The organism is Thalassomonas sp. RHCl1 (assembly GCF_947387555.1).
Taxonomy (GTDB): Bacteria; Pseudomonadota; Gammaproteobacteria; order Enterobacterales; family Alteromonadaceae; genus Thalassomonas.
On the sequence record NZ_CANDNZ010000017.1, the window covers coordinates 57,672 to 115,342 of the forward strand.

A 57,671-nucleotide genomic window follows, 5' to 3' on the forward strand; every position below is an offset into this window, starting at 1 on the left:
CCCGCAGCTTTACCATGACCGAAGCCGGGCAGCAGTATTATTATCGTTGCCGCACGATTGCCGAGCAGGCCCGGGCCGCCAACCAGCAGATTGAAAATTTCAAACAAGAACCCGAAGGCTTGCTCAAGATCACCTGCCCGGTGAATGTCGGCTTACAAACCATAGTACCGGCCCTGAATGACTTTAAAGCTTTATACCCGAAAATAGAGCTGGATGTGATGTTAACCGATGAAGTGGTCAATATCATCCAGGAAGGCATAGACCTGGCTATCCGCGGTGCCCCGCTGGCCGATTCGGGGCTGCAGGCGACGAAACTGTCCACCCTGACCACCTGCCTGTGCGGCTCAAGCGAATATTTCAGAAAGCATGGTCGGCCCACCACGCCAACAGAGCTGGGCCAGCATCAATGGGTGATATATAAACTGACCTCAGGTGTCCTGACCCTGAGCAAAGGCAGCAAAAGCTACAGCATCAAAATACAGGGGAAAATCAGCACCAACAATGCCGCCGCCAGAACCGCTTTTGTCGAAGGAGGCCACGGCCTGGGGCGTATTCCCCTTTACGACGCCCTGCCAAAAATCAACAGCGGTGCGCTGGAGCAGGTATTGGCGGATTATACATTGCCGGATATTTATGTTTACGGTGTGTATCCCCCCGGCGGGGCAAGCGCCAAAAAACTCAGGTTATTGATCGATTATCTTAAAGGGTACTTTCTCAAAGAAGAAAAAAGAGCCGTTTTATAAGGATAAAATGAAAGTAAGCTGTGGATAAGCTGTAAAAAATGCAGGATAACTTGCAGGCACTTGGGATAATAGTGCATAAGCTTGTGGATAGCAGGGATAACCTTGTGAATAAAATTGTGAAAAGCCGCTCAGGTCAAGGGCTGCTGACCTGAATGGCTCATTGTTCAAGGCTTAACCATTATTTAAATAAACAATGTTTGGCGTAATCTTTGGCTTCGGTAGCGGTCCAGTCGCCTTTAGGTTTTTCCTTCATCTGGGCACACCATTTTTCACTGCCCACTTCCGGCGCGCATGCCGCCAGCAAAAGAGATGCACTAAGTGCCAATATTATTTTTTTCATTGTCTTCCCATTTCTTCATCAGCTTAAAGTAAATATCCAGCAAGCTTAGCACAGCAAACCTTTACCTGGCAGCTGCTTAACCTGCGCTTTATCTGTGACAGCAAAAATCAACCGCCGCCGCGTTTTCTCACTGTCAGGGTTGACCAGCCCTTCCAGAATTTAAACGAATTACTGTTAGGTTTGGCCTTAGTGGTCCAGTCTTCACCATGGGTACGGTTAAAATTACCGTTGCGTACCTCATAGATATTATACATGCCATCCTTGCCTAAACTGATATTGCCGGTATTGGTCACATCGGGCTTATGGATGTAATCCTGAGTCAGGTTTTCGCTGATCACTGAACCGGCAAAACCCACTACCTTATGATTTCTAAACCCTTGCTCAACCAAAGCCCGGGCAAAACGACGGGCGTAAGGTTCGCGCTTACCAAAGCCACCCCACATCCTGCGGGTATGAGTGGCTCCCCAACAGGAAAAAAGATAAATGACAATCGGCTGGCCCGGGTTGCGATCTAAGCCGTCGGCCCGTAACTGTACCGCCAGCTCTGTAGCCCCCAGCTTGCCGTTATGGCTGCCGATCCCCCGCCCCAGGTGGCCATGCCCGACCACAAAGAGTTCACCGCCGCCATCGAGGGCTGCAAGCGAGTTACCGTGTGAGATCTCCCGCTTATACATGTCGGCGGTCAGGTGTCTTCTGATATAAGTAACAGTATGATAAGTAGCGCCATCCTGGTCATCATGATAAGGGGCGTAAATTTCATGGGGCAGGTTTTTCCTGTTGTTTGTTATCCCCTTTATCAGGGGTTGTAAACGCCTTGCCTGTTCAAGCTCAACCTTGGCATTTTCTTCACCGGCCATGACTTCCAGCGCCGTAGGAATCGGCGGCGGCACATAAGCGGCGCATTGCAGCAAAATTTGACTGAAACGAGTCTGTAATTGTCCGGAGTGAATGTTGCTCACTTCAGAGACCACCTTTCTGATCTCATGACGCATCACTCCGGCACGCATCATAATCATCGCCCGGCGATAACGGCGATCGTTCGCGGTACCGCTCTTGCCTATATGCATTTTTTCTCCGATTCGGCTCATCTCATGGGTGGTAGCATTAATGCCCCACTGAAAAACCTTTGAGCCTGCTTGCGGATTGCGCTGATCGATATAGGCTGCAGTATCTACGAGTCTTTGTTCGGTACTTTTTGTGGAAAATAACGGCATGTAAGGTCCTAATACATTAATGGGCGGCAATTCATTGCACTTAAGGCATAAAAGCAGCAAAGTTCTGACATGTTGCCGCCTTTAAGAAGATAAAGAAAAATATAACATTTGCCGGGCATGAGTAAAATGCCAAAACTAAAAAGTTCGTCAATTCCGGGCCGCATTGGCGGCAAACCGCAGCAAAGCTGAATTGAGCCCCGAATCAGACTAAGTGTTTTTCCATCGACCAATTGACAAGTATCTCGCCGTTACGGGCAATTTCATTTTTTCGGAGCACAGCAAACCCCTGTTTGGCAAAAAACGGCTTTGCCAGGTAGGAGGCATTAACCGTTAAGATCTTTATGCCCTGCAGCCGGGCCTGAAGTTCCAGATGCCGGTACAATGCTGTGGCAATGCCTTTTTTCTGGTGCCCGGGATGGCTATAGGCCAAACCAATCAAGCCATCATCTGCCAGGGCCATAAACCCTGCCACCTGGTTATCCAGTTCGGCAACATAAGGCGCCATTTGCTGAAATTTTGCTTGCCAGTGCGGGTAATCAATGGGCATGGGCGCCCATTGATTTATCTCCGCCTGGCTGTAATACTCACGGGCGACCTGGTGGATACTGGTATAAAAGATATCGGTAAGCGCCCTGGCATCACTGAGATAAAAGTTGCGGATATGAATGGTCAAAACGACGCCCCGGGCTTTTTGGCGGCGCGCAGTTTCAGGCAGATAAAAGCAAAGGTTAACAATAGCAGCAAAGTTGCAGGAATGAATTTAAGCGCCGGGATATGTAACCCCTGCACCAGCAGGCGTTCATTTTTCTCGATACTGGCCCATTTATGACTGGCGGCATCGGCAAAGGCATCGCTGGCAAAGATTTCCGCAATATCCCGGCGGCTGCGATAGCCTACTATCACCAGCCGATGCCAGTCATTGCCGTTGTCTGCCATCCAGTCGCTGCCGAAAATAGGCTGAGAAAACTGTTGCGCCAGCAACTTCACCATCACAGCACTGAAACGATCATAAGCTTGTCGCCCTGTGCCCGGATTTTCCCGGCCATCCAGGTATTGTGCCTGTTCATTAAACTTATATAAATTGACCGTGTAAAAAGGCAGGCCGTCGTCGTTTTCCAGGAAATGCCGCAGTGCTTTCAGGTCGTGGCGGCCGCCGGGCACCTGGCTTTGCTGCTCAATCTTGCCAAGATACGCTTCAACTTCAGCTGCAGACAGGGGTTGCTGCGAACCGCGAAAAAGCAACAGCAGGACAAGTAAAAAAGTAAAGCAGCTCACAAACAACAGATTCGATAATTTAAACACGGCTTTCATCCCGGCACTCTTCTATAAAACTTTGCTTTTATTTATCCGCCAGCAGTTGCCGGCGGAGTTATTCTTGTGCTTTGAGCAAGTGATAAACTTTCACATCCGCCAACCGGCCGTAGCGATCAAGTTTTTGAATATTATGCTGATAGCTCATGCCGATTTTTTCCATCACTTTGCCCGATGCCGGGTTGTCAATTAAGTGATCGGCGGTTAATTTATTGAGCGCTAAGGAAGAAAAGGCAAAATCAACCAGAGCCCCGGCCGCTTCCGTCGCATAATTGTTGCCCCAATAGTCCACCCCCAGCCAATAACCCAACTCGCCTTCCTCTCCCTGAATATCTACCAGGGACATAGTGCCCATCAGGCATTTACTGACCTTGTCGGTGATGGCATAAATCACCGCGGTTTTATTTTTCCAGTGCTCGCCATGCCCTGAAAGCCACTGCTCGGCCATCCCGTCGAGATAAGGATGGGGAATATGCAAGGTGGTTTCGGCGACCCGCTTATCCCCGGCTAACTGCTGTACTTTGGCGGCATCGGCAGGTAAAAACGGCCTTAAAATAAGCCTGGGGGTTTCAAGAATGATTTGTTCCATATAAGGTCATTCTCCTGTCTTTTCAGTTGGTCATCAGCCCTAATCTTGCACCCGGCTCCGGATTTCATCCGGGCCGGGTGCAAACGGCTTAGGCGTTATTCAAAATAGAACTTTGCCCTTTCGTTATCATAGTTACCGATTTCATTCATGGTGGCGGCATCGTATAAGCGCCCGTTGATCATGGTATAACTGATCTTATCGCTAAGGCGGATATCTTTGGCGACATCACCGTCAACCACTATCATATCGGCAAGTTTACCGGCTTTAAGGGAGCCTAACTGGCTGTCCAACCCTAAAGATACCGCAGGTGCGATGGTCGCGGTACGAATAGCCTGCAGCGGCGTCATGCCCCCCTGAGCCATCATCCACATTTCCCAGTGCATCGCTAAACCTTCACGCTGGCCGTGACCGCCGGAATTAACCTTGATGCCTAAGTCCTGCAGCTCTTTAGCTACGGTAGCGACATTAACATGGTTGTAGTGATGCTCGGGCGCTTTAGTGCGGCGCATTGAACGGGCATCAAGGATCTCATCAGGTACATACTTGCTCAGGCGCGGGTGGCGCCAAACGTCAGTGGTATCATACCAGTAGTGCTCACCCCAGATACCGCCATAAGCGACCCCTAAGGTCGGGGTATAAGCCATTTCGGAATGGGACCACAGCTGCTTAACATCGTCGTAAATGTTGGCAGTGGGAATGGAGTGCTCAAGCGTGGTATGGCCGTCAACTATCATGGTCAGGTTATGCTGCAGCAAGGAGCCGCCTTCGGGCACCACCATCATTTCCAGTTCGCGGGCAGCCTGGACAAATTGCTGTCTTTGATCCCGGCGCGGCTGGTTATAACTCTTAACGCTGAATGCACCGGCTTTTTTCAAACGCTCGACATGGAACTTGGCATCATCAAGGTTATCAACATGGGCGGTATAACCGGCAGCAGTGGCACCGTATAAAATAGTACCGGTAGAAAACAGGCGCGGCGCCACTATCTGGCCGCTTTTCTGCATTTCGCTGGCAGCAAAAAACTCACTGGTATCATAAGACGGGTTATGGATAGTGGTAACCCCTAGCGCCAGTTCGGCATAGTTCGACCAGTTTTGCTCTGGGATAAGCTCATTATTACCCTGCGGTCCGTGGGCATGGGCATCAATTAAACCCGGCATCAAGGTTTTACCACTGATATCGATCACCTTGGCATCTTCCGGCACAGAAACTTGTCCCTGCTGCCCCACGGCGGTAATTTTATTACCTTCAACCAGCACCACACCATTATTGATGATTTGCTCGCCTTCCATAGTGAGTACCTTACCGCCGACAAAAGCAACTTTGCCGGAAGGTTTATCGGTTTTTTTCTTAAAGCCTAAATAGGTGGTTTTTGGCGTAACCGCAGCGTCTTTCGCTTTGTCATCACCTTCTGTTTTCTTCTGCTCTTCATCGGAAGAAATGGCGAATAAACCATCAAGCTCTGCCTGGTACAGGTCCGCACCTAAGCTCCAGTAGATTTCATCCGAGCCTTTATGCCAGTTAATGCCTTCACCGGCACGTACCGACAACTGCCTGACCGGCAAGTTGGTTGCACCCGGGCCGATTTCAATCACTTCACCGCGCTCCACCAAAGGCGTCACGAACACTTTAAAGCGCTCGGCAAAAGCCAGGTATTTACCGTCGGGGGAAACCTTATACTCAGTGGCAAACTTGCCCTGGTAAATGGTTTGATCATGCTGGCCGTCAAGATCGATTCGCGCCAGCTGAGTGTTTTCTTCATGACGCAACACATAGATGCGGTCATTACGATCGCCAAAGTGTGGCTTCAAGCCATTTTCGGTGACCAGTTTCATCTCGCCGCCTTTACTGGAAACCGAGTAGATCCCAGGGTTTAAGCCCCACTTTTTCGGTGTGATATAACCGCCGGAGACTTTTCTAAAGACGACTGTTTTACCGTCCGGGGAAAAACTGGGTTCGATATATTTACCCGGCTCATCCAGTATCGCCTTGCCTTTACCGCCGCGGGAGGAAACAACACGTACCTGACCCTGTTTCTCATCATCCCAGCTGACATAGACCACTTTTTTGCCGTCGCGGGAGAAACTCGGGTTAAATTCAAGATGATCTTTCTGCTTGGTCAAACGCTTAACTTTACCGTCAGGCAGGCTGCGACGGTAGATATGCCCCATAGCTTCGAAAATAACACTGCGGCCATCGGGGGAAACCTGCACATCCCGCAACATGTTGACGTCAAAGGCATCCGGGTTGACGTCCTGCTGGAAGCGCAGCGCCGTTTGGATTTTTTTCTCGGTTTTGACATGGAAGTTGATAACTTCGGCTTTTTTGCTGCGTAGATCTAAACGGTTGATCTTGCCGCCGGCCCAGAAAATAATACCTTTATTGTCCGGGGTCCAGGCCATGGTCGGATATACCCCGTGAATCGCCCAGGTTTCCTGCATATCTCGCTCTAAGCCCTGATAAACCAAAGTTTCTTCACCGTTTTTCAGGTCATATAAATAAAGGTTGGACTGGAAATCATCCCGGCTGATATAAGCCAGGTAACGTCCGTCGGGAGATGGCGTCGGACGGATAGCGCCGCCTTTGCCCGAGAGCACCACTTTGATTTCACCGGTTTCCAGCTCAAGGCGTTTGATTTTATAAATGCCTTTTTCCGAGTCTTTGCTGTAATGGAAAGTTTTCCCCGGGGTCGCATCCTGAGAAAAATAGATATATTTGCCGTCGTGTGAAAAAGCCGGCTCGCCGAGATCTTTTTGATCATTGGGACGCTTGGTCAGCATTACCCCCTGACCGCCAGTTTTATGGTACATCCAGACTTCACCCGCGCCAAGAGAGCGGCCACTGGTATAATGCTTACGGCCCACTAGAAAATTGCCGTCCGGCGACCAGGCGGGGCTGTTTAACAAACGGAAAGTTTCTTTAGACACCGCTTTGGCATTGCTGCCGTCACGATTCATGATCCACAAATTATCGCCACCGTCTTCATCTGAGGTGAAGGCAATATACTTACCGTCAGGGCTGAATTTTGGCTGCATTTGCCAGGCAATATCTGTCATCAAAGGGGTGGCTTCACCGCCGGTCACCGGCATGGTATAGATATCACCAAGCAGATCAAACACCAGGGTTTTACCGTCCGGGCTGAGGTCGATATTCATCCAGGTGCCCTGGGTAACATCGATGGAAGCGGTAGTAAACTGGCCTTGCGGCTCATTGACCGACCAGCTGGGTTTGTCTTGTTTTTTATCGTCGGTTTCACCGGCAAGCGCCGGTACAGCAGAAAAAGCCATGGCCACGGAAAGGGACAGCATGGACAATTTAGAAATTATTGTCGGCATAATCAAATCACTTTTATAGTTTTAATAGCGCTAAAAGAGCGGTGCTAATTATTGTTTTTAGCTACTATAAATAAAATTGATTCAATAACCTACTAAAACTGTATAGACAAGCTGGCAAAATTGTATACAAATATTGGCAGCTTGGCCGGCGACGGCGAAGAAGGTTTCAACTTTCCAGTTGAAAAATGAAATAATCAGTTTTTAACCCTGCTGTTGATGGCATCCTATATTTAGTTTTTTGGCTCAAACTCAATCTGAAAGTTTTATCACTAAATCTCGATATATCCATACAGTTAGGATAATACGCTAAGCGGACACTAGGATATAAAGATTAGTCATATAATTTCTAACGCTCATATTACTGAGACTTCTCAGTAATACACATCAACCAGTTCACAAACAACCTTAATACAATGAAAACATGTGAAATAACGATTTGAAATGAAAGAGTTTTACGGTAGATTGTAACGAAAATAGTAGATGAAGATTACGAAGGCGCCTACGTAATATACTGTTATGTTTTTGAATAGGCTATGAGATTAATCGGCAGTAAAATGGAGAAAGAGTTTAGGGAAGAGCTTATATCTTCTCATCGACATCACTTTTCCAAAAACTCAGACAAGAAGCTGAAGTCTGTGTTGTTGGAGAATAACTACTCTGTTGACGATGCCTATATTTTGATAGGCTTTCCTGACGAAAGTGAAGAGCACTACCTTGTATTAATCGATGGTAGCTTTATATTAAGTGTCGTAATTGAAATGCTATACGAAAACGTAGCCCCTGTAATTGAGCATGTATCTCTTCAAGAGTATAAGCAGGGTTTAAGCCGTATGAAGCAAGTGCAATTATTAGTTGCCCAAAACTTGGCGGGCAATAAAACATAACAAGGCGCTGTTATCGGACTGTTCTTCCGCTGCGCTCCAAAACAGCCGCAAAGCGCGGCGTTAAGGCTATGAGAAAATTTCATTATGCCAATCCAAGAAGTAGAAATTCAAAGTCTCAAAGTTGCAAAGATATCTGCAATTGTTTCAGGCGTGGTTGCCGCTAGCAGTCTATTTGTGAGTTTTTATTCAATACATACTCAAAAACAGATTCATAGTGAGAATTTAGAAAAAGAAATTATTCGTGCTGTGATGTTGGCAGATACAAAAGAAAAATGTGACATGCTTAAAGCTATTGGACACTCTATGTGGGTAAAGGACAAAGAGGAAGATCCGGTAGACAGTGAGTGGTGGATGAGAGTATCTTCCGGTATGGGTGAGTGCGGCGTCAGCCTTAACAAGCCAGTGCAGCCGACCGCAAAAAACGCGGCTGCTGGCTGAAACGTTAAAAGTCATGAGAATCATCACATAATTATTGTTATTGGCATCTTTTAGTGCTCTTGCAGATCAGGCTATAACTGATGCATTAAGTTTACTGTTAGAAACCGGTGATACAGGCGGCTTTGTTCATGTTGAGGAAAGCACACAGTCAAACTTTACTGCTCGGCGTAGCAGTTTCTCTTCATGCTCCATTCGCGTGATGGCGGGTGATGCCAAATCACCTATTGGTGATGGTAGTGCCACATATCACGCTTATGTAGCTTGCCCTGGTTTTAAAAAACTCGGGGTGCGCATAAAATACAACCAACCAGGTAAATACCACATCGTTGGGTATTGGTCTGAGTAAGCTTTTAACAAGGCGCTGTTGACGGACTGTTTTTCCGCTGCGATCCAAACCAGCCGCAAAGCGCGGCGTCATATATTACGAGAGTTATGAGTACTTGGCGAAGAAAAGCATTAGAGTTTCTACCTCAATTTAGAATTGAGATAGAAGCCGCCGACTCTGTTACATATCTCTGGGTTGAAATATCCAGTGAATTCTCTCTCGCGGTAGAAAGAGCGGATCAAAGTTTTATTGATGGCACATTAAAGTATTTAGTTTGGTCTCTCAGTGAAGTTTCAGGGGAAGAATCAAAGCAAGCTGTTAGTTGCGGCTTCCTTGAAGACATTACTTCAAATAGAAAGCACTGGCAGTATTTTTCAAGATGGTTTACAAGAGCACAGTTTGAGCAATATAAAGGTTCATTTATGTATGCTCTCTCGGAGAAAGAGTTAAAAGAACTGACGGATTTGTTTTATGGCAGGTGAATCAACATATAACAAGTTGCAGCTGTTTTCCCCTGCGGGGCCGGACGCTCGTTCCTCGCGTCTCTGTACAAAGCATTACATATCAAGGGAGTAGGCAATTTTTGAAGTTAATTATTTCTCACAGCAAAGAAATTATCTCAGCTATTATTGCTGGGGTAATAATTGCGATTATCAGTACATTAATTTTGGACTTTATCTATGCTGAAACAGGTCCTGATGAAACTGTTGTTTCTATGGAATCTACTCAAGCAGCTAGTGCCGTCCCTCAACTTTGGTCTCACCATAAGTTTCTGGAAATAAGTGCAGATGAATGTTCAAATAACGCTCTATCCATATTAAACGAACTCGGTTTCAATTCAGTTATAAAAAACAAGCTGTATGTTTACGGAAACCGGAATGGCAATCGAGCCGCAATAAAGTGTGTAAATATGGGAGGTAATTCATTTGTATATGCTGCTGTAGCCGGTGCTGATGTAACGTTAGTAGAAAAATTAAGAAATGAAATCGCATGGAAATTGTAATGGACATATACAAGTAAAATCAGTACGAGAAAATGAAAGCAAAGCAAGCTAGCCGCTCAGTGAAGAGGATATGGGAAACTTGTGCAGCATATTATTAAATAAAGGGTTTAGTGACTTTGATGAAGAATTTTCTTCTAGCAAACCCGCCAATTAGGACCTTCGCAAGCTCGCGCCTATTACGCGGGCGTTATATTTCAGAGTTACCCACAATTAGGGACGCCCTGCCGGTTAAATAAACCAGAATTTAAAACCCATTAGTCCTTAGAAACTCGTCTCAAATTAATCATAAATAAAGACCATTGCTCTGTTGATTTAGCCAGTTTAATGGGCTTTATTTATAGTGCTATCCATTCAACAAAGGAGAGCATTTACCTCAATACTTTCTATTCAAACATCGCTGTTATTATGCAAGTGAAGCGGTAACAGCAATAATCAAAGTCGCAACCCCTGAGTGCTGCTACACCCAGAGGTCGCTAACCACAACGAACTTAAAAGGAGTCCGTCATGGCTGAATATCATCATACGTCAGAGCCAGGCTCGGAAAAAGTAAAATATCCTATTTATCGACAACTTACCGTGTTGGAGACCACCTGCGAGTCAGCAGGGAAAACCCGCGGCATCGGCATTAACTATGTCCCCGTTCATCTTGAACCTTGTGTTGTGCTCAGGGGCAAGTGGTTGCAACAGGCCGGTTTTCCTGTCGGGCAAAAAGTCAGTGTTGTGATAAATCAGGAAGAAATTATCATTACACCTAAGTACGTCACGCCTGAATAGGTTTATGTAGCGTCGGCCACCTGAAAGCGGGCCGTTTTTTTATTGATAAGCAATAAGCCGGCTGGCTGCGGTTAAACATAGCCACCCGGCTTGGTTTAGTCATCAATACAGTTTTTATCACATCAATGATTGGGGGCAGCTAACTTCCACTCTTTACCATTAGCAGTTATGCCCGCTATCGGTTGAAGCCGCCCCCTGATTTAAAATACGTAAGTTCGGAGGCAGCCCGCCCCCGATTCAGCTTTTTTGATAGCCCCAACGCGGCATAATGCTTTGTTCGATATTAAGATGATCCAAGATCCGCCCCACCATAAAATCAATTAAATCATTGATAGATTGCGGGTTGTGATAAAAGCCCGGCGCCGCCGGCATAATAGTCACCCCTTGCTGGGATAACGACAGCATATTTTGTAAATGTATGGTGGAAAAAGGGGTTTCCCTCGGCACCAGGATCAATTGCCCCCGCTCCTTAATCACCACATCCGCCGCCCGCTCGATCAAATTATCACTCATACCAGTACTGATAGCGGCCAAAGTGCCGGTGGAACAGGGACATACCACCATGGTTTTCGGCGCTGCCGAACCGGACGCCACCGGAGAAAACCATTGTTCTTTACCAAATACGGTGATCTGCCCTTCTTTGGCGGCAAACTTTTCCGTTAAAAACGTCGATGCGGCTTCAGGGGCACCGGGCAGTTTCAAACCCACTTCGGTATCGAACACCACCCGGGCGGCACTGGAATACAAGAGGTATATCTGGTAATTCGCCGCCACCAGGCATTCAATCAGGCGCAAGGCATAAGCCGAGCCGGATGCTCCGGTGATCGCCAGAGTAATTTTTTTCGTAAAGTCAGACACTAGAGACAGCCCCGCTACTTAATAACTAAAGAATAAAAGATCATGCCAGGGCCTGCAGCAATTTGTCATGAAAACCGCCAAAACCGCCGTTACTCATGATCAGTACGGTATCCCCAGGCCGGGCCTGCTTGGCCACCAGTTCCACCAGTCGATCCACTTCGGTCGCCACCCGGCAGCTTTGCTGTTCGCTAAAGGCCAGTTCATTCGCCGACCACAACACCTGCTCTGACTGCAAGATAAAGATTTCATCCGCCTTAATCAATGAAGAGGCCAACAGGTCCTTATGTATACCCTGCTTCATGGTATTGGACCTAGGCTCCAACACCGCCAATATACGCCCGTTGCCAACATGGGCACGCAAACCGTCCAGGGTTTTGGCAATGGCGGTAGGGTGATGGGCAAAATCATCATAGACCCGGATATCGTTCACTGTGCCCCGCAGCTCTAAACGGCGCTTGGTATTGATAAACTGACCCAGGGCCTCTATCGCGACCTTGGCAGGCACACCGGCATGGCGTGCGGCGGCAATCGCCATTAAGGCATTGTCGATATTAAAGTCACCGATCAGGTCCCATTTTACCGTGCCCTGCACTTCCCCCTGCCCCTGGCTGTCATAAAAGCGGACGATAAATTCACTGCCGTCGGCCGCTAATTTTTCGGCATGCCAGCCCGGCTGATGTTTGCTGTCTTTGATGCTAAATTCTGTCGGTGTCCAGCAGCCCATCGCCAGGGTCTCGCTAACCGCCTGCTCCGATTGCGGCGACAGGATCAAACCGTTTGACGGCACCATACGGATCAGGTGATGAAACTGGCGCTGGATATCGGCGAGATTATTGAAGATATCGGCATGATCAAATTCCATGTTATTGATCACTAAAGTACGCGGCCGGTAATGGACAAACTTAGAGCGTTTATCAAAGAAGGCGGTATCATACTCGTCCGCCTCAATAACAAAAAATGGCGACTCACCCAGGCGCGCTGAGCTGGAGAAATTCTGCGGCACACCGCCGATCAGATAGCCCGGCGACATATGGGCGTATTCTAAAATCCAGGTGAGCATGCTGCTAGTGGTGGTTTTACCATGGGTACCGGAAACCGCCAGCACCCAGCGGTCTTTTAAAACATTGTCCAGCAGCCACTGGGGCCCCGAGGTATAGGGAATATTGCGGTCGAGCACATACTCCACCATGGGATTTCCCCGGCTCATGGCATTGCCGACTATGACCAGATCAGGCTGATCCTGAAGGTGCTCGGGTAAATAACCTTGTTTTAATTCAATGCCCAGTTGTTCAAGCTGGGTACTCATGGGCGGATAAACATTGGCATCACAACCGGAAACCCTAAAACCCAATTGCTTGGCGATGGCGGCGATACCACCCATAAAAGTGCCGCAAATACCTAAAATATGAAGATGCATAGTACTACCAGTTTGATAAATAAAGTTTTTTCTTTTAATTTGTCAGATAACCAAATCTTGAGCCTGCCAATATACCCTACTCGGACAAATTCTTATACAAAAACACCGCTTTCCCGGCCCGCCTGTCGGCGTTTTTTTGTTGCAATCTTAAGGTAAGTTAATCAAGATCAAGGGATATCAGACAAAATAAGGATCAGTAAGTGTCAGCAGCAAGCATACAGGCGATTCAGGTATATCCGATAAAATCCAGTGCAGGCATCAGCCTGTCGAGCAGCTGGATCGATGAGTTCGGCCTTTCATTTGACCGGCGTTTTGTCCTGAGCCGGGAAAACGGCCAGTTTATTACCGGCCGCACAGATACAAAAATTTGCCTGATCCAGGCCAATATCACCGCTTCCGGGCTTATTCTCACCGCCCCCGGCATGGAGCCCCTTGTTATCCGTTATCAGGATTTTTCCCAAAATTACCGCCAGGTCACCGTCTGGAAAAGCGACATTTCAGCCTTACATTGCCGTCAGGAATATGACCTCTGGTTCAGCCGATACCTGGGTAAAGAGTGCCAGTTGTATTATTTCGGCGAAGACTCCAGGCGCACGGTAAAACGCAGAAAAGAACAAGTAGCCTTTGCCGACGGTTATCCGCTGATGATGATTTCCCGTGCTTCGCTGGATGACTTGAACCGGCGCAGCCCGGATAATTTTACCATGGCGCATTTTCGCCCCAACCTGATCATAGAGAACTGCGAAGCTTTTGCCGAAGACACCTGGTCACGTATCCGCATCGGCGAGGTCGAGTTTGATCTGCCCAAACCCTGTACCCGCTGTATTTTCACCACAGTCGATCCGAAAACCGGTATTAAACATCCCAAGATGGAGCCTTTAAATACCCTGAAAAGCTACCGCCAGCTGGAAAACGGAGATGTTGCCTTTGGTTATAACCTGGTGCCCCTCAATCGCGGACAAATTGCTGTCGGGGATGAAATTTCGATACTTAAACGCCACGATGCCCCGGTTTTCACCACAGGCAAGGTAACAAGCACCCCGGTAAAAGCAACGGCGGCAAAACAGGGCAGTTTCACCCTGGTATGCCAAAAAATCGTCCAGGAAACCCATGATGTCAAAAGCTTTATCCTGACTCCGGAGCAAGGCAGTGCAAGCGACATTGCTTACCAGGCGGGCCAGCATCTGCCGATAAGCCTGACCATAGCCGGTGAAAAGGTTAATGCCACTTATACCCTGTCTTCTTCACCCACGCGCAGCGGATATTTAATGATCACGGTAAAACGCGTGCCCGGAGGCCGGGTCTCCAATTACCTGCACGATGAATTTAATGTCGGCGATAACCTGAACGCCAGGGCGCCGGGTGGCAAGTTCCATCTTAACAGCGCCGATACCAGCAAAGTGTTATTGCTTTCCGCTGGCAGCGGTATTACCCCTATGTTGTCTATGCTCAAAGCCATGACAGATCAGGCGCTGGATAACGATGTGGTGTTTTTCCACAGCGCCCGCAGCGAACAGGACTTGATTGCAAAAGATGAAGTGGCCGCCCTGGCCCTGCACCATGGCAATTGCCGGGTCAGTTATACCCTGACCCGTTCGGCCACACCCCAGTGGACAGATTACCAGGGACACCTTACCAGCCATATGCTGGCTAAAATTCCCGATCTCAGGCAGCGCCAGGTCTTTGTTTGCGGCCCCGCCACCTTCCGGGAAAACGCCAAACAGCTGCTGTTGTCATTAGGCTTGCCGGAAAGCGCCTATCATTTCGAAAGTTTTGGCGCTCCGAAAAAATCCGGGCAGGAAAAACTGCTAGAGCCAGGTAAACAGCTAGAGCCAGGCAATCAGGCTGAGCAAGCCAAACAGCCGAAAACGGCGAAAAAAGTCAGTATCCTTTTTGATTCCTGGGACAAGCAGGTTGAAGGCAACAATAGCGAGCCTTTGCTGGATCAGGGAGAAGCCGCCGGTTTGATCTTGCCTTATTCCTGCCGCGGCGGCATGTGCGGCAGCTGCAAGGTAAAACTGGAAAGCGGCGAAGTGGAACAGCTGGCCAGCGACGGTTTATCCGATCTCGAAAAAGAGCAGGGATATATACTGGCCTGCAGCTGTATCCCCGCCACAGACGTGGTGATCAGCCAGGGCTAGCCATTAAAAAACACCCCTGACAAAAGGTAAAACAACAGGAGGGACAAATGTCAGCATTATCACAATATCCGATCGTGGTGTTGTACGATGGAATTTGTCCCGCCTGCATCAAAGACAGGCAACATTACCAAAAGCTGGCGGGGCGCAAAGATGATGCCATTTTATGGCTGGACATCAACCAGCACCAAGAGATATTAAAACAATTTGCTATCAGCGAGCAGGCCGCTATGACAGAGTTACACCTGATCGTCGGTGGAAAAAAAATTGTTAAAGAGTTAGATGCCTATATCTTACTGCTCGGCCATGTCTGGTGGTTAAAACCCCTGGCCTGGTTTATCGCAATTCCCTTTATCAAGGCGCCACTGGCAAAGTATTATCATTACCGGGTGAACAAAAGGTTAACGGCAAGCGGACGAATGAAATGAAATTAAATTGTGATCTCGGGGAAAGCTTCGGCTTATGGCAAAAAGGCGATGATCAGGCGATCATGCCCTATATAGACTTAGCCAATATCGCCTGCGGTTTTCATGCCTCTGATCCCCTGACCATGTTAAAAACCGTAAAACTCGCGCTCAAGCACGAGGTCACCATAGGGGCACATCCCGGCTATCCCGATTTACTCGGTTTTGGCCGGCGCTCCATGCTTTATCCCGCCGATGAGTTGACCGCCATCATCCACTACCAGCTCGGGGCATTACAGGCCATCTGCCACAGCGAAAATACCCGGGTAAGTTATGTCAAACCCCATGGCGCCCTGTATAACGATATGATGAATAACCTGGCGATCTTTACCTGTGTCTGCCAGGCCATAAAAAAAATCGATCCTAAGCTGCCTTTAATGATACAGGCTTTACCCGATCCGGCGCCATATCAGCAAATCGCCGGGGAATATGGCCTTTCTTTATGGTTTGAAGCCTTTGCCGACCGCCATTATCAGGATAACGGCCTGCTGGTATCCCGCAGTGAAAGCAATGCGGTTATTCATGACAGCGAACAGGTAGTCGAGCGTTGCCGCCACTTAAAACAACACGGGCAATTACTGAGCATAAACGGCAAACCGCTGACGTTGCAGGTGGATACTTTATGTGTGCACGGTGATAATCCGGCGGCCGTAGAGCTGGTATGTCAGTTAAGTAAATTACTCGCATGACAGAGAAAAGTTCAGCGCTTGCGCCCTTTACCGTCTCGCTGGAAGCCGTCAGTGAAAATGCCGTCTTACTGAGCTGGCCGGAAAAAATATGCCCGAAACAGCACCAACATATTATCGCTTGCCGTGATGCCATCCACCGGCAATTAGCCGAGCTGATCATTGACAGCGTGGCCAGCTATAACACCTTAATGGTTTATTATCATTTCCAGCGCAGCGACAGCCAAGCCCTGATAAACAGGCTGAGGAAAATCATAGCACAATCCCGGGAAAACGAGCTTACCCAGGGTGAAGACACTGTACTGGAGATCCCTGTCTATTACGGCGAACAAGCCGACTGGGATCTTTGCCAAGTGGCAGAACAAACCAGCCTGACCCCGGATGAAGTGATAGAGCTGCATCAGGCGCCAACATACCGGGCTTATGCCCTGGGGTTTACCCCGGGATTTTGTTATCTGGGCTCGCTGATGCCTCAGTTACAGTTGCCGCGCAGGAGCAATCCCAGGGCAAGTGTGCCAAAAGGAGCGGTTGCCATCGCAGGCTTGCAAACCGCGGTTTATCCCAATGCCAGCCCCGGCGGCTGGCATATTCTCGGGCAAACCCCTTTAGCCATGTATAACATCACAACAGAGGAGTTTCATCCCCTGCTCACCCCAGGTCAGTTGGTTCGCTTTAAAGCCATCGACGCCCGAACCTTTCAAGAAATGTCGGGTGACCTGATACGGGAGGAGCAATAATGCCGGCGTTTAGCACAAAAACGAGCAAACCAAATAAGCTCAGGGTGCTCAAAGCCGGGGGCTTATGCTCGATACAGGATCTTGGCAGGCCGGGCAGCCAGCATATGGGTTTCAGTGCGGGCGGTGCTGCCGATGAGCACGCCTATTTAACCGCAAATCAGTTGCTGGGCAATGAAGCTAATGCTGCGGCATTAGAAATCACCTTAGGTCAGCTGGTATTAAAGGCAGAATGCGACTGTACCATTGCCATTACCGGCGCAGACAGTAAAGTTTGCCTTAATGAACAACCGGTAGCGAACTGGCAGGTGTTACAGTTAAAAACCGACGATATCTTGTCTTTTTCCCTGCCGCTATCCGGCTTACACACTTACCTGGCGGTCAGCGGCGGCATTGATACGCCATTATGGTTAAGCAGCCGCTCACAAACCCTGAATGAACTCAGCCTGACTACGGCCGGAGGGAAAATCACCGCCGACAGCGAGATCCCGCTCACGGATATTTGTTTTAATCCGACCCCGGGGCAAGAGCAAAACCCACAGCAAGCAATTCAGCCAATAAAGAGAAATTACGCTAATTTTTATCCTCCCGGAATATTAACCGCAAGGTTTATCCCCCATAAATTATGGTTTTCCCTCGAGAGCACAGCTCAGCAGCACTTTATCACCACTGAATATAAGATAAACAGCGACAGTAACCGCATGGGGTACCGCTTAAGTTCAAGAACAAAGTTTAGCGAGAAAAATAGCGAAAAAGACAGTGAACAAAATCAAACAGAAATGACATTAACCAACAAGCTTTCCCGGGCGGTCACCTTTGGCACTATCCAGCTGCCGGATTTTAATCAACCGATCGTGCTGATGAAAGAACGGCAAACCATAGGGGGTTACCCGGTGATCGGCGCCGTTATGCAAACCGATTTATTTCGCTTAAGTCAGAAGCGTCCGGGAGAGTTGCTGCGTTTTGTTCCCGTGACCCTGGAGCAGGCCCGACAACAATTAACGGAATTTTACCGGCAAAGGCTCTCCCGGTGACCCGGGTAGCTGTTGCTGCGCATTTAACAGCAGAGTTGATTAGCGCGGCTGTCTTATCTTACGCACGGCTAAACCGAACAGGGCAAAGGTAAGCAGGAACAGAGTTGCCGGCTCAGGCACCTCAATATCGGAAGCCTCACGATAAAGCAGCAAATTAATCGGGCGCGGGGAAAAATTACTGTCCAGATTAGCAATGCTGCTCCAGGCTTCATACTCACTCACCCGGCCGCTGGCGGCAAATTCTGTGATACCTATGGGGTTAGTGCCGCCGGGGCCGGTTCTGCCGACGGTACTGAGATAGGCGTAATAATCCAGATTGCCGACATAGGAAGCACCAAAGGCACCGTCTTGCCAACCGCTTAAGGTACCGCAGTTTTCCAGCGCATAATCAGCACCGGTGGAGCAGGGATTCTCTCCTTGCTGGCCGAAGGCGGCATTAATAAAATCATCATTGATGCCTGAATCGGCAATGCTCCAGCTACTGTATATGCCGCCAGAGTCAACCGCTTGCAAGGTCTCGGCATAGGTTAAATTAAAGCTGTCAAAACGCAGGTATTGCCGCCCGGTAACCGTGTTTGTTATCACTGAACCGTCGACATCGGTGGAGAGATCACCAAAACTATAAATCATTCCAGCGATGGCCGTAGACGAATTTAAATAAGTTATAAAAAATACAAAAGCCGCGGTTAGCTTACAAAAAAATAGCTGCATATAGACTTCCTGATAGAAAAGAATAGGAGGGTAACAAGGGCCTGAACCTGGACAATTAAACCGCAATTTTAGCTGCAAGTCCAATGAGAAAAACCGCAGTATAAACGGCCCTCGACTTAGCCACAGGGATATTGGCTGCAGCAAGAGTCACTTATCCCGAAACAGTTTAAGAGAACAGGCTAAACAATTTCGCACCGGCATCCCGAATATCCGACGGATACTAAAAGCACGGGCAGAGAAAAAGCAATAACTCGATTAATGATAAAAAATGAAGGCGCTTTGATTTGTTAGCATATGCTGCCAATCAAAGCAGCGGTGAGCAGCGTAACGACTTTAACCTAAAAACAATCCCACCTAGCCGGCAAACGAAAAACGGATTCGGCGACAGCCCTTAAGCCGATAGTTCACCCGGGTTAAAGTACCAGGCCGGGTTCATCGGCAAAAAACATCTGCACCTGCTGCGAATACTCATTGATTTCCATCGCCGAATGAATATTACGGCAGCAAACCGGGCACTCCTGGTAATTGCTGGCATCTGCCGTTTCCAGACCCAAAGCCAACTGTTGGTAATGACCACAATGCGGGCACTCCTGATTGATACGTTTCAGTTCATGGATCATAACAAACTCCTTAGCGCCTGATCTGAGGGCTTCCTTCCGATCTATTCCTTATTAGTATGATGTATTTCGTGCTTTTTGCTTAATGAAGTGCTGCCGTCAGGCTAAATAGAAAAGTACTTTTTAAGGGGGAGATTGAAAGCCGCTTTCACAAAAAAGCGGCTTGAAACCTGTCGGTCATCCTTTGAACTCAAGCAGGTGCTATATTGAATATCGTAATTTTATATCCGGGTGCATATCGATTTCACCTTCGCTGTCAATGGTTGCAAAGTTTTCTCCGCAAATCATCACCACGAGACGGTTACCGCCAATGGTACGGATAAAACAAAGCTCATAATCACATTCAGCTAAGGATCTGACAGCAAATTTTTGCGCCAGGTTCAGCTGCTGCCAGATGGCATGGCTTTCAACCGGACGTAATTTACGATGGATACTTGATGAGATTTTTCTGAAAATATTCATTTATATACTCGTAAAATTCCGTGTTAGACCATTAAGGCCGTTTAAAACTATCATTTTTAATGAGCCATATAAAAAAAGGCGAGTCAGATGAGGTGGATTGTATAACAAACTTCTTACAACTAACTTGACTGGTAAATGCATAATCTATTCCCTTAGATAAAACACTATTTTTTTCATAACGATAGAACAAAAGGTTAAATAATACTAGTTATCATTAAAAGATAACTGTAAAAGTTATAGACAACCTATTAGCAGAATAATTCAACTATATCAGTCTTTACCCGGACAAAATGCTGCTTTTTTAGATAAAAACCAGGAAAAATCCTTCTTGCTGTAACCCGGACCCGCAATCAGATAAACATCTATTGCATTCACATTATCAGCTCGCAATAAAAATGTTTAGTTATTGTTAATATTCCGTTGATTATTTGAGCGTAACTCTCTAACATCAGTATTATTCAGCCAATTGGATAATGCCAAAATTAATTTTATAAAAGGATTTATATGAACATAAAAATATTAATAACCAGCCTGTTAACTATGTTGTTCGCTGCCAACCTCCAGGCCTTTGATGATGTCATTTATATCGCGGGCAGCAAGCACACTATCACCAAGCAGGCATTCAGCCAAAGCGGCTCTGTCTATACCGCCAAAATACCCGTCTCGGGAGATTATGGCCAGCAATTGATATTCGACATTGATGCCAGAATTTCCGGTAACGGCGCTATAGATACCGGCTTTGAGTGTCACAAGCTATACCCCCAGCCAGGCGGTTATTTCCTGATCGGCGCAGGCAACCCGCCGGATTGCACTTATACCACGGTAAACCCTTCTAACCAGTTTCGTTTTATCGTTGAAATGAATGCTTATTGCAGCAATATCGCTATCGGTACCGATATGGACAACCGCAATGCCTTACTGACCGCAGAGCAAGTTACGGCCATTAAAAACAGCGTCAATTCCTACGGTTTTATCGTCGGTAACCCCTACAACACCTACCGCAGCCTGAACCTGCTGGTTGACAATACTTTAGTCACCAACGGAAATTGCCAGGAATTAACCATAGAAGTAAAAGGCCTGGAACAAACCCATATCGGCACTATCGATATGGATATTCTGATTGGAGAAGTGTTTTAACACCCAAGTCAACACAGCACTCACCAGCCGTCTTGAATGAAATTGATGATCCAGCGGGCAACCGCGATATCATCAACCCCGGCATCCAGGGAAGCCAAGCCTTCCCTGATCCTGTGGGCCGGGATCTTATCCCGGCGTTTTTCCATCAGGGCGGCAACATAGGCTTTGGGAAATTCCGGATGTCCCTGTATGCCCAGCAAGTGTTCAGTGAACTGTACCATATACAAAGGACAAAAGCGGCTGGCCGCCAACACTTCAGCCCCCGGGGGCAAGCTGATAACCTGATCCTGGTGGCAAGCCACAAGATCTATCGCTTTGCTGGCCGGCACCATCCAGGGTTTGTCTGCCCGTATATCGTTAAAGGACACTCCTATACCCCAGCCCCGCTGTGAGCACTCAACTTTGCCCCCCAACACTTTCGCCAGTAGCTGGTGACCAAAACAAATGCCTACCAGCTTTTTCTGCTGCTGTGCCAACAAACGGATAAAGGCCTCCAGCTCCGCCAGCCAGGGCAAGTCATCATTAACCCCGCATGCACTGCCGCTGGTAAGATAACCGAGGTTTTCATCCGGGTTTTGTGGAAACTCTCCCCGGCGGACGTCATAAACAGTCAGCACCAGATCGGGACATACCTGCTGCAATAAGCGGGTAAACATTTGCTGATAACCGCCAAATTCTCCCTGCAGCGGCGCCATGACATCATCACATAACAATAACCCCAATTTCATACCCGTTTCCTTATCTGACATCTGCCGCCTTTCTCCTTCAGCTATAGTTCGCCGTGTACGGCGCGAACAAAAATCTCCGAGTATTGCCCGGCACTAAAAGCAATGGGGTTGCCCGAGGCGCTGGGATCGGCGCAGGCCATTTCACCAATTTTCCCGGCTTCGCTGTCATCGATACCGATCTGGCTTAAATTGTCGGCGATGGCGATTTGTGCGCGTAAGCTTAATATCCAGGCAAGAAAACCGTCAAAACTGGTGTCTTCCAGGCCGATATAAGCCGATAACCGTTCAATTTTACCTGTTATCGCCTGCTCGTTAGCTTTAAGGACATAGGGCATCAGCACCGCATTTAACGTGCCATGGTGCGCATCATAAAGTGCCCCCAGCGGATGAGCCAGGGCGTGCATCGCCCCCAGGCCTTTTTGAAACGCGGTAGCCCCCATGCTCGACGCCACCAGCATCTGCAAACGCGCCGATAAATCATGCCCCCGGTGTACCGCATTCACTAAGTTTTCCTTCACCAACCTTATGCCCTCAACCGCTATGCCCTGCGCCATAGGATGATAAAATGGGGAGCAAAGGGCTTCCAGATTATGGGATAAGGCATCCATACCCGTCGCCGCGGTAATATGCGCCGGCAAGCCCGCGGTAAGTTCTGGATCCAACAGGACAATTTCCGGCAACATTTTCGGGTGGAAAATAATACGCTTTACCCGGGCACGGCTGTCCGTGATCACCGCTGCCCGGCCGACTTCCGAGCCGGTACCCGCCGTGGTCGGCACCGCGATAACGGGCGCAATAGCCCCTTCATTGGCCTTGGTCCAGTTATCGCCGATATCTTCAAATGCCCAGAGCGGAAGCTGCTGCCCGCTCATAAAGGCCACCGCCTTGCCAACATCCAGCGCCGAGCCGCCGCCAAGGGCAATTACCCCGTCATGTTGTCCTGCATGAAAGGCCTTTACCCCTTCGCTGATATTGTCGCCATCGGGATTTCCCTTAATACCACTAAATAAGGCACACTCCAGGGCGGCAGCCCGGCACAGACGCAAAGCCTCGGCCACCACAGGCAAAGCCGCCAGTGTCGGGTCTGTGACCAGCAAAGGGTTTTGCATCTTTAATGCCTTGCAGCTTTGCCCCAAAAAGCTCAGGCTTCCCGCCCCCGCCCTGATCTGACTGGGGTAATTCCAGTTGCCGGATAACATTTGCTGTGTCATTCAACACTCCAGATATAATATGTAGGTAAACGGATGACAAGGGGCGCCATAGTCCCTGTTATCCCGGATTAATAAAAAAAGATTTTGGCCGGGTTAAGGCATCAAATCCCAGCCTGGATAAACTGCAGCCTCGCCCGGATTGCTTCACCCCGGTCCAGGCCAATGCCGGATCAAGATAGTCACAGCGGTTGATAAAAAAGGTCCCGGTTTCAATCTGCTCGCCTAATGCTATGCCCAGGTTTAAATCCCGGGTAAAAATAACCGCCGTGAGGCCAAACTCACTGTCATTCATCAAGCTTAATGCCTGTGCGTCGCTGCTGACCTTGACTATGCCCACCACAGGACCGAAAGACTCTTGCCTCATCAGCGACATATCATGAGTGACCTCAGTTAACAGTTGCGGGGTTAGATAAGGGCTGCCGGGTTTATCAAGCCCGCACGGATCCAGGCCATCGCCAGGATGGATATGGGCGATCGCCCCAGCGGCAATGGCCTGCGAAATTTGCCCGCGGACAAAATCCGCCGCCTCACCCCGGATCATAGGGCCAATTGTTGTTTCCGCTTCATCGGGACGCCCCAATTTGTATTGTTTGACCTGTGCCACCGCCCGGGAGATAAAAGCCTCATAAATATCTTCATGCACATAAATTCTTTCGATAGCACAGCATGATTGCCCGGAATTAAAAAATGCACCGTCAACCACAGTGGCCACCGCCAAATCAAGATCGGCATCACAGCGCACATAAGCCGGGTCTTTGCCGCCAAGCTCTAAACCCGCGCCGATAAAACGTCCCGCCAACGCCTGCTCCACCATGGCCCCGCCTTTAACCGAGCCGGTAAAACACACCTGGTGAATATCTCCCCGGCGAAGCACTTTTTGGGTATCGTCATGACTCAGGTGTAAATACTGAAAAACCCCTTCGGGCAAGCCCGCCTGCTCAAACGCCCGGTAGAAATGTTCGGCGCATAATGGCGTTTGTGCCGAATGTTTTAAAATCACGCTGTTGCCGGCTAATATCGCCGGCACTATGCTGTTTACCGCCGTCAAGTAGGGGTAATTCCAGGGGGCGATCACAAAAACCACCCCCAGGGGGTGACGTTTAATGATACGTTGTGCACCTTGTTCTTCACCCAAGTGAACCGGTGCTAACGCCTGCTCGGCAATGCCCATCATATAACGGGCTCTTTGTTCGACCCCTTTGATTTCGCCTGCGCCATAACGGATCGGCCGCCCCATCATCCAACACAGATCTTTGACAATTTGTTCTTTTTGTCCGCTAAAGGCGGTCAGCATTTTCTCACACAGGGCTATCCGCTCGGCAACTGAGGTTTGTGACCAGGATTGTTGCGCCCTCATTGCCTGCGCCAACACCTTTTCGGTCTCATGCTCACCGGCATATGCCCGGATCGCATAAACACTGCCGTCTACCGGTGAAATGGTTTCCAGTTGTTTGTCCATTAAGCTCCCCCGTTATTAAAACCTGTATAACTGCCCCGGCAACCAGCTCGAGCACTAGATAATTTCGAAATAACGCGCCAGCTCCCAGTCGGTGATGTGTTTGCGAAATTCCTGCACTTCCCAGTCACGGGTTGCACTAAAATGTTCGACAAACTCGGCCCCGAAGCATGCTTTTGCCGCTGCAGACTGACGAAAAGCCCGGGTCGCATCGCTGAGGTTATCCGGCAGTTTCAAAGCCTGCGGCAACTCTTGCTCATAGGCATTGCCGGTGAGCATCTCTCCCGGCGCCCATTGCTCTTTGATGCCGGTTAAGCCGGCGGCCAATGCCGCTGCCAGCGCCAGATAAGGATTGGCATCTGCCGAGCCGAGACGGAACTCAACCCTTTGGGACTTTTCACTGCCGGGGATCAGGCGCAGGGCCGTGGTACGGTTTTCACAGCCCCAGGTGGCATGGGTCGGCGCCCAATAACCGGGGATCACGCGGGAATAGGCATTGATGGTCGGGGCATACATGGCCATAAATTCCGGCAGCAGTTGTTGCAAACCGGCAATAAAATGTCCTTGTTGTTGACTCATGGTCATATCCTGCCCGGCATCATAAAAAAGGCTATCTCCGGATTGCTTATCCCGCAGGGAAAGATGGATATGGCCGGACTGCCCCGGATATTCATTTGACCACTTAGCCATAAAGGTCGCCATTAACTGGCGCCTTTGCGCCCAGACCTTGGTAAAGGTTTTAAACAAGGCGGCCTTATCGGCGGCCGCTTGGGCGCCGTCGACGCCAATCGCCGCCTCCAGTACCCCGGGGCCGGTTTCGGTATGCAGGCCTTCGATGGGAAAGTCCATCTCCCGCGCCAGTTGCAGCAACTCATGGTATAACTCGGCATGGGTGGAATTACGCAGCATGGAATAACCAAAAAAGCCTGGGGTAAAACTCGTTAAGTTACGGTAGCCCTTGGCCCGGACCGAGTCCGGAGTTTCGTTAAATAAAAAGAATTCATATTCAAAGGCGGCACAGGCATCCACCCCCATCTCATCCGCCATCGCCAGCACCCGGTTGAGGACATTCCTGGGACAGATGCTGGCGGTTGGTGCTTTGAATTCACATAGAAATAGCAGGGTATTTTCTTCCAGGGGTAATTCACGGCAGGTCTCGGGCAAAATCCTCACCGGTGCATCCGGATAACCTGTATGCCAGCCGGTATATTTCACCCCGGTGTTTTCATACAACTGATCCTGACTGTCCCAGCCGAGCACCACATCGCAAAAAGCAAAACCGTGTTCAAGCGCAGAAAAAAATTTCTCTTTACTCATATATTTGCCGCGCATAACCCCGTCGATATCAAACAACCCCACCTTGACATAGGTTAAGTTTCGCTGTTCAACCAGCTGTTTGGCATCACTGACGGAATTGACATCTCTGGGATTGATCATAGCTTTGCACCTTTGCGGTTAATTATTGTTATTTCAAGATAACGACATGTTTTTCTTTAGAGAAAACAAACAGAAAAGCTTAAGGACTGTCTTCTCTAAAAATAGCCGCAAATATCACAATGCACAAAATAAATAAGCTGCCATGAATAGCGAACCCGCTTTCTGCTTCAGGCTAAATCATCGGCAACAGCTGCTTGCACTTAATTCGTGCGCTTTCCCCAACTTTAGTGCAAGCAAGCCCGGCAAACGAAAACACTCAACAATTAACATCATGATTAATAAGACAATAAAATAAATTCTTTTGCTGGCATCACGATTGCTGCCCTCTTTTGAGACTAAACCGTTCTGTGTCTCACAAAATAACAAGGCGCAGGGCTGATTGATTTAGAATTAAGGAGTGTTTTGATGAGTACTCAAGATGGCATTAAGATTTGGTCCTTCACCGGCAAAATGAAAGTTTTGCACTTAAGTTGGATCGCCTTTTTCATTAGCTTTGTTGTCTGGTTTAACCATGCCCCGCTGCTGGCGGTCATAGGGAGTAGCTTGGGATTGACTGCCAGTGAAATAAAAACACTGCTCATCCTTAATGTCGCCCTGACCATACCCGCGCGGGTGATTATCGGCATGCTCACCGATAAATACGGCCCCAGGCTGACCTACAGCTTATTGCTGGGTATCTGTAGTATCCCCTGCTTTATGTTTGCCATGGCAAACAGCTTTGAACAGGCAGCCATCGCCCGCTTTTTACTGGGCTTTATCGGCGCCGGCTTCGTGATTGGTATCCGCATGGTCAGTGAATGGTTTCCTGCCAATGAATTAGGCACCGCCGAAGGTATCTATGGCGGCTGGGGCAATTTCGGCTCCGCGGCGGCGGCAATGTCATTACCCGGTATTGCCTTGTTTTTTGGCGGCGATGATGGCTGGCGTTATGCCATTGGCTTAAGCGGCTTACTTAGTTTGGTATTTAGTTTTATCTGGTATTTCAATGTCAATGATACACCCAAAGGCTCTACCTATTTCAAACCCAAGCAAACCGGCGCCATGGAAGTCACCAGCAAGGGCGATTTCTTTTTACTGCTGATAGCCAAGTTACCTATGTATGCCGCTTTGGTGCTGCTGACCTGGAAACTTTCTCCCGCCGGTGTGGATTTACTTTCCGAGACCGGCGCCAATATCGCCTATATCGCTTTAGTCCTTTTATACCTGCTGGAAATCAAGCAAACCTATAAGGTCAACCACCAGGTCTTTAAAGAGGAAGTACCGGAAGCCCACCGTTATAAATTCAGACAAGTCGTAGTATTAAATGTGCTTTATTTTGCCACCTTCGGCTCTGAACTGGCGGTGATTTCTATGCTGCCGTTATTTTTTGCCGAAGTCTTCAGCCTGGATATGATTTATGCCGGCATGCTTGCTTCCCTGTACGCCTTTATGAATTTAATGTCCCGCCCCGGCGGCGGCTGGATCAGTGATAAATTCGGCCGTAAGAAAACCCTGTTGATTTTAACCGCGGGCCTGGCGCTGGGTTACCTGGCCATGTCCGCCATAGATAATACCTGGCCACTGTTTGTCGCCGTCATCGCCGCCATGGCCTGCTCTTTCTTTGTCCAGGCGGGCGAAGGGGCGGTATTTGCCGCCGTACCTTTGATTAAACGCCGTTTAACCGGACAAATCGCCGGTATGACAGGGGCTTATGGTAATGTCGGCGCTGTGGTCTATTTAACCGTCTTGTCTATGGTCAGCTATCAAACCTTCTTTTTAGTCATCGCCGGCACCGCAGTACTGGGTTTTACCGCCTTGTTATTTATGGAAGAGCCTAGCGGCACTATCACCGAAGTACGTGAAGACGGCACCATAGAATTAATCAATGTCTCCGGTCATTAGCAAAGCAAACAATGCCATCAAGCAAAGCTGTTAAAAGGTACTTGATGGCATTAATCCATATATCTTGCTCTTCAGAGCATTGATCAGGCTCAAGGAAGAGCCAAACGCAGTTATCACCGAAGTAGGTGAAAACACTATATTAATGAAGTTGTTCAATATTTCTTGATCTTTTTTGCCGATAAAGACGACTTCAAGGAGCAAATCCTTGCGTCTTGAAGTAGTATGGTTATAGGACGGGTTGTTACGACTAACCGAAATGAGTATCGGCTGTTATGAATATCGCTAATACAAAGTTAACAGAGGAAGTAAGCACATTTTCCGGACTGCAGGTGTGTTATGGCGGCTACTCCTGCGCCGGTAAAAAAGCCGTCAACCAGGACGCTTTTGCCGCCCTGACCCCGGATGAAAACGAACAAATGATCAAGGGTATAGTCGCCACCATGGCCGACGGCGTTTCCAGCGCCAGCAAAGCCGCCGAAGCCGCACAATTGGCCACCACCCAGTTTATCAGCGAATATTACGCTACCCCGGAAACCTGGTCCACACAGCAATCCGCCTCTAAGGTCATTACCGGCTTAAACCAGTGGTTATATTCCCAGCAAGGGGTGCTGGACGTACACTATCCGCAGCAGCAGTGGCTGACCACCTTTTCCGCCCTGATACTGAAATCGGCCACCGGCTATGTTTTTCATGTCGGCGACTCCCGCATCAGCAGGTACAGGGATGCCCAGATAGAAGCCATCACCCGGGATCATAACCGAAAACAGGGGGGGCAGCAGGTGATCCTGACCCGGGCGCTGGGAGCAGAAAGCCGTCTGCAGGTGGATGCCCATACCGTCGACCTGCAATCCGGGGATGTTTACATGCTAACCTGTGACGGCATCCATGATTTTTTATCTGCAAAAGCCATCCGGGCCCATTTAAACACGATTTCTTCTGACCCCGACAATGCCGAGCTCGAACATATCAGCAAACGTATCGTCGAACATGCGCTCAGTATCGGCAGTGATGATAATGTCAGTTGCCTGCTGGTTTATGTTAAAGATGTGCCCAGAAGAAAGCTTGATGAAATCGAACGGGATATTCTCAACCAGGTGATCCCGCCGGCTTTACATCCCGGCATGAGGCTGGACGACTTCCTGGTGCGTAAAGTGATCCACGCCAGTATCCGTTCCCATTTATATCTGGTAGAGCACATCGACTGGCCGGATCCCTTAGTCTTAAAAGCCCCCTCCGCCAATCTGGCCGATGACGCCATTTACCTGCAGGGCTTTATGCGCGAAGCCTGGGTCGGCGAACGCATCAAACATGACAATGTCATGAAAATAGAACGCAGGCGCAGCAAGAGTAAATTTACTTACCTGTTATGCGAATATATTGAAGGGCAAACCTTAAGCCAGTGGATATATGATAATCCCGGTCCAACCATTGCCCAGGTCAGAGACATCATGAACCAGGTGATCTCTGCCCTGCGCGCTTTTCAGCGGCTGGAGCTGGTGCACCGGGATTTAAAACCCGACAATATCATGATCGACCTGTATGGCCAGGTAAAACTCATTGATTACGGTACGGTATTTGTCGCCTCATTGGATGAAAACCAGCAAACCCTGTCGGAAACGGTGCCCCAGGGCTCATTAAACTATATTGCCCCGGAAACCTTATTACATATGAGCACAGACTACCGCAGCGATCTTTTTTCTCTCGGGGTCATTTGTTATGAGCTGCTGTGCGGTGAACTGCCCTTTAAAGCTATGGTGCGGGCGGAAATTACCTTTAAAGATTATTCCCAATGGCAATACCGCAGCATACGGGCATTCCGGCCTGAATTGCCGGCCTGGCTGGATATTGCCCTCAAACGTGCAACAGCGCCGGATCCCGATCTGCGCTACCAGGCTTTTTCCGAATTTTATGCCGACCTGAATAAACCCAATACCAGTGCCGTGGACCAATACCAGCGCCTGCCGTTTATCCGCCGCCACCCGGTAAAATTCTGGAAAGGTGTTTCCCTGGTACTCTTTATTGCCTTTTTAATCGCTTTGTTTACCTAATCCCCCTTCCCCCGCACAGGGGAAAAGGTAAGCAAAATACCGCTAAAACCGCATCACACATACATTGAATTCCCTTAGGCTTAGGGTATTATCATGGTTGATTTTCAAACAACAATAACGGCCAGGGAAGCACTATGAAATTTGAATCAATTGCCTTACATCAGGGTTACCGCTCGGAAGAGACCACCAAAGCGGCGGCGGTGCCCATTTACCAAACCACCTCCTATACCTTTGATAACAGCCAACACGGCGCCGATCTCTTTGACTTAAAAGTGCCGGGCAATATCTATACCCGGATCATGAACCCCACCACGGATGTTTTGGAGCAGCGCATCACCGCGCTGGAAGGAGGTATAGGGGCTTTGGCGGTTGCTTCCGGCATGGCAGCCATCACCTATGCCGTTCAGTGCCTTTGTGAAGTAGGCACTAACATTGTCAGCACCAGTGAGCTTTATGGCGGTACCTACAATTTATTTGCCCATTCCCTGCCTAAACAGGGCATAGAAGTACGTTTCGTTTCCGGCGACGAGCTTGACGGTTTCGAGCAGCGGATAGATAACAATACCCGGGCCTTATATTGTGAGTCCATCGGCAACCCGGCGGGCAATATTGTCGATATAACACGGCTGGCGGATATTGCCCGCCGCCACGGGGTGCCGCTGATCGTCGATAACACGGTCGCCACACCGTTTTTGTGCCGCCCCTTTGAATTAGGCGCCGATATTGTCGTGCACTCCCTGACCAAATACATAGGCGGGCACGGCACCTCTGTCGGCGGTATTATTGTCGACTCAGGCAAGTTTGACTGGGTCGCCAATAAAGAAAGATTTAAGATCATGAATGAACCGGATCCTTCCTATCATGATGTCATCTATAGCCAGGCATTTGAACAGGCAGCCTTTATTGGCCGCTGCCGTGTGGTACCGCTAAGAAATACCGGAGCGGCAATCTCCCCCTTTAATGCTTTTCAAATTTTACAGGGCCTGGAAACCCTGGCACTGCGTATGGAAAGACACTGCGACAATGCCGAGCAACTGGCAGCCTATCTGCAGCAGCATGATAAGGTGGCCTGGGTTAACTATGCGGCACTTGCTGGCAGTCCTTACCGGGAAACCTGCGAAAAAATCACCGGCGGCAAGGCCTCCGGCATTCTCAGTTTTGGCATTAAGGGGGGCAAAACCGCCGGCGCACAATTTATTGATGCCCTGCAGATGATCTTACGTCTGGTGAATATTGGCGATGCCAAGTCCCTGGCCTGCCACCCGGCCTCCACCACCCACAGGCAATTAAACGATGAAGAGCTGGCTGCTGCCGGTGTCAGCGCCGACCTGGTGCGGCTCTCCGTCGGTATCGAAAACATCGCCGATATCATTGCCGATGTAGAACAGGCACTGGCGAGCATTAACAATCTCTAGGCAAGAAAAAGGCCTTAATATAATCTCTTATATTAAGGCCTTCCGGTTCAGGTAAAAGGGTCCGTTAATGCACGGACTGTTTCATATTAGTGCGGATATCCTTTACCTCAGAAACCCCGATATCAGCTTTTTGACTGGTCCAGGTGATACGCATATAGTTCACCAGATCCGTTAACTGCTGATCATCAAACTTATCCGCGTATGCCGGCATGGCATAGAAACTGGTGGTGCTGTTATAGTGCTGGCTGACAATACCGTTAAGCAATAAAGACACGGCATTATAGACACTGGCACGGTCTAAAGTAGCATTGCCCGCCAACGCCGGGGCAACATTGGGACGCCCTTCACCGTCTTGGCCGTGACAACCGGCGCAATAGCCCATGTAGGTGTTATAGCCGGGGGCTGATTTATCATGGCCGTTAAAGGCCAGCGGCAATGCCTCAATATCCGCTTCGTTATCCAGCAAATAGCTGGTCACGGCGCGCATATCCTGCTCGGTCAGGTGGCTGTAGCTATGGTAGACCACAGGGTACATGCCGCCAAAAACCGTGCCTTTACGGGAGTACCCCTTAGTAAACAGCTGCTTGAGATCTTCATGGGTCCAGTTTTGGCGGTTCAGCTCTTCGGGGGTGATATTGGAGGCCTCAAAAGTATCCAATACCGTCCCCTGAAAATGCGCTTCGGGCTCCATGGCAAAAATTGCATTTCTCGGGGTATGACATTCACCGCAATGTCCGAGCACATTCACCAGGTAACTGCCCCGGTTCCAGCTGTCGCTTTTGGTTGGGTCGGGGGTAAACACACTGTCCTCATGGTTCATCAGGTTCCATGCCTTTAGCCCCATGCGGATATTAAAGGGAAAACCGATTTCGCTTTCCTTATTCTGCTGGCTGACAGGCTTAGTATTCATAAAATATGCATACAGGGCCCGGGTATCGGCGTCCGTCAACAAATGATAGGAAGTATAAGGCATGGCCGGATAGAGGTTGCCGTTCGGGCTTATGCCCTCATGCATGGCCCGGTAAAAATCCTGATAGCTGTAATGGCCGATACCGGTTTCCTTATCCGAGGTAATATTGGTGGAATAGACGATACCAAAAGGGGTTTCAAAGGGTAAACCACCGCTTAATTCACGCCCTCCCTGCGGGGTATGGCAGGCAACACAATCGCCGATTTCCGCCAGGTATTTCCCCTGGGCAATTAAAGCGGCCTGATCTTGTGCCGCCTGGGCCACAGATGTGCCGCCAAATACAGCCAAAGAGAGCAAAGCGGCTTTGAGACGCCGGGAAAAGCCGGTATGTCTTGATAAACTTGTTGCTTTCATCAGTAGGTCAGCCCCTTAGTGTTTAAGATCAGATCTTTCACTCCCTGGTAATACTTAACATAACCGGTACAGCGACAGATATGCTCCTTTAACGCCTCTTCAATCACCTGCTCCACGTCAGCTGCCGCCACAGGTGCTTGCGCCAGCCTTTCCATCAGCGCCGTGGTTTCATTGATAAAACCCGAAGTACACCAGCCGCACTGGAAAGAAAAATGCTCCAAAAACGCCATTTGTACCGGCGTTAACTCGGTAATTTCACCCGCGGCATTTCGCTTGGCATGTCCTTCCACGGTGCGTACTTTTTTATCAACAAAACGCTCAACACCACTGATACAGGTTCTGACCACTTCACTGACACCGTTTTTTCCTTCCACTATCACGGTACAGGCGTGGCAAACACCGGCGCCGCAACCAAACTTGGTGCCGGTCAGGTTCAGGTATTCATGTAAAAATTCGATCATTTTCAACCCTTCCGGCACTTCTACCGGACCGACTTGCTGATCATTTACTGTCATTTGAATATGTTGGCTCATGAAATCGCCCCCTTAATTTTTTGTGCTGTCATCGGAAGGTCGTAAAAACGAACAGAGATTGCCTGGTATACCGCTTCAACCAGGGCAGGTACGATGGAGATCATCACCACCTCCCCTATGCCTTTGCTGGGATCTGTATCGGAAAGCGGTGGTAAAATCGTATGTTGCTGGCGCCATACCCCCACCTGGTCGGCCTTAGGCACCTTATAACGGTTCAGGTTCCAGGTACCGTTACCGGCGCCGTCTTCAAATGACGGGATTTCTTCATACAGGGCATGACCGACGCCCATGGCCAGTCCCCCCTGTATTTGCCCTTCCACCAGCTCTTCGACAATCACCTTACCGGCTTCAAGCCAGGTATGGGAGTTTAAGATCTCTACCTCGCCATTGCCCTCATTGACGGCAATTTCCACCATAGCAGCACAAGGCGCATAGTAGGTCACCATGGCATTATTTAACGCGGTTTCCGGGTAGTTAACACTGGTACGATCCAGCAGATGATAACCTTTGGAATTCATGGCGGCTTTTAGCCGGTCATTTGCCCCGTCACCGTATTGCAGTGCCAGTCCATCTACTTCTAAATTGACTTCCTGCCCCAGGATGTCATAGGTCGCTTCGCTCCAGGCCCAACGGTTAAAGGCATGCACCATGGCACCTGTGACTAATCCCATGTCATGGACACGTTTCGCCAGCACCTCAATTGATAACGGCGGATACCCTTGAGTGGTAAGCTTACCGTCAACCCAGCGGGCTGCACCGGCATCATTTAAGTTATTAGGAGCCATGGTACCGTTAAAGTATTTTTCACTCCAGATAGCCACAGCCGCCGGCCAGATACCATGGCGGAAAATGATCTCAGCCGCCGCTTTAGTGGCATGGGTTTGATAATAAGATGACATCGACGCCGCCGATGCCATACCGATCACCGGGGTCCAGCGGGGATTTTTTTCCATCTCATCCTGTTGCTGCTGGTTAATAAAATAAGGGTTATGGGTCTGGATCTGCTGCATTGCCTGCCAGGCATCCACTTCCGCGACCGTCACCTTATCGGCGATCACGCCAAGCTTATCTTTCACCACCACCGCCTGCGAGCTTTGCGTACCTGTGCCCATCTCCATAAAACAGATATCAACTTCAATTTTACCTGATTTGGATAAGCGCACCGCCGCACTTGGCGATGCTGCCCCGGTACCGTAATCTTTGGTGGTAATACCAAAACCTACCCCGTATTTTTTCCCCGGGTTGGCCGCTTCGAAGGCGGCTTTTTTAGCCGCGCGCTCCAGCCACATCGGATGCTGCTGCGCCATATCCAGCATTTCCCGGTAACGCAGGGCGCCGTTAGGGATAGCCCCCTGGGTATTGCGCTGTCCGGATTCCATGACATTGGCCCGGCGCAGATCTATGGCATCCACCTTAAGATCGCCGGCCATTTCATTCATCATCGACTCCATCGTCGCCATGGATTGCAGGGTGCCATAACCGCGCATAGAGCCACTGTCGGGGTTGCGGGAAGCATAGGCGGTCGCCTTGATATCATTGCGGGGAATATAATAAATACTCTGCAGCGCCGTCGCCCCCACCATAGTCACTGAGCCGGTAAAGTTGACCCGGCCGCCGCCGTCCACCGTCATATCTGCGGTCAGGGCTTTTATTTTCAGGGTCTTTTTATCCACCGCCAAACGGTTTTTCATGGTAAAAGGATGGCGTTTTAACCCCGCCTGAAACTGCTCAAACCTGTCATTGGCCAGGCGCATAGGTTTGCCGGCATACATGGCGGCCACTAAACCGTAATAAGGGAAGATGGAATGGTCTTTGGCGCCGAAACCACCGCCGATAAAGGGAGAGTGCACCACCAGGTTCTTCACTTTACCCGCCAGCGGGCCATGCTTGAGCATATGCACCGCCTGCTCCTGGTAATCTTGCGGCGATTGCGAAGTGATCACTGTGTGGAAGGTGCCTTCTTTTTCATCAAACCAGCCGTTAAAGGCTTCCGGCTCCATCATCATGGGATCTATGATCTGGGTGCGGTACTCCCTTTCCAGCACCTGCCAGTTTTCATTGCCCCCGGTAATATCTTCATTAATACGGCCGGCATAATACATGCCCCGCTCGGAAACACTGCCTTGTTGATCCATCACTTCCGGCCATTGGGGTCGGTGGGCTTTATAGTTAGGGAAAAAGATCCCGTCCTGCAACGGACTGTATTTGTCCTCACCCGACGGGCCGCTTTCACCTTCTTCTCGGATAATACGCCAGCTGGTATAAGGATCTCTACTTTCGGAAACAAACGCGGTTTTTTCGCCGTAGCGGATCACTTTTTTATTAAACTGCAACAGGTTTTTCGCCTGCTTAAACGCGGCAAAATTATCAAACAGTAAAATCGCGACCGCATGCCCGAGATAATGGGCGGTTTTTCCCTCCGGCAATAACATATCACTGCCGAAAAATGGCGGCAGGCTTACGCCGTCGCGCGCAAGTTCTTTGGCGGTGATCACCTGACCGGGCCTTGCCTGCTGGGGCAGCATATTCAGATCAAACCCTTGATAGACATGCCCGGCATCGTCCAGCCGCAAAATATAGGCATAACCCTGTTGATCCGGCCAGCCCGGCATGTCCATGGCGCGGTAATCCCGACCATAAATTTTTTCACCCGTGACCTTAGCAATACCGTCCATACGGAATTTGAGTTTATTGTTGCCTTTAAATTGCGCGGTTAACGCTTCAGATAAACCACCCGCCTGGCTATTGCCCATTTTCCAAAGCAGTGGTGCGGAATAAACGGCGATACCGCTGATGACGCAACGCTTGATAAACGTTCGCCGGGAAGAACTAAAAGAATTCATTGCTTACCTCGGTAATACTCAATCTGAATTTCAGCGCACCATAATGTAGCCGCATGATTTTTCAGGATGTTTCATACGAGTCCATTTGATGTATTTGGTTTTAGTTGTTGTAATGACGCTTAGAAATAAGTGCCTTAGCAGTGAGGGGGGACCCCAGAGTCAGCCCCCGACAGGCGATTCTATCTTTATCATTTCGAAAAAGAAACAAATTCCTGACACATGTGACGAAAAATCAATTCGACTGCCGCTATCAGCTTTAAGTTTAGTAAAAAAAGGGGGAAAATCACGAATAAGCCTGCCTCCGGGCAATAACAGAACAAGTGAGCTTTTCCCTGTTACCAACTTGCCCTGCACCCTTTGACAGCAGAAGTGCATAAATTTTACCGCGAGGGAAGAAGCGGCTGCCTGTTGACCAGCTTCTCAAAAGTACCGTCTTGTTTTACCGACTGCAGCGCCAGGGACAAGCGGCTAATAATCTCAATATCGCTTGTTTTACTCGCCGCAACATATAACGCCGCCCGTATACCGGCAAAAGGCTGCTTAACAAACGGGGTGACTTGCTCTCCTAAACTGAGATGTATGCTGTCGGCGATCAATTCATTGGCATAGATGATATCGGCACGCCCTTTAAGCAAGACTTGCCAGGCCTCGACATGACCGGTAGTTAAGATCAGGTTTTTCCCCTGTTTAAAGCCCTGTTGCTGTAAAATATCGGCTTCAACACTGTTTCTGGCCGCGACCACGGTATAATGCAATGCCTGCTCGATAGCATGGACCCTGATCCCGGTACTGGCTCTTAGTGAATAAAAGCTATAGTTAAGCGCCCTGAGCTCACCTATCCAATAAAAAAGGCTTTCGCGTTCACGGCTGCGAGTCATGGAGAAAATCACCACATTTTTATCTGTCAGCGCCGTCTGGTAGGCACGTGCCCAGGGCAAGGCTTCGATCTGCACCGAATACCCGGCACGCTTTAACACCTCTTGCATTAACAAGTAGGAACTGCCCGCCACCAAACGTTTGTTGCTGACAATTTGATAAGGGGGCAAATGTTCGGTCACCACCCTGAGCGATTCCTGTGTCCAGGCGATGGCACTATAGAGCCAGAGCAAAAACAGCGGATAAAACCTGTTGTGCTTATCCATATGACACTCAGCATCTTAAATTAGGGTTAGCCTTTTCCCTCACTGTAAAAGGTTTTCACCCGAACATCATTAATTATGATGTTTTTTTTACCGGGATTAATACCCGCTTCCCCGGCAACAGCAATTTTGTTCAATATTTCCCGTCCGTGAGCTTTTACCCTGAGCCTTTCATTGCCTTAAGAACGAATAATGATGGTTTCAATATTACTCTCTATGTTTATCTTTGCCCTCACCGGGGCCATTTCTCCCGGGCCGGTAAATATCATAGCGACCGGCAGCGGTGCGGCTTTTGGCTTCCGGAAAACTTTACCCCATATCACAGGAGCCAGCCTGGCCTATACCCTGATAGTCTTTTTATCCGGTTCCGGGCTGCTGGCGGTACTGGAGGTTTTTCCCGGTATTTTTTCCCTGTTGCAATATCTGGGAGCTGGCTTTTTACTCTATATGGCATATAAACTGGCTACGGCAAAAACACAAGCCGCCGGGCATCAAAGTCCCAAGGCACCGCGTTTATTTGAAGGCATGCTCGCCCAGGGACTCAACCCCAAGGCCTGGCTGGTTGCCCTCTCCGGCTGCAGCATCTTTGTCGGCGCCAGCGACCGGGGGCAAAGCTACCTGTTCGCCTTTTGTATTATTTCCGCCCTGGTGTGTTTTTTCTCCATTGCCACCTGGGCGGCCATAGGCACCTTAATACAGAAGTACTTGTCTGATATCCGCCATCAGGTTATGTTTAACCGGGTAATGGGGTTATTGCTGGCGGCAACGGTATTGACCATTTTCCAATGATGCATTTGTTATCTTACTGAGCACCCATGAGCCAAAAAAACCAGCCGCTTACGGCGAACAGTAACCCTCAAAGTCAGGGCATGTTTTATCAAACCTCCCGGGTCTTGCCCTATGTCACCATGCGCAGGGCGACACGCTCGGCTGCCTGTTACCACACCCATTCCCATGACGAATTTTCATTCGGCGTGATCGATAACGGCATGGCCGACTACCACAATATGCGCCATAAAGGCCAGATCGGTGCAGGTACAAGCGTCACCATGAATCCCGGGGATGCCCATTCCTGTAATCCGAGCAAGGGAGACTGGTGTTACCGCATGTTATTTGTCGACAGTGACTGGGTCGCCACTTTGCAGCAAGAAGCCATGAATACCCGGGGACAGGACTACCTGGCTTTTGACAAGATGTATCAGACCGACAGCGCCAGCTACCAGGAATTTAACCGGCTTTTTAACAGCTTGCAGCAAGATACCAATCCCCTGACACTAGAAAGCCAGTTAATAGAATACCTGTTGCCGCGTTTTACTCCGGGCTCCGGTGTCACGGACAAGCCGGCAACACGGGATATTTACCGCCTTAATCAGGTGAAAGAACTGATCATGGACCAGCTGGAAACGAACCTTTCTCTGGATGAGTTTGTCGCCTGCGCCGGATTAAGCCGCTACCACCTTATCCGCAGTTTTAAACAGCTTTACGGCCAGAGCCCCCATGCCTTCCAGTTGGATCAAAGGATCAGCAAAGCCAAAAAGCTGCTGGCGCAAGGTAAGAGTATTGTCGAAACCGCAGGTAAACTCGGCTTTGCCGATCAAAGCCACTTTCACCGCCACTTCCAAAAACGCATCGCCCTGACCCCGAAGCAATACCAAAACCTGTTCAAGCACAGCTAAGGCAAGTTAACGCAATTGCTCGATCAATATTTTAAACAGGCTGACAGCGCGCTGGCACTGCATCTGCTGGGCAAGCTGATAACCCGGTCTGAGATAATGCAGGGAATTTTCCCGAGTATGGGCGGATAAATTAATCAAACCGTTTTCCAGCTCATTTTTCCCCAGGGCGTAATAGCAACGGAACAGCCAGCATAACTGGTTATTAAGTTCAAAATGGCTTTTGGCGGTTAATAAGCATTCCCTGGCGCTGAAATGCTTACCCTTAAGCAGGTAATAGCGGCCATAGATATATAAACGCAGTGCCTGGTGATATTCTTCTCCCGCCGACTGCATGTGGTACTCAAAGGCGGTTTTGCGGTTTTCCGTCAACTCTTCGCTGATATCATAACATTTCTCTATGATCAGCATCGCCTTATACAGGATCCCCAGGGTTTTATCTTCAACACAATCGGCAGGCAGACTCTCCAGCGAGCTGTTAAAAAACATGCCCGCCTCCTCAAAGTTCCCCTGCACCATCGCCAGATAACCCAGTCTGCGCCGTAATTTCGCTTCATCTTTACGGCAATTTAAATTCATACAGATCTGCAAGCCGGTGCGGTAATTCTGCTCCGACAGCTGAAAATCCCCAGTGATAAAATAACTGTTGCCTAAACTGCGCAGCGCCTGGGCCTTGCTGAGGTTGTTGGGATATCTTTCTATCGCTTTACTGTAATACTGCCGGGCCAGGGTATGGTTATTGGCGGTTAATTTCAGGTTGCCCCGGCTATAATCGACATGGGCCAGCCCAGAGCTTACTCCCATCTTTTTATAAAGCTTATAAGCCTTTTCCAGCGCCTCTTCCGCCTCATCAAGCTTCATGGTCTGGATCAGCGACTGACCCAGCAGCAAATAGGCATTGGCCTGTTCAAATTTACTTTCAATAAAGGTAAAAAAAACATTCGCCGTTTGCAGCTCCCCCAAGGCGGTCGAGACTTTATGCCGGTCCAGATCCAGCAGGGCATAATTAAAGATGGTGCTGGCCAAACCGCGTAAATTACTGTCATTTTTGAAAATATCGTAAGCTTGATCAAACTCATATTGGGCTCTGTCCGTTAATCCCTGGGCCAGATATATGCCGCCTATGCCCAACCTGACCTGGGCCTGGCCGAAAGAGTCTTTGGCTTCAACATACTCGCCGTAGGCCTGGTTATAATAGGACAAGGCATCCTGCAGGTGTCCGGCCACGTAAGAAATACGCGCCAGCCCCTTATAAGTCCCGGCAACCCCCAGGCGCTCGTCCAGCTGTTCAAAAACCTGCCTTGCCTGGTTAAATTCCTGTAAGGCAGCTTCATCATCCCCCTGAACATGGTGGATAAAAGCCGAGGCGGACGTCGCCGAGGCATGGCAAATTTTGCTTTTCTCATCCGTGCCCGAGGTCAGCTCCCGGGAATGACGGTAATGCTCCAGCGCATGGCTGAACTCTCCCCGGTTCTGGCAATCATGGCCGGCATCCAGATAAGCCTGGGCGCACACCAGCTTGTCATCATGCTCATGCTCAAAAACCACCGCCGCTTCATCTAGATAAACTTCTACTTTATCAATCACTTTCTGATACATACTCTTGGCTTCGGTAAACTGCCCCTTTAACCTAAAGCCCCTGGCCTGATTAAGCACAGAGCAAATTTCTTTGTTAAAAATCGACTCCTGCTGTTTCTTTGGCAATAAGTACAGCACACTGAGCCGTATCCGCTTGAATAAAGGGGCGGTCAGGCTTTTTATCACGGGCTGGATGCGTTTTTGGCTGAGTAAAATAACAACAAGGGCAACAGCCAATAAAATTAAGGTGATCTCTGTGGTATTAAGCAGGAATACGGTCTGAAAGAGGTTAGCAATAAAGTCCATGTTACCCGTCCCTAGGTTTGCTCGTGTTATTAAATGTAGAAGACCCTTGCTATAAATCAATAACAAAGTATCAAGCTTTCATAAATTTGCGTAAATATTGCACTTCCCTAGTGCATGGCTTTGTTCACTAAGGTGCAAACTGCCGGTTCCAAACCTCAAAAAACCAAGTAAGCAACTGATATTTAACGCCTTTACCTCTATGGCACTTTGTTTGCTCTTTGTTAACCAGAAAAAAACGGTATTTCATTTATAAAGCAGTTAGTGCTTTATCTGATGCGCGAAATGCTAGCCGCACACAGTATATAGATAGAGGGTTGTTCCAGATGAACACAAGTGTAGTCACTTCCAAAAAGCAAAGCTCAGCAAAGCAGAAAATTGTTGTCATAGGTAATGGCATGGTGGGTCATCACTTTGTTGAACAGCTCTGCCTCTCGGCTAAGGCGCAAGACTACGATATTACCGTGTTGTCGGCGGAATCCCGCCTCGCCTACGACCGGGTGCATTTATCCAGTTATTTTTCCGGTAAAAGCGCAGAAGATCTCGCGCTGACCACCCCAGAGGCATACCATGAACTGGGCGTAACCTTTGAACTTGACGCCAAAGTGGTTGCATTAAATAAAAGCGACAAAACCGTCACCACAGCCCAGGGCAAAAGCTTTAGCTATGACAAACTGATCCTGGCCACAGGCTCTTATCCTTTCGTGCCGCCGATCGAAGGCAATGACAGGCAGCATTGCCTGGTGTACCGCACCATAGAAGATTTAGCCGCCATCGAACACTCCGCCCGCCAGGGTAAAGTCGGCGTTGTCGTCGGCGGCGGCCTGCTCGGGCTGGAAGCGGCAAATGCCATCAAACAACTGGGACTGGAAACCCATGTGGTGGAATTTGCCCCGCAATTAATGGGGGTGCAGTTAGACAAGTCCGGCGGGCAGCTGCTGAGATCTATGATCGAAGCGCTCGGCGTCAAGGTGCATACCGAAAAAGCCACTAACATCATTACCCATGGTCAGGATTGCAACCACAGGATGGAGTTCGCCGACGGCAGTCACCTGGAAACCGATTTGATCTTGTTTTCCGCCGGCATCCGTCCCTACGACAACCTGGCCAGGGAGTTTGATCTCGCCCTGGGTGAGCGCGGCGGCATAGTGGTGGATAACCATTGCCTGACCTCAGATAAAGATATTTACGCCATCGGCGAATGCGCCCTGTGGAATAACTTTATTTTTGGCCTGGTAGCCCCGGGATACCAGATGGCTAAAGTCGCCGCCGCCCATATCCAGGGCGAAGACAAGCAGTTTACCGGGGCAGACATGAGCACCAAGTTAAAGCTGATGGGGGTCGATGTCGGCTCTATCGGCGATGCCCACGGCAAAACCCCTCAGGCCAGATGTTATACCTATGAAAACCAGGTGGCGCAAACCTATAAAAAAATTGTCGTCAGTCCCGACGGCAAACACCTGCTCGGCGCCGTGCTGGTGGGGGATACCGAGGATTATGATACCTTATTGCAATATGCCCTCAACGGCATTGAATTACCCGAGATGCCGGAAAGCCTGATCCTGCCAAGCCTGCAGGGAGAAAAACCTGCACTGGGGGCCGAGAGCCTGCCGGATACCGCCACCATCTGCTCCTGCCACAATGTCACCAAGGGCGATATCATCTCTGCCATAGACAACGGCAACACCGAGCTTAAACAGCTCACGTCCTGCACCAAGGCCAGCACCGGCTGCGGCGGCTGCAGCGCACTACTGAAAAATGTCTTTGAAGCCGAGCTCGGCAAACGCGGCGTGGAAGTGAAAAAAGATCTCTGCCAGCATTTTGCCTATAACCGCACCGAATTATTCCACATTATCAAAGCCGAGCAGATCAAAACCTTCGAGCAGCTGATCAGTAAACATGGCCAGGGGCTCGGCTGTGAAATTTGTAAGCCGACGGTGGCCTCTATCCTGGCATCAACCTGGAACGATTATATCCTGGAGGACGCCCATATACCGCTGCAGGATACCAATGATATCTTTCTCGGCAATATGCAAAAGGACGGTACTTATTCCGTCGTGCCCAGGATCCCGGGAGGAGAGATCACCCCGGATAAACTGATCGTGATCGGCGAAGTGGCCAAGCAATATAATTTATACACCAAGATCACCGGCGGCCAGCGCATCGATTTATTCGGCGCCCGGGTCGAGCAACTGCCGGATATCTGGAAGCGATTAATCGACGCCGGCATGGAAACCGGTCACGCCTACGGCAAATCCCTGCGCACGGTCAAATCCTGTGTCGGCGACACCTGGTGCCGTTACGGGGTTCAGGACAGCATGTCGATGGCAATATTTCTTGAAGAAAGATACAAGGGCCTGCGCTCCCCCCATAAGCTTAAATTCGCCGTGTCCGGCTGTACCCGGGAATGCGCCGAGGCACAAAGCAAAGATATCGGGGTGATCGCCACCGAACACGGCTGGAACCTCTATGTCAGCGGCAATGGCGGCATGAAACCAAGACATGCCGATCTCTTTGCCACGGATTTGGACGATAAAACCTTAGTGCAATATATCGACCGCTACCTGATGTTTTATATCCGCATGGCGGACCGGTTGCAGCGTACCTCGGTCTGGCTGGAAAACCTCGAAGGGGGCCTGGAGTATGCCAAATCTGTGGTTATCGACGACCATCTCGGCATCAATGATGAACTCGAAGCGCAAATGCAAGCCATAGTCGCCAGCTACCAGTGCGAATGGAAAACCACCATAAATAATCCGGAAAAAGTGAAACGTTTCCGTCAATTTGTCAATTCCGGCAAAAGTGACAGCAATGTCCAGTTTGTCACCGAGCGGGCGCAAATCAGGCCGGCCCGTGAGGAAGAAAAGCACAGGGGGGAACGGATCCCGACCCTGGATATCACCCAAAACAGGCCTGTATAAGAGGAAAAACCATGGCTAATAACAAAAACTGGCACACCGTCTGCCATAAACAAGATTTGATCACCGACGCCGGCATATGCGCCTTAGTCAACCAGGATGAGCAGGTGGCCATTTTTTTCATCAATAACGAGCAGGTATATTCTATCGCCAACTGGGATCCCATAGGCAGGGCCAACGTGCTCTCCCGCGGCATTACCGGTGACGAGCAGGGGGAGGTTTTTGTTGCTTCCCCCTTATACAAACAAAGGTATTCATTAACGAGCGGCCACTGCCTGGATGACGATGCCATCACAGTGCGCCACTACCCCACCCGGATTGAAAACGAACAGGTACAGATATTGGCGTAACAGGATTGGCGTTAGATTGATCACAAGGCATTTCACCCGTTATCAGCAGTAGAGGTTAAGATGAGTGAGTTAATTAAACATAAACAAAGCAGTGAAAGTAAGTGTGTACAAACTAGTTGCCCCTATTGCGGCGTCGGTTGCGGCGTTGATATCACAGTCGAGCAGGGCAAGGCGGTTAAACTGGGCGGCACACCGGAACACCCGGCCAATTTCGGTCGTTTATGTGTAAAAGGAACCAACTTACTGGCCACCAATCACCACCAGGGACGGCTATTGCACCCGGTCGTTGACGGCAAGCAAACCAGCTGGCAAAAGGCCATAGCAACCGTGGCCGCCAGGTTCAGCCAAATCATCGAAGAACATGGCCCGGATGCGGTGGCTTTTTACGGCTCCGGCCAGCTGTTAACGGAAGATTATTATGTTGCCAACAAACTGATGAAGGGCTATATCGGCAGCGCTAATATAGATACCAATTCGCGTTTATGCATGTCGTCTGCGGTATCCGGCTATAAACGCGCCTTTGGCGAAGATCTGGTGCCCTGCAGTTATCAGGATCTGGAAAATACCGATCTGATCCTGTTAACCGGCTCCAATGCCGCCTGGACCCATCCGGTGCTGTTCCAGCGCATGGAAAAAGCCAAAGCCGTCAATCCGAAGCTGCAAATTTTTGCCATAGATCCCAGGCGCACCGCCAGCGCCGAACTGGCCGACATTCACCTGCCGCTCAAACCCGGCACAGATGCCGCCTTATTTAACGGCTTGTTAAATTTCCTCGCCGATAACCGGGGACTGGATCAGCAATACATAGACAAGTACACCAATAATTTTTCCGCCTGTCTTGATCAGGCCAGGCAATGGACCCTGGCAAAAACCGCTGACTATTGTGAGCTCAGCGAAAGCGCATTAAAGCGTTTATACCAGGCGTTTTTAAGGAGCAAACGGGTGATCAATTTTTTCTCCCAGGGCATCAACCAGTCCAGCTCCGGCGCCGATAAATGTAATGCCATCATCAATTGCCACCTCGCCAGCGGTAAAATCGGCAAACCCGGCTGCGGTCCTTTTTCCATTACCGGCCAGCCCAATGCCATGGGCGGCCGGGAGGTCGGCGGTCTGTCAAACCTGCTGGCGGCCCATATGGATATCGACAACCCCGAACACAGAGCGCTGGTACAAAACTTCTGGCAATCCCCGACCATCGCCAGCGCCCCCGGATATAAGGCGACCGATTTATTCGATAAGATCAACGAGGGCAAGGTCAAAGCCGTGTGGATCATGGCCACCAACCCCGCCGTCAGCCTGCCCGACCGGGCCAAAGTCGAGCGGGCCTTAGCCAACTGTGACTTTGTTGTGGTATCCGATTGCGTCGCCAGCAACGATACCCTGGCCTTTGCCGAGGTCAAGTTACCCGCCAGCAGCTGGTCGGAGAAAAACGGTACCGTCACCAACTCAGAGCGCAGGATCTCACGCCAGCGGGGGTTATTAACGCCGCCGGGTGAAGCCCTCGATGACTGGCAAATCATCAGCCGGGTGGCAAAAGCCATGGGGTTTGATCAGGGCTTTAACTACTCGGGACCGGCAGAAATATTTGACGAACATGCCAGGCTCACCGCCTGCAACAACAACGGCGACCGGGCGCTGGACTTATCCGGGCTGACCGGACTGACAACGGATGAATACGACCGGCTAAGACCCGTCCAGTGGCCGGTGAATGCCAAATACCCTCAGGGCTGTGCCCGGATACTGGCGGACGGCAGTTTCTTTACCGACAACCGTAAGGCCAATTTTATCGCCGTCTCTCCGGCCAAACCCAAGCTGGCCTGCTCTGCCGATTATCCTTTTAGCTTAACCAGCGGCCGCTTGCGGGATCAATGGCATACCATGACACGTACCGGCAAGGCGAATATCCTGGCGGAACATACTAAGGCGCCGGAAGTCACCCTTAACCCTGCAGACGCTCAATCTCTGGGGGTGAGTGATGGAGAGATGGTCAAGGTAAGCAATGAAACCGGCGCGGTTTTTTTGCAGGCAAAACTCTCGGACGATGTTGATGTCAAACAATTATTTGTTCCTATCCACTGGAACCGGGAATTTGCCTCATCCGCTACCGCCAATCAATTATTCGCCGCCATTGTCGACCCGGTTTCCGGGCAGCCGGAATTCAAACAGGCGCCGGTACAAGTGGAAAAAACCGCGATTAAACAATATGCGCTGATTTACAGCCCTTTGTCCCTGAAAAATTTCACTGCCGGTTTACCCGGCCATTGCCATTGGATACAGCATCAGGGCGTACAAGGGCCTGTCTATCACTGTTATTTCGAGCAGGAAGTCACGGATTTAGCCGGGCAGCTGAAACAGCAGATCAGCCGGACCATCGAGGACAGCGCTTCACAGGCTTCCCAGGCAGGCAACAGCTGGCTAAGCCACCAAAATGAGCACACTCACCAGCTTATTGCCTTGGCAGAGCAAGGTTTTAACGCCTTTGTCTTTATCAGTGATAAACCAATCAAATTAAATGACAGCTGGCTCAACGAGCTGCTGGAAAGTAAAGAAACCGATGCCGGGCAAATTAATGCCCTGCTGCTGGCCAAAGCCCCGAAAAACAAGGGGCGGAAAATCTGCTCCTGTTTCAGTGTGTATGAGCAGGATATCCTTGCCGCCATCGAAAACGACGGCATCAGCAGTGTCGATGCCTTAGGCGCCACGCTGAAATGCGGCACCAACTGCGGCTCCTGCAAAACCGAACTCAGCAGTCTGCTCCGGGAGCATCAGGCCAGGGAACCAGAGAGCGAAAAACAGCAGGCGTTAGTACACACCTTCATCCCGTCGGATGAACCCGAAGAGGTTATTACATGAATTCAGGTTTTTTCAATCAAAGCTGGTTGCGTTTAAACGGCTTTGTTACTCACATGCAACACAAACTAGTAAAAGGAGGATTACCGGCCAAGACAACAACTCAGCATCAAAGACACAGGGGCTGCGTATATCTCATCGGCGCCGGCGCCGGCGATGTTGAACTGCTGACGGTTAAAGCCTATCGCCTGTTGCAACAGGCAGATATTGTTTTATACGACTGGCTTGCCAATAAGGAGATACTCAAGCTTTTACCGGCAAAAACCGAAACGGTTTTTGTCGGTAAAAGAGCCGGCCACCACAGCATGCCCCAGGAAAAAATTTGCCAGCTGTTAACTGAGCACGCCCTTATGGGTAAACAGGTGGTGCGTTTAAAAGGCGGTGATCCCAGCATCTTCGGACGCCTGAATGAAGAAACCCGGGCGCTGTCAGCCCATGATATTCCTTTTGCCATCATACCGGGCATAACCGCCGCCAGCGGCTGCGCCGCCTATAGCGGCATACCGCTAACCGAACGCAGCTGCAGCCAGTCGGTACGCTTTGTTACCGCCCACTTTAAAAATCCGGCAGAGCAGCCGGACTGGCAAAACCTGGCTTCAAGCCGGGACACTCTGGTGTTTTATATGGGCTTAAACCGCATAACGGATATCGCCGATCAGCTGATAGACCATGGTATGGATAAACACCTGCCCATGGCCATTATCGACCAGGGTACCACCACAGGGCAGCAAGTATGCTGCACTACCCTTGGCAGCGTCGGTCAACAAGCCTTATGGCATGACTTCACCGGCCCCGCCCTGATCATTGTTGGCGAAGTGGTCAATAAACGACAAAAGGTTGACTTACCTCTGCTGGCAAAGCAGCACTCATAGACTAAGCTTAAAATATTATTTTCGTTAAAATCAGGGCTATGGCAATCAAAATGGCTAACACTGAACGACCAAGCCATCACAGATAGCCAGGCTGCAGCAGGCAAAAGCAAATAAATCACGAACAGCAAAAGGACTTATCATGCATTTATTGTTAAACCGGCATCATTTTATCTTAAACGACCCCCGCCAAAGCAGATCCAGAAGTTCTCGCCTCGGCTCTACAACAAAAATCCTTGATATATATCAAGGATTTCCACCAAATAACCGACAGCCAGATACAGCTTGATTTAAATCAACTTGTTTTATCCGGCCCGTGAGAAAATATCGGCCATAAAAATAAAAACCAGGGCTTACAGCTCCGCGGTTACTAATCAGCTGTCAATAGCGCTAATTCGCTAATGTACTAAATACCAAAGTATTCTTAACACTAATGTCAAAGGAATAACTATGAAATCTCTCGTAAATACGTTATCCACCTCTTTAATCGCAGCAGCGGTATTAACTGCGCCGGTAACCCTTGCCGGACAAACTGCGGTTGCCGACGGTGTGAAAAAAGCCCTGGGCGACAGTAAAGTCAATCTCAGTTTCCGCGCCCGTTTTGAAAATGTCGACCAGGACAATATCAAAGATGATGCCAGCGCCCTGACCCTGAAAAGCCGGATCACGGTAAAAACCGGCGCCTATAACGGTTTCTCCGTCGGCGCCGAAGTAGATAACGTGACGGCAATAGTGGACAACTATAACAGCACCCGCAACGGTGAAACCAAATACCCGAAAATCGTCGATCCGGAAGGCACAGACGTCAACCAGCTTTACCTGCAATTTAAAGGCAGCAAAGCAAGTTTTACCGCCGGCCGTCAGCGTATTCTCCACAGCGGTCAGCGTTTTGTCGGCGGAGTCGGCTGGCGCCAGAACGAGCAAACCTATGACGGCTACCGCTTGCAATATAAAGCCAGCGATGCTTTCAGCCTGGACTACAGCTATGTCTATAACATCAACAAGATCTTCGGCCCGCGCGGCTCTGCAGCAGATGAAGACGGTGAATTCCATCTGACCAATGCTGTTTATAAGGTCAACAAAGATCATAAACTAAGCGGTTATGCCTACCTGCTTGAATATGACCACAATGACGACAAGTCAACCTCAACCTACGGCCTCAGCTATAACGGTAACTTCGGCGGCATCATTGCCAACGCCAGCTATGCCAGACAAAGCGACTATAAAGACAGCAACAAAGATTTCGATGCCGATTACCTCAACCTGGAGCTGGGCACTAAACTGGGCCAGGTGAAAGTACTGGCAGGCTACGAATTATTGGGCAGCGACAACGGTGTCGGTTTCACTACCCCACTGGCAACCTTGCATAAGTTCCAGGGTTTTGCCGATCAATTCTTAGCCACCCCGGGCGCTGGTATCGAAGATATCTACTTCACCGCCAAAACCAAAGTTTCCGGCATTAAATTAAGCGCCACTTACCATGATTTTTCTGCCGACGAGGGCAGCGCTGACTGGGGCTCTGAAATCGATCTGGTGGCCGCCTATGCTGTCGATAAAAACTATAGCGTCTTGTTAAAGTACGCCAGCTATGATGCCGATGACCATGGCTCAGATACAGACAAGATCTGGTTCCAGGTAGCGGCTAAGTTCTAAGGCGAACTTAAGCTCATCTCTGCCTGCCATGCCGGTTGCCCGGCATGGCTTTTCCTTCCCCCTGCCACAAACAAAGAAAGTCCGTGTAATCTTGCCTCCCGCGGATTAGAATAGCCTGCTTTAATTTCACCGTCCGGCTATTAAAAGGTTACTCCCTTGCTGTTAATGATCGACAATTACGACTCTTTTACCTTTAACCTGGCACATTATTTTCAGTCCCTGGGACAGGAAGTACTGGTTAAGCGCAATGATGAGCTCAGCTTAAAGGACATAGCCGAACTTGCCCCCCGTTATATAGTGATCTCCCCCGGCCCCTGCACCCCGGACGATGCAGGTATTTCACTGGACGTCGTCGCCCGCTTTGGCGGTAAAATTCCCCTGTTGGGAGTGTGCCTGGGACATCAGTGTATCGCCCAGCATTTTGGCGCTAAGGTTGAAAAGGCGGCACAAGTGATGCACGGTAAAACCAGCAAGATACGCCATAACAATCAGGGGCTGTTCAAAGGATTAAAAAACCCTTTACAGGTTACCCGCTATCATTCGCTGATCGTCAATCCCGGTAGCTTGCCCGAATGCCTGGAAGTCAGCGCCTGGTATGAGGTGCAGGACAAGAAAGAAATCATGGCGTTGCAGCACAAGGAACTTGCCATTAGCAGCGTGCAGTTTCATCCCGAGTCCATTCTCACCGAACAGGGACATACCCTGCTCGAGAACTTTTTAAACCGGTATTAACACAAGCGAATTCCTTTTTGGCAAAAACTTATGTTACCTTGGCTGCAACAACTATTTAAACCTTGCCTCGAGTAAAGCACAAATTGCACTGTAACTATGTTGATTTTTGAAAATAATAAGACCCTGGCCAACCTCTACCAACGGGCACTGAGCTTATATATCAGTAAAGAGTTTGCCAATAAAACCGTCGGCCAGGTTAACCCGACAGCGAAACAACATAGCGAACAAACCTTTAGCCGCCGGGAATTATTAGAAGTTGAAGAGCAGGCCAAGCAGGAAAAAATCATCGCCGAACACGGCGAAAAACATTTCCGCGATCAGGTGATGTCGGTTTTTTTCAGCAAGCTAACCACAGAAGTGATGGCGGAATTCGACCAAAAAGAAAACTTTTACCGGCATTTTCTCAACCTCGAAGACGCTGCCCCGACCATTTTGGAAATCCTGTCGCTGCCCTCAGCCTCGGTAAACCGCATTACCCCGCTGATCAAATTACTGCCCTGGCTGGCAAGCGATATCGTCAACCTGGTGAACAAACCCCAATACCGCAAAAGAGCCGATGTCAAAGTCAGCGAACCCAACCTGGCCATCAGCTATGTCGGCCTGGACAACCTCAAGCTGATAGTGCCAACCTTTATTCTCAAACATGCGCTGCCGATCACCACAGATCCCTACCCGCTGATGAAAAGGAAACTGTGGAATGACGGTCTGTCGGTGGCCCTGGCCGCTAAAGTGCTGGCTGAGCACAATGAACTCGACTGGTATAGTGCTTTTGCCGCCGCCATCTTGTCCAGTATCGGTTACCTCGCGGTGATCACCTGCTTTTTAAGCAAGTTCAATGAAATGCATAACGCGGAGTTACGCCAGGCATACGAAAGCCGCGACAAGCGCCTGCATGATTTGCTGGTCCAGGCAGAAATCTCACCGGAATTGCTGCTCAAACTGATGACAGAGCACAGCAATAAGGTTGGCGCCGACCTGATAGAACTGATGCGGTTTGACCGGCTCGAGGTCACCGAGCCGATTTTTGATCTCGCCTACGCCGGCGAACTGCAGAAAATGTCTCCGGTGGCACAAGTGGTTGCCAAGGCACGCACCTATATCGCCTACCGCTCCCTGGCCAGGGAAGATTTAATCGACAAAAATGAAGCCAAGGCCTTATTGACGGCGGTAAATTTTACCCCGAAAGAGATAGCCTTGCTGAAAAAAAGCGATATCGATCATATCAAATTAAATTTCAATTAATCTTGCTTTACGTTGAATGGTGTAAGCTAGCCCTTAGCGATTATCCCCCCGGATATTCATCCCGCAAAAGATAAAGCTTGCTGAAAAAAGCAACATCACGCCCGGCAAATTAAATTGCAATTAATTTTGATTAATTATGAAAGCTCAGCGAGCCGATGATTTTTAAAGGCAGCTATTAAGCGGGGGGCGGAAGTTATATTTCCGCCTCAACGCGGGGTAAAATAATTATGCAACTTAACTGAATAAAAACAGCAAACCCCCTATTTATCAAGGGCTAGAGCAAGATTTCACAAGACATAATTGCATTATTCTGACATACTAACCGTCTATTTTTTATCTGTTATAGCAAAAGAGATAACAGTCTCTGTAAACATGAGGATTAGTAAATGTCGAATCATTTCCCTGTCGACCGCGCATTATTTGATGATGTAATGGTACCTAACTATGCACCTTCTTCGGTTATTCCTGTTCGTGGTCAAGGCTCTCGTGTTTGGGATCAGCAAGACCGTGAATTTATCGATTTCGCCGGCGGTATCGCGGTAAATTGTTTAGGTCATTGCCACCCTGCACTGGTAAGTGCCCTGAAAGAGCAAGGCGAAAAAATCTGGCACCTATCTAATGTCATGACCAACGAACCGGCACTGCGTTTAGCGAAAAAGCTGGTTGACCGTACTTTCGCCGAAAAAGTTTATTTTGCCAACTCAGGTGCAGAATCTAACGAAGCCGCTTTAAAACTGGCTCGTCGCTGGGCCCTGGATGTGCACGGCGAAGACAAAACACAAATCATCGCCTTTAAACAAGGTTTCCACGGCCGTACTTTCTTCACTGTGACCGTAGGCGGACAAGCCGCTTATTCTGACGGTTTTGGTCCTAAGCCGGGCGATGTCGTACACGCCGAATACAACAACCTGGAAAGCGTTAAAGCGCTGATCTCCGATAAGACCTGTGCCATCGTGATGGAACCTCTGCAGGGTGAAGGCGGTATCGTTTCACCAACCAAAGAATTCGTTGAAGGCGTACGCGAACTATGTGACCAGCACAACGCCCTGTTGGTCTTTGATGAAGTTCAAACAGGTGTTGGCCGTACCGGTGAGCTTTATGCCTACATGGGCTTAGGTGTAACGCCTGACATCATGACTACGGCTAAAGCCTTGGGCGGCGGTTTCCCAATCGGCGCTATGCTGACCACCACTGAAATTGCCAAACACTTGAAAATCGGTACCCACGGCAGCACCTACGGCGGTAACCCGCTGGCCTGTGCCGTTGGTGAAGCTGCTTTTGACGTAGTAAGCGATCCTGAAGTATTAGCCGGTGTTAGCAAAAAAGCCCAGCTTTACGTTGACGGTTTAAATGCCATCAACGAGAAATACAAAGTATTCTCTGAAATCCGTGGTAAAGGTTTATTGATCGGTGCGGTATTAACCGAAGCCTACCAGGGTAAAGCCAAAGACTTCTTAAATGCCGCGATGGCAGAAGGGGTGATGACCCTGGTTGCCGGCGCCAATATCGTGCGTTTCGCCCCTTCTCTGGTTATTCCTGATGAAGATATCGCCGAAGGCCTGGCACGTTTTGAAAAAGCCGTCGCTAAATTAGCCCAAGCCTAACCGGTAAGTGCTTATCGCTTACCGGTCTTTGCCGGTAAGCACCCTTTTCACCGATTGAGAAAATTCTATGATTATTATACGCCCTATTCAAAACAGCGATTATGAGTCCCTGCACCGTATTGCTGTCGAATCAGGACACGGTTTTACATCACTGCCGGTTAATGAAGAGTTATTAAGAAAACGCATCTCGCGTGCCGAAGCATCTTTTACCAAAGAAGTAACTCAACCGGGAGATGAAGGATACCTTTTTGTGATGGAAGATACCGAAACCGGTACCGTTGTCGGCACCAGCGGCATCGAAGCCGCGGTAGGTCTGGATGACGCTTTCTATCACTACCACCTGGGCAAGGTGGTACACAGCTCGCGTGAGTTAGGTATTTACAACACGGTGGAAACCCTGGCCCTGTGTAATGACTACACCGGTGCTTCCGAGATCTGTACCTTATTTTTAAGCGAAGGCCACAGGAAAAACAACAACGGCCGCTTCCTGTCCCGGTTCCGTTTCCTGTTTATTGCCGAGCATACCGAACGTTTCTCCGAGACAGTGATCGCCGAAATGCGCGGCGTTTCGGACGAACAGGGGCGCTCGCCTTTCTGGGACTGGTTAGAAGAGCATTTCTTCTCCCTCGATTTCCCTACGGCAGATTACCTCACCGGCATAGGCAAAAAAGAGTTTATCGCCGAACTGATGCCGAAATACCCGATTTATGTCAACCTGCTCAGCGACGAAGCGCAAAAAGTGATCAACAAGGTACACACCAAAACCGTACCCGCCCTGCGCCTGCTTGAAGCAGAAGGTTTTGCCCGCCGCGGTTATGTCGATATTTTCGATGGCGGCCCTACGGTAGAAGCCACACGGGAATCGATCAAAACCGTACGCGACAGCAACAAATGCCAGGTAATTATCGGCGATGTCAGCGACACGGAAAATTATATTATCTGTAATACTAAGGTTGAGCAATTTAGAGGGGTGCAGGTAACTGCCTCATTAAGAGCCACCGCCAACCAGGTGGTGATCAGCCAGGAAGCAGCCGATGCATTACAGGTAGGCGAAGGCGACTGGGTACGTCTGATCGCCAACTAACACACGTTTTTATCAATGTAGGCTTTGCGTGTAAAACCGCCAAAGCCTATAGAGGAATATACAATGTCTAATCCTGTTCAATTTATTAATGGTGAATGGCAAGCCGGCCTGGGTCACGCGATAAGCTCGTTAAACCCGGCACGCAATGAAGTGATCTGGCAAGGTGAAACCGCCACTGCCGAGCAAGTCGATAACGCCATCAAGACTGCCCGTACCGCCTTTGAGAGCTGGGCCGATCTGGCGCTGGAAAAGCGTATTGAAATCGTGACCAAGTTTTCCGAACAGCTGACGGAAAATAAAGAAACCTTAGCCGTGACTATCGCCGAAGAAACCGGCAAGCCGTTATGGGAAACCCGCACCGAAGTCGGCGCTATGATAGGCAAAGTGGCCATCTCCCTTAAGGCATTTGAAGAGCGCACCGGCACGGTAGAAAATCCTATGCCCGGCGCCAAAGCCTTTATCCGCCACAAACCTCACGGTGTAGTCGCGGTATTTGGTCCTTATAACTTCCCGGGACATTTGCCGAACGGCCATATCGTACCTGCATTAATTGCCGGTAATACCATAGTCTTCAAACCGAGCGAACTGACTCCTAAAGTGGCAGAAGAAACCTTAAAACTATGGCAGGCCGCAGGTTTACCGGCCGGCGTTATCAACATGGTTCAAGGTGAAGTCGATACCGGTAAAGCCCTTGCCGGCCACCCCGGTATTGACGGTTTATTCTTTACCGGCAGCTCGACCACAGGTCACCTGCTGCATGAGCAGTTCGGCGGCCAGCCGGGTAAAATCCTGGCGCTGGAAATGGGCGGCAACAACCCGTTAGTGGTTAAAGATGTCACCAATATCGATGCCGTAGTACACGATATCGTCCAGTCGGCCTTTATCACCACAGGGCAACGTTGTACCTGTGCCCGTCGTTTGTTTATCGAAAACGGCGAACAGGGCGATGCCATCATTGCCAAGCTGATTGAAGTGACCAAAAACATCAAGATCGGTTATTTTGACGATGAAGACCAGCCGTTTATCGGCTCTATGATCTCGGAAAAAGCCGCCTTAGGTTTAGTGGCAGCCCAGCAAGCCCTGCTTGATATGGGTGGTAAGTCTTTACTGACCATGGAACACAAAGAAGCCGGTACCGGTTTTGTGACCCCGGGTATTGTTGATGTGACGGCTATCGATGCCATGCCGGATGAAGAACATTTTGGCCCGCTGTTGAAAATCTACCGCTACAGTGACTTCGATGCTGCCATTAATGAAGCCAACAACACCGGCTTTGGTTTATCCGCCGGCCTGCTAAGCGACAGCGAAGACCTGTACAACCACTTCTTCCGCCGTATCCGTGCCGGTATCGTCAACTGGAATAAGCCGATCACAGGCGCCAGCAGCGCCGCGCCGTTTGGCGGGATCGGTGCCAGCGGTAACCACAGAGCCAGCGCCTATTATGCCGCCGACTACTGTGCCTACCCGGTAGCCTCGGTTGAAGCAGAGCAAGTAGCCTTACCGGCCAGCCTGAGCCCTGGATTATCCATTTAATCTTCAAAGGCTCAAGTAGATAACTTGCTGATGTCATTAAGCTACACCAGACAAACAGCCGGGTTAAGGCCCGGCTTTTTTAAGAACATAGACCAAATCTGATGTCCTGTCGGATTTTTCGCATGCCCGTTTGCCGCTAATGCTGCCTTACTTTAAACAAGCGCTTTAAGTAAAAGCTTTAAAGTAAAACTTTCAGATAGAAATTTTAAAGTAAAAACTTTAAAATGCTCGTTTTATAACCATCAAAGCTCAGCGCAAGCCAGCCTGCAACCCCGGATTCAACCTTTTTATTTACTGAAGTTATTCTTTTTAAGCATTACTAGGATATGATTATGACCTCTAAAATCACTGCCTTGTTCGATAACATCTGGAAAAACTACCTGGATGTTACCCCTTCTGCCAAGCAGGTACACCAGCTGCTGGGCTCAGGAAACGATGTGATCAACGATCACGTGGCCTACCGCACCTTTAACCTGGAAAAAGTTAACCTGGACAAGCTGGCAGCTCACCTGCTGGCCCTGGGATACAAGGAATGCGGCGAATATCACTTCGAAGCCAAAAAACTTTATGCCAAGCACTTCGAGCACAGCGACAGCACTTTGCCTAAGGTATTCATCAGCGAATTATTAGTTGAGCAATTGTCCGAGCAGGCACAAGCCATCATCCATAAACTGGTCGATGGCCTGGATAACGATATCGCAACACGCGAAGACTTCCTCTATAGCGGTGCTCCCTGGCAGGTAAGCTCAACCGAGTACCAGACCCTGCTTGGTGAAAGCGAATACGCTGCCTGGCTTGCCGCCTGGGGTTATCGCGCCAACCACTTCACCGTCAGCATCAACCACCTGGAAAACTTCGATTCTATTGAAGCTGTCAATGAAGCCGTGAAACAAGGCGGTTTCAAGCTCAATACCTCCGGCGGTGAAATTAAAGGGGATGAAGCGGTGAAGCTTGAGCAGAGCTCGACCCTGGCCGATAAAGCCGAAGTTACCTTCAGCGATAAGACCATGGCAATCCCAAGCTGCTTTTACGAGTTCGCCAAGCGTTACCCGTTAACCGACGGTGAATTATATTCAGGTTTTGTCGCCGCTTCTGCCGACAAGATTTTTGAAAGCACTAACGCCGCCTAATAGCACACGGTAATAAAATATCAGCTCTGCCTGTGAACTGATATGAACGAACAGCTAGCCACCAAGGCACTTTACCAGCTGTTTGCCAATAAGCCCTGAAATTCAGGGCTTATTTCTAAGGGTGAATCGCCACTAACCTTCTAAAAACAAGCCTTAAAACCACAGTACTAGCAATGCGCACCAGGGTATAACGAATGCCCGGGCAGGCAAAAACTGAATTTGCCTTTTGATATCAGCAAAAAAGCTATTTATTGAATATCAACCATAACTTAGAGTAAAGTAGCCGCTATAATTAATCCTAAAGCCGGACGCTGACGACATTATTATGGTTACCAATACCCAAGGTTATATGCATATTATTGAGTACTTAACTGAGCACCTGAGCATCTTTGAGAGTTCAGAAGAAGAGTTAACCGCCAACCCGACCCCGGCCAAAGCCAGCCACAGCTCAATAATGTCGATGATAGAGGAAGAATTAAGCGAGCAGATCATCATGGTGTGCAGCCAGAATACCGAGTTAACCTTTAACCAAAGGAATATGATCATCCGGGAGGTAGACGAAATCGTTTATGATCTCGAAGAAATTCTCTCCGGCATTATCAATAACCAGGTCACCGAGGAACAACTCAATTTTATCGTCGAATTTGCCGGCTTAATTAAGAACTTATTCGATACCGAAATTAACTCCCCTGAATTTCAAAGCATAGAATAATCCTAAAGCGCAAAGCTTTTTATGCGGCAATAGCGCCGCCCCAGCACCACAGCCAACTTTCCGGCCACAGCCGCCAACAGACTCCCTTCGCCTGCTCCATGAAAGCTGCCCGCTTTTTACTGGCCTGGCAGCACCGCCTTGGTTAGAATAGCGCTAAACCAACCAAGCATATAAAGAGAATAGCGGCATGAAAGCAAAGGTAAAATGGGTT

51 protein-coding genes (2 of these 51 cut by a window edge) are annotated in these 57,671 nt (G+C 49.4%); 31 read left to right on the top strand and 20 right to left on the bottom strand.

Annotated features, from left to right (window positions below):
• Positions 1-743, top strand: the 3' portion of a protein-coding gene (locus QL234_RS28060; RefSeq protein WP_281561070.1) for a LysR family transcriptional regulator. It extends 169 nt beyond the left edge of the window; 743 of the gene's 912 nt are visible here — the last part of the coding sequence; its start codon lies beyond the left edge, outside the window; its stop codon occupies positions 741-743.
• Between the two features lie 178 nt (positions 744-921).
• Here QL234_RS28060 and QL234_RS28065 read toward each other — a convergent pair whose 3' ends face one another.
• The 6 genes from QL234_RS28065 to QL234_RS28090 all read right to left on the bottom strand — a co-directional run bounded on the left by QL234_RS28065 (position 922) and on the right by QL234_RS28090 (position 7,532).
• Positions 922-1,083 (bottom strand): DUF3012 domain-containing protein, encoded by a 162-nt coding sequence (locus tag QL234_RS28065; RefSeq protein ID WP_281561071.1) that lies wholly within the window; start codon positions 1,081-1,083, stop codon positions 922-924.
• Positions 1,084-1,190: 107 nt separating this feature from the next.
• Positions 1,191-2,297, bottom strand: a complete 1,107-nt coding sequence (locus QL234_RS28070) for a hypothetical protein (protein WP_281561072.1) — start codon at positions 2,295-2,297, stop codon at positions 1,191-1,193.
• Positions 2,298-2,499: 202 nt separating this feature from the next.
• A complete protein-coding gene (locus QL234_RS28075; RefSeq protein ID WP_281561073.1) occupies positions 2,500-2,970 on the bottom strand; it encodes a GNAT family N-acetyltransferase in 471 nt (156 codons plus the stop codon).
• The gene (locus QL234_RS28080; protein ID WP_281561074.1) at positions 2,967-3,599 is read right to left on the bottom strand and encodes a hypothetical protein; all 633 of its coding nucleotides are present in this window, start codon (positions 3,597-3,599) and stop codon (positions 2,967-2,969) included. Before QL234_RS28080 ends, QL234_RS28075 begins: the two co-directional genes overlap by 4 nt.
• 67 nt (positions 3,600-3,666) lie before the next feature.
• Positions 3,667-4,197 carry a GNAT family N-acetyltransferase gene (locus QL234_RS28085; protein ID WP_281561075.1) on the bottom strand — a complete coding sequence of 177 codons (531 nt, stop codon included), beginning with the start codon at positions 4,195-4,197 and terminating at the stop codon, positions 3,667-3,669.
• 95 nt (positions 4,198-4,292) lie between these two features.
• Entirely contained in the window at positions 4,293-7,532 is a 3,240-nt protein-coding gene (locus tag QL234_RS28090) for an amidohydrolase family protein (RefSeq protein WP_281561076.1), read from the bottom strand.
• Positions 7,533-8,065: 533 nt separating this feature from the next.
• On the opposite strand from QL234_RS28090, the gene QL234_RS28095 reads away from it, so the two are divergent.
• The 6 genes from QL234_RS28095 to QL234_RS28120 all read left to right on the top strand — a co-directional run bounded on the left by QL234_RS28095 (position 8,066) and on the right by QL234_RS28120 (position 10,956).
• Positions 8,066-8,416, top strand: coding sequence for a hypothetical protein (locus tag QL234_RS28095; RefSeq protein WP_281561077.1), 351 nt, complete (start codon positions 8,066-8,068; stop codon positions 8,414-8,416).
• Between the two features lie 84 nt (positions 8,417-8,500).
• On the top strand, positions 8,501-8,854 hold the full coding sequence (locus QL234_RS28100) for a hypothetical protein (protein ID WP_281561078.1): 354 nt from the start codon (positions 8,501-8,503) through the stop codon (positions 8,852-8,854).
• 40 nt (positions 8,855-8,894) lie between these two features.
• Entirely contained in the window at positions 8,895-9,200 is a 306-nt protein-coding gene (locus QL234_RS28105) for a hypothetical protein (protein WP_281561079.1), read from the top strand.
• A gap of 86 nt (positions 9,201-9,286) precedes the next feature.
• Positions 9,287-9,661 carry a hypothetical protein gene (locus tag QL234_RS28110; RefSeq protein WP_281561080.1) on the top strand — a complete coding sequence of 125 codons (375 nt, stop codon included), beginning with the start codon at positions 9,287-9,289 and terminating at the stop codon, positions 9,659-9,661.
• A 101-nt stretch (positions 9,662-9,762) separates the two neighbouring features.
• Positions 9,763-10,182: a hypothetical protein gene (locus tag QL234_RS28115; RefSeq protein WP_281561081.1), complete on the top strand. Its 420-nt coding sequence runs from the start codon at positions 9,763-9,765 to the stop codon at positions 10,180-10,182.
• A 504-nt stretch (positions 10,183-10,686) separates the two neighbouring features.
• Positions 10,687-10,956, top strand: a complete 270-nt coding sequence (locus QL234_RS28120; RefSeq protein ID WP_281561082.1) for a SymE family type I addiction module toxin — start codon at positions 10,687-10,689, stop codon at positions 10,954-10,956.
• A gap of 237 nt (positions 10,957-11,193) precedes the next feature.
• Here the strand turns inward: QL234_RS28120 and QL234_RS28125 are convergent, their stop codons facing one another.
• Together QL234_RS28125 and mpl are read right to left on the bottom strand one after the other, a co-directional pair.
• Positions 11,194-11,814, bottom strand: coding sequence for a flavin prenyltransferase UbiX (locus QL234_RS28125; RefSeq protein ID WP_281561083.1), 621 nt, complete (start codon positions 11,812-11,814; stop codon positions 11,194-11,196).
• A 40-nt stretch (positions 11,815-11,854) separates the two neighbouring features.
• Positions 11,855-13,231 (bottom strand): UDP-N-acetylmuramate:L-alanyl-gamma-D-glutamyl-meso-diaminopimelate ligase, encoded by a 1,377-nt coding sequence (mpl, locus tag QL234_RS28130; protein WP_281561084.1) that lies wholly within the window; start codon positions 13,229-13,231, stop codon positions 11,855-11,857.
• A 200-nt stretch (positions 13,232-13,431) separates the two neighbouring features.
• Here mpl and QL234_RS28135 point away from each other — a divergent pair, with 200 nt between their 5' ends.
• Genes QL234_RS28135 through QL234_RS28155 form a run of 5 tightly spaced genes read left to right on the top strand, consistent with a single transcriptional unit; the run spans position 13,432 to position 18,287 of the window.
• On the top strand, positions 13,432-15,372 hold the full coding sequence (locus tag QL234_RS28135) for an MOSC N-terminal beta barrel domain-containing protein (RefSeq protein ID WP_281561085.1): 1,941 nt from the start codon (positions 13,432-13,434) through the stop codon (positions 15,370-15,372).
• A gap of 47 nt (positions 15,373-15,419) precedes the next feature.
• On the top strand, positions 15,420-15,797 hold the full coding sequence (locus QL234_RS28140) for a DCC1-like thiol-disulfide oxidoreductase family protein (RefSeq protein WP_281561086.1): 378 nt from the start codon (positions 15,420-15,422) through the stop codon (positions 15,795-15,797).
• Positions 15,794-16,522, top strand: coding sequence for a 5-oxoprolinase subunit PxpA (locus QL234_RS28145; RefSeq protein WP_281561087.1), 729 nt, complete (start codon positions 15,794-15,796; stop codon positions 16,520-16,522). Before QL234_RS28140 ends, QL234_RS28145 begins: the two co-directional genes overlap by 4 nt.
• Positions 16,519-17,256 carry a 5-oxoprolinase subunit PxpB gene (gene pxpB / locus QL234_RS28150; protein WP_281561088.1) on the top strand — a complete coding sequence of 246 codons (738 nt, stop codon included), beginning with the start codon at positions 16,519-16,521 and terminating at the stop codon, positions 17,254-17,256. Before QL234_RS28145 ends, pxpB begins: the two co-directional genes overlap by 4 nt.
• On the top strand, positions 17,256-18,287 hold the full coding sequence (locus QL234_RS28155; protein ID WP_281561089.1) for a biotin-dependent carboxyltransferase family protein: 1,032 nt from the start codon (positions 17,256-17,258) through the stop codon (positions 18,285-18,287). The genes pxpB and QL234_RS28155 overlap by 1 nt, the downstream gene beginning before the upstream one ends.
• 39 nt (positions 18,288-18,326) lie before the next feature.
• Here the strand turns inward: QL234_RS28155 and QL234_RS28160 are convergent, their stop codons facing one another.
• The 3 genes from QL234_RS28160 to QL234_RS28170 form a co-directional block, all read right to left on the bottom strand.
• Positions 18,327-18,917, bottom strand: coding sequence for a PEP-CTERM sorting domain-containing protein (locus QL234_RS28160; protein WP_281561090.1), 591 nt, complete (start codon positions 18,915-18,917; stop codon positions 18,327-18,329).
• Between the two features lie 494 nt (positions 18,918-19,411).
• Positions 19,412-19,618 (bottom strand): CPXCG motif-containing cysteine-rich protein, encoded by a 207-nt coding sequence (locus QL234_RS28165; protein ID WP_281561091.1) that lies wholly within the window; start codon positions 19,616-19,618, stop codon positions 19,412-19,414.
• A 198-nt stretch (positions 19,619-19,816) separates the two neighbouring features.
• Complete coding sequence (locus QL234_RS28170; protein WP_053043074.1) at positions 19,817-20,077, bottom strand: hypothetical protein; 261 nt, start codon at positions 20,075-20,077, stop codon at positions 19,817-19,819.
• 504 nt (positions 20,078-20,581) lie between these two features.
• Here QL234_RS28170 and QL234_RS28175 point away from each other — a divergent pair.
• Positions 20,582-21,214, top strand: coding sequence for a hypothetical protein (locus QL234_RS28175; RefSeq protein ID WP_281561092.1), 633 nt, complete (start codon positions 20,582-20,584; stop codon positions 21,212-21,214).
• A gap of 20 nt (positions 21,215-21,234) precedes the next feature.
• On the opposite strand, the gene QL234_RS28180 is transcribed toward QL234_RS28175, so the two are convergent.
• Genes QL234_RS28180 through QL234_RS28195 form a run of 4 tightly spaced genes read right to left on the bottom strand, consistent with a single transcriptional unit; the run spans position 21,235 to position 26,046 of the window.
• On the bottom strand, positions 21,235-21,963 hold the full coding sequence (locus tag QL234_RS28180) for a GMP synthase (RefSeq protein ID WP_281561093.1): 729 nt from the start codon (positions 21,961-21,963) through the stop codon (positions 21,235-21,237).
• A gap of 20 nt (positions 21,964-21,983) precedes the next feature.
• Complete coding sequence (locus QL234_RS28185; RefSeq protein WP_281561094.1) at positions 21,984-23,153, bottom strand: iron-containing alcohol dehydrogenase; 1,170 nt, start codon at positions 23,151-23,153, stop codon at positions 21,984-21,986.
• 58 nt (positions 23,154-23,211) lie between these two features.
• Positions 23,212-24,612: an aldehyde dehydrogenase family protein gene (locus QL234_RS28190; protein WP_281561095.1), complete on the bottom strand. Its 1,401-nt coding sequence runs from the start codon at positions 24,610-24,612 to the stop codon at positions 23,212-23,214.
• Positions 24,613-24,666: 54 nt separating this feature from the next.
• On the bottom strand, positions 24,667-26,046 hold the full coding sequence (locus QL234_RS28195; protein WP_281561096.1) for a glutamine synthetase: 1,380 nt from the start codon (positions 26,044-26,046) through the stop codon (positions 24,667-24,669).
• Between the two features lie 405 nt (positions 26,047-26,451).
• On the opposite strand from QL234_RS28195, the gene QL234_RS28200 reads away from it, so the two are divergent.
• The 3 genes from QL234_RS28200 to QL234_RS28210 all read left to right on the top strand — a co-directional run bounded on the left by QL234_RS28200 (position 26,452) and on the right by QL234_RS28210 (position 31,390).
• A complete protein-coding gene (locus QL234_RS28200) occupies positions 26,452-27,927 on the top strand; it encodes a NarK family nitrate/nitrite MFS transporter (RefSeq protein WP_281561097.1) in 1,476 nt (491 codons plus the stop codon).
• Positions 27,928-28,199: 272 nt separating this feature from the next.
• Entirely contained in the window at positions 28,200-29,975 is a 1,776-nt protein-coding gene (locus QL234_RS28205; protein WP_281561098.1) for a bifunctional protein-serine/threonine kinase/phosphatase, read from the top strand.
• A gap of 134 nt (positions 29,976-30,109) precedes the next feature.
• Positions 30,110-31,390: an aminotransferase class I/II-fold pyridoxal phosphate-dependent enzyme gene (locus QL234_RS28210; RefSeq protein WP_281561099.1), complete on the top strand. Its 1,281-nt coding sequence runs from the start codon at positions 30,110-30,112 to the stop codon at positions 31,388-31,390.
• Between the two features lie 64 nt (positions 31,391-31,454).
• Here the strand turns inward: QL234_RS28210 and QL234_RS28215 are convergent, their stop codons facing one another.
• The 4 genes from QL234_RS28215 to QL234_RS28230 form a co-directional block, all read right to left on the bottom strand.
• Entirely contained in the window at positions 31,455-32,714 is a 1,260-nt protein-coding gene (locus QL234_RS28215) for a cytochrome c (RefSeq protein WP_281561100.1), read from the bottom strand.
• Positions 32,714-33,247, bottom strand: a complete 534-nt coding sequence (locus QL234_RS28220; protein ID WP_281561101.1) for a 2Fe-2S iron-sulfur cluster-binding protein — start codon at positions 33,245-33,247, stop codon at positions 32,714-32,716. Before QL234_RS28220 ends, QL234_RS28215 begins: the two co-directional genes overlap by 1 nt.
• On the bottom strand, positions 33,244-36,090 hold the full coding sequence (locus QL234_RS28225; RefSeq protein WP_281561102.1) for a molybdopterin cofactor-binding domain-containing protein: 2,847 nt from the start codon (positions 36,088-36,090) through the stop codon (positions 33,244-33,246). Before QL234_RS28225 ends, QL234_RS28220 begins: the two co-directional genes overlap by 4 nt.
• Positions 36,091-36,470: 380 nt before the next feature.
• Positions 36,471-37,232 carry a transporter substrate-binding domain-containing protein gene (locus QL234_RS28230; protein WP_281561103.1) on the bottom strand — a complete coding sequence of 254 codons (762 nt, stop codon included), beginning with the start codon at positions 37,230-37,232 and terminating at the stop codon, positions 36,471-36,473.
• Between the two features lie 189 nt (positions 37,233-37,421).
• Between QL234_RS28230 and QL234_RS28235 the strand changes: the two genes are divergently transcribed.
• Together QL234_RS28235 and QL234_RS28240 are read left to right on the top strand one after the other, a co-directional pair.
• Complete coding sequence (locus QL234_RS28235) at positions 37,422-38,018, top strand: LysE family translocator (RefSeq protein WP_281561104.1); 597 nt, start codon at positions 37,422-37,424, stop codon at positions 38,016-38,018.
• 26 nt (positions 38,019-38,044) lie between these two features.
• The gene (locus tag QL234_RS28240) at positions 38,045-38,905 is read left to right on the top strand and encodes an AraC family transcriptional regulator (RefSeq protein ID WP_281561105.1); all 861 of its coding nucleotides are present in this window, start codon (positions 38,045-38,047) and stop codon (positions 38,903-38,905) included.
• Positions 38,906-38,911: 6 nt separating this feature from the next.
• On the opposite strand, the gene QL234_RS28245 is transcribed toward QL234_RS28240, so the two are convergent.
• A complete protein-coding gene (locus QL234_RS28245; protein WP_281561106.1) occupies positions 38,912-40,786 on the bottom strand; it encodes a tetratricopeptide repeat protein in 1,875 nt (624 codons plus the stop codon).
• A 323-nt stretch (positions 40,787-41,109) separates the two neighbouring features.
• Between QL234_RS28245 and nirB the strand changes: the two genes are divergently transcribed.
• The 13 genes from nirB to QL234_RS28310 all read left to right on the top strand — a co-directional run.
• On the top strand, positions 41,110-43,704 hold the full coding sequence (gene nirB, locus QL234_RS28250; protein ID WP_281561107.1) for a nitrite reductase large subunit NirB: 2,595 nt from the start codon (positions 41,110-41,112) through the stop codon (positions 43,702-43,704).
• Between the two features lie 11 nt (positions 43,705-43,715).
• Positions 43,716-44,051 carry a nitrite reductase small subunit NirD gene (nirD, locus tag QL234_RS28255; protein WP_281561108.1) on the top strand — a complete coding sequence of 112 codons (336 nt, stop codon included), beginning with the start codon at positions 43,716-43,718 and terminating at the stop codon, positions 44,049-44,051.
• A gap of 60 nt (positions 44,052-44,111) precedes the next feature.
• Positions 44,112-46,904 carry a nitrate reductase gene (locus QL234_RS28260; RefSeq protein ID WP_281561109.1) on the top strand — a complete coding sequence of 931 codons (2,793 nt, stop codon included), beginning with the start codon at positions 44,112-44,114 and terminating at the stop codon, positions 46,902-46,904.
• A 53-nt stretch (positions 46,905-46,957) separates the two neighbouring features.
• The gene (cobA, locus tag QL234_RS28265; RefSeq protein WP_281561110.1) at positions 46,958-47,773 is read left to right on the top strand and encodes a uroporphyrinogen-III C-methyltransferase; all 816 of its coding nucleotides are present in this window, start codon (positions 46,958-46,960) and stop codon (positions 47,771-47,773) included.
• Positions 47,774-48,220: 447 nt separating this feature from the next.
• Complete coding sequence (locus tag QL234_RS28270) at positions 48,221-49,423, top strand: alginate export family protein (RefSeq protein WP_281561111.1); 1,203 nt, start codon at positions 48,221-48,223, stop codon at positions 49,421-49,423.
• Positions 49,424-49,579: 156 nt separating this feature from the next.
• Positions 49,580-50,155, top strand: a complete 576-nt coding sequence (locus QL234_RS28275; RefSeq protein WP_281561112.1) for an aminodeoxychorismate/anthranilate synthase component II — start codon at positions 49,580-49,582, stop codon at positions 50,153-50,155.
• Between the two features lie 96 nt (positions 50,156-50,251).
• Entirely contained in the window at positions 50,252-51,397 is a 1,146-nt protein-coding gene (locus tag QL234_RS28280) for an HDOD domain-containing protein (protein ID WP_281561113.1), read from the top strand.
• 386 nt (positions 51,398-51,783) lie between these two features.
• Positions 51,784-53,001, top strand: coding sequence for an aspartate aminotransferase family protein (locus tag QL234_RS28285; RefSeq protein WP_281561114.1), 1,218 nt, complete (start codon positions 51,784-51,786; stop codon positions 52,999-53,001).
• Between the two features lie 67 nt (positions 53,002-53,068).
• The gene (gene astA / locus QL234_RS28290; RefSeq protein ID WP_281561115.1) at positions 53,069-54,085 is read left to right on the top strand and encodes an arginine N-succinyltransferase; all 1,017 of its coding nucleotides are present in this window, start codon (positions 53,069-53,071) and stop codon (positions 54,083-54,085) included.
• A gap of 63 nt (positions 54,086-54,148) precedes the next feature.
• Entirely contained in the window at positions 54,149-55,618 is a 1,470-nt protein-coding gene (astD, locus tag QL234_RS28295) for a succinylglutamate-semialdehyde dehydrogenase (RefSeq protein WP_281561116.1), read from the top strand.
• A 332-nt stretch (positions 55,619-55,950) separates the two neighbouring features.
• On the top strand, positions 55,951-56,748 hold the full coding sequence (locus QL234_RS28300) for a DUF1338 domain-containing protein (protein ID WP_281561117.1): 798 nt from the start codon (positions 55,951-55,953) through the stop codon (positions 56,746-56,748).
• Positions 56,749-57,073: 325 nt separating this feature from the next.
• Positions 57,074-57,460 carry a DUF3802 family protein gene (locus tag QL234_RS28305; protein WP_044833216.1) on the top strand — a complete coding sequence of 129 codons (387 nt, stop codon included), beginning with the start codon at positions 57,074-57,076 and terminating at the stop codon, positions 57,458-57,460.
• Positions 57,461-57,647: 187 nt separating this feature from the next.
• Positions 57,648-57,671, top strand: partial view of an OsmC family protein gene (locus QL234_RS28310; protein ID WP_281561118.1) — the 5' portion only. The gene runs 384 nt beyond the window's last position; 24 of the gene's 408 nt are visible here — the first part of the coding sequence; it begins with the start codon at positions 57,648-57,650; the stop codon falls past the right edge of the window.

What these genes read in the sequence shown, in the direction of transcription:
- QL234_RS28065 (WP_281561071.1), bottom strand. Translation starts at nt 1,083, where the DNA reads ATGAAAAAAATAATATTGGCACTTAGTGCATCTCTTTTGCTGGCGGCA.
- QL234_RS28070 (WP_281561072.1), bottom strand. Translation starts at nt 2,297, where the DNA reads ATGCCGTTATTTTCCACAAAAAGTACCGAACAAAGACTCGTAGATACT.
- QL234_RS28085 (WP_281561075.1), bottom strand. Translation starts at nt 4,197, where the DNA reads ATGGAACAAATCATTCTTGAAACCCCCAGGCTTATTTTAAGGCCGTTT.
- QL234_RS28090 (WP_281561076.1), bottom strand. Translation starts at nt 7,532, where the DNA reads ATGCCGACAATAATTTCTAAATTGTCCATGCTGTCCCTTTCCGTGGCC.
- QL234_RS28095 (WP_281561077.1), top strand. Translation starts at nt 8,066, where the DNA reads ATGAGATTAATCGGCAGTAAAATGGAGAAAGAGTTTAGGGAAGAGCTT.
- QL234_RS28100 (WP_281561078.1), top strand. Translation starts at nt 8,501, where the DNA reads ATGCCAATCCAAGAAGTAGAAATTCAAAGTCTCAAAGTTGCAAAGATA.
- QL234_RS28110 (WP_281561080.1), top strand. Translation starts at nt 9,287, where the DNA reads ATGAGTACTTGGCGAAGAAAAGCATTAGAGTTTCTACCTCAATTTAGA.
- QL234_RS28120 (WP_281561082.1), top strand. Translation starts at nt 10,687, where the DNA reads ATGGCTGAATATCATCATACGTCAGAGCCAGGCTCGGAAAAAGTAAAA.
- mpl (WP_281561084.1), bottom strand. Translation starts at nt 13,231, where the DNA reads ATGCATCTTCATATTTTAGGTATTTGCGGCACTTTTATGGGTGGTATC.
- QL234_RS28140 (WP_281561086.1), top strand. Translation starts at nt 15,420, where the DNA reads ATGTCAGCATTATCACAATATCCGATCGTGGTGTTGTACGATGGAATT.
- QL234_RS28145 (WP_281561087.1), top strand. Translation starts at nt 15,794, where the DNA reads ATGAAATTAAATTGTGATCTCGGGGAAAGCTTCGGCTTATGGCAAAAA.
- pxpB (WP_281561088.1), top strand. Translation starts at nt 16,519, where the DNA reads ATGACAGAGAAAAGTTCAGCGCTTGCGCCCTTTACCGTCTCGCTGGAA.
- QL234_RS28155 (WP_281561089.1), top strand. Translation starts at nt 17,256, where the DNA reads ATGCCGGCGTTTAGCACAAAAACGAGCAAACCAAATAAGCTCAGGGTG.
- QL234_RS28160 (WP_281561090.1), bottom strand. Translation starts at nt 18,917, where the DNA reads ATGATTTATAGTTTTGGTGATCTCTCCACCGATGTCGACGGTTCAGTG.
- QL234_RS28165 (WP_281561091.1), bottom strand. Translation starts at nt 19,618, where the DNA reads ATGATCCATGAACTGAAACGTATCAATCAGGAGTGCCCGCATTGTGGT.
- QL234_RS28170 (WP_053043074.1), bottom strand. Translation starts at nt 20,077, where the DNA reads ATGAATATTTTCAGAAAAATCTCATCAAGTATCCATCGTAAATTACGT.
- QL234_RS28175 (WP_281561092.1), top strand. Translation starts at nt 20,582, where the DNA reads ATGAACATAAAAATATTAATAACCAGCCTGTTAACTATGTTGTTCGCT.
- QL234_RS28180 (WP_281561093.1), bottom strand. Translation starts at nt 21,963, where the DNA reads ATGTCAGATAAGGAAACGGGTATGAAATTGGGGTTATTGTTATGTGAT.
- QL234_RS28185 (WP_281561094.1), bottom strand. Translation starts at nt 23,153, where the DNA reads ATGACACAGCAAATGTTATCCGGCAACTGGAATTACCCCAGTCAGATC.
- QL234_RS28190 (WP_281561095.1), bottom strand. Translation starts at nt 24,612, where the DNA reads ATGGACAAACAACTGGAAACCATTTCACCGGTAGACGGCAGTGTTTAT.
- QL234_RS28195 (WP_281561096.1), bottom strand. Translation starts at nt 26,046, where the DNA reads ATGATCAATCCCAGAGATGTCAATTCCGTCAGTGATGCCAAACAGCTG.
- QL234_RS28200 (WP_281561097.1), top strand. Translation starts at nt 26,452, where the DNA reads ATGAGTACTCAAGATGGCATTAAGATTTGGTCCTTCACCGGCAAAATG.
- QL234_RS28205 (WP_281561098.1), top strand. Translation starts at nt 28,200, where the DNA reads ATGAATATCGCTAATACAAAGTTAACAGAGGAAGTAAGCACATTTTCC.
- QL234_RS28210 (WP_281561099.1), top strand. Translation starts at nt 30,110, where the DNA reads ATGAAATTTGAATCAATTGCCTTACATCAGGGTTACCGCTCGGAAGAG.
- QL234_RS28215 (WP_281561100.1), bottom strand. Translation starts at nt 32,714, where the DNA reads ATGAAAGCAACAAGTTTATCAAGACATACCGGCTTTTCCCGGCGTCTC.
- QL234_RS28220 (WP_281561101.1), bottom strand. Translation starts at nt 33,247, where the DNA reads ATGAGCCAACATATTCAAATGACAGTAAATGATCAGCAAGTCGGTCCG.
- QL234_RS28225 (WP_281561102.1), bottom strand. Translation starts at nt 36,090, where the DNA reads ATGAATTCTTTTAGTTCTTCCCGGCGAACGTTTATCAAGCGTTGCGTC.
- QL234_RS28230 (WP_281561103.1), bottom strand. Translation starts at nt 37,232, where the DNA reads ATGGATAAGCACAACAGGTTTTATCCGCTGTTTTTGCTCTGGCTCTAT.
- QL234_RS28235 (WP_281561104.1), top strand. Translation starts at nt 37,422, where the DNA reads ATGATGGTTTCAATATTACTCTCTATGTTTATCTTTGCCCTCACCGGG.
- QL234_RS28240 (WP_281561105.1), top strand. Translation starts at nt 38,045, where the DNA reads ATGAGCCAAAAAAACCAGCCGCTTACGGCGAACAGTAACCCTCAAAGT.
- QL234_RS28245 (WP_281561106.1), bottom strand. Translation starts at nt 40,786, where the DNA reads ATGGACTTTATTGCTAACCTCTTTCAGACCGTATTCCTGCTTAATACC.
- nirB (WP_281561107.1), top strand. Translation starts at nt 41,110, where the DNA reads ATGAACACAAGTGTAGTCACTTCCAAAAAGCAAAGCTCAGCAAAGCAG.
- nirD (WP_281561108.1), top strand. Translation starts at nt 43,716, where the DNA reads ATGGCTAATAACAAAAACTGGCACACCGTCTGCCATAAACAAGATTTG.
- QL234_RS28260 (WP_281561109.1), top strand. Translation starts at nt 44,112, where the DNA reads ATGAGTGAGTTAATTAAACATAAACAAAGCAGTGAAAGTAAGTGTGTA.
- cobA (WP_281561110.1), top strand. Translation starts at nt 46,958, where the DNA reads ATGCAACACAAACTAGTAAAAGGAGGATTACCGGCCAAGACAACAACT.
- QL234_RS28270 (WP_281561111.1), top strand. Translation starts at nt 48,221, where the DNA reads ATGAAATCTCTCGTAAATACGTTATCCACCTCTTTAATCGCAGCAGCG.
- QL234_RS28280 (WP_281561113.1), top strand. Translation starts at nt 50,252, where the DNA reads ATGTTGATTTTTGAAAATAATAAGACCCTGGCCAACCTCTACCAACGG.
- QL234_RS28285 (WP_281561114.1), top strand. Translation starts at nt 51,784, where the DNA reads ATGTCGAATCATTTCCCTGTCGACCGCGCATTATTTGATGATGTAATG.
- astA (WP_281561115.1), top strand. Translation starts at nt 53,069, where the DNA reads ATGATTATTATACGCCCTATTCAAAACAGCGATTATGAGTCCCTGCAC.
- astD (WP_281561116.1), top strand. Translation starts at nt 54,149, where the DNA reads ATGTCTAATCCTGTTCAATTTATTAATGGTGAATGGCAAGCCGGCCTG.
- QL234_RS28300 (WP_281561117.1), top strand. Translation starts at nt 55,951, where the DNA reads ATGACCTCTAAAATCACTGCCTTGTTCGATAACATCTGGAAAAACTAC.
- QL234_RS28305 (WP_044833216.1), top strand. Translation starts at nt 57,074, where the DNA reads ATGGTTACCAATACCCAAGGTTATATGCATATTATTGAGTACTTAACT.